The following is a 56,635-nucleotide window of genomic DNA, read 5'->3' as shown; positions in this document are numbered from 1 at the left end:
AAGGTCCTTCCTGAGGGGTTCACCAGGTGCAGCAACGGGTTCCCGAGAGGTATTCCCGGCCCGCGGGCGAACATACGCCGGGTTGCCGTCGGCCGCCCGCCGGAGCCACGGAGCGCCGACCGTCACCGACCTCCCCGACAGTGACCCAGGTCACGTCTAGGCTGTGGCGCGTGGAACGCCTCAGGCCGCGCACGATCGCGGGATACGCCATCGGTTCGGTCGGCACGGGCGGCTTCGGCACCCTGCCCGGCCTCATGCTCCTGTACTACCTGACGGACGCGCTCGCCGTGCCGGCCGCGGTCGCGGGCCTGGTCGTCACGGGCGCCAAGGTCTGGGACGTCGTGATCGACCCGTTCATCGGGTACGGCAGCGACCGCGACCTGGCCCGCACGGGCTCGCGGCGACGCTTCATGACGATCGGCGCGTGCACGATCCCCGTGTTCTTCGCGCTGACGTTCGCGGTGCCCGGCGGGACGTCGACGGTCGCAGCCTCGATCTGGGTGCTCGTGGCGTTCCTGCTGGCGGCCACGGCCTTCTCGCTGTTCCAGGTGCCGTACATCGCGCTGCCCGCCGAGATCGCGCCCACGTACGACGAGCGCACCCGCCTCATCAGCTGGCGCGTGGCGGCGCTCGCGTTCGCGATCCTGCTCTTCGGGGCCGGCGGCCCGGTGCTGCGCGGCGAGTCGAGCTCGCTGTCGGGGTATCTCACGCTGGGCGTGGTCGCGGGCCTGGTCATCGGGGCGGGCATGTTCGTCGCGTCGCGCGTGGCCCCGCGCGGCGCACGAGCGACCGGCCCGACGGCGTCGCTCCCCCCGGGCGCGCAGGCCGCGGCCCCGCAGGCGGCCACGTCAGCCGTGGGCGCGTTCCGCCTCGCGGTCACGGAGGCCGTCGCGACGCTTCGCCGCAGCCAGCCCTTCCGGGTCCTGCTCACGGCGTTCTTCCTCCAGGCCCTCGCGACGGGTCTCATGCTCGCGGCCGCGAACTACGTCGCGACCTACGTCCTCGAGTCGGACCTCGCGGTGAGCCTGCTGTTCGCGGCGCTCATCGCCCCTGCCCTGCTGGTCATGCCGCTCTGGTACCGGCTCGCGCGCCGGGTCGGCAAGGAGCGCGGCTTCGTCCTCGCGAGCTCGCTGTTCGCGGTCGCGACGCTGTGCATGGTGCCGCTCGCGTGGGCGCCCGGCGACTGGGTGTACCTGCCGACCGCGCTCGCGGGCGTCGGGTACGCGGGCATGCAGGCGCTGCCGCTCGCGATGCTGCCCGACGTGATCGCGCACGACGCCCGTACGGTCCCCGTCACGGGCCAGGGCCCCTCGGACCGTGGCGGGGCGTTCAGCGGGGTGTGGACCGCGGGCGAGACGACGGGCATGGCGTTCGGTGCCGGGCTGCTGAGCCTCGTGCAGTGGGTCTCGGGCTACCAGTCGTCGAGCGCGGGCGTCACGCCCGAGCAGTCCGCCGCGGCGGTCGACGGCATCGCGCTCTCGTTCTCGCTCGTCCCGGCCGTCCTGGTCGCGCTGAGCCTCCTGGCCCTCGTACGCTATCGACTGCGCAGGGGCGACATCGACGTGCCCACCGAGGAGCCCGCAGCGCATGAGCGCCCGTGACGACACCCCCCTGCCCGCCCCGCCCGTCCTGCGGACCGGCGGCATCCTCGACCGCCTCGCAGCGCTGCGGGCGGCCGACGCCCCGACGCACGGGGGCCGCGTGCTCTCGTACGTCTACGACCCGGACCTGGCCGAGCTCGACGCCCTCGCCGGCGACGCGATCCGCGCGGTCCAGCCGCTCAACGCCCTGGACCCCACGACGTTCTCGTCGGTCGCGGTCATGGAGCGCGAGCTCGTGGCCTTCGCGCGCGACATGCTCGGCGGGACGGGCGCGCAGGACGCGAGCGGCGTCGTCGGGACGGTGACGTCCGGCGGGACCGAGAGCTGCCTGCTCGCCGTCAAGACGGCACGTGACGCGTTCCTCGCCGCGCAGCCGCCACGGGCCGACGGCACGCCGCACACGCTCGCGACGCTCGGCTTCGCGCCCAGGCTCGTGGCGCCGAGCACCGTCCACGCGGCGTTCCACAAGGCCGCGACGTACCTGGGTCTCGACCTCGTGCTGGTCCCGGTGGACCCCACGTCGTGCCGCGCGGTCCCGGCCGCCATGGCTGCGGCCGTGGGAGACGGGAGCGACGTCGCGCTCGTCGTCGTCTCGGCGCCGTCCTACCCGCACGGGGTCGTGGACCCGGTCGAGGAGGTCGCGGCGGCCGCGAGCGCCCTGGGCGTCCCGGTCCACGTGGACGCGTGCGTGGGCGGGTGGGTCCTGCCCTTCTGGCCCGACGACGCCGCGCACGTCCCGCCCTTCGACCTCCGCGTGCCGGGGGTCACCTCGATCTCGGCCGACGTCCACAAGTACGGCTACGCCCCCAAGGGCGCGTCGATCCTGCTCACGCGCGACCGTGACCGCCAGCGCCACCAGCTGTTCGCGACGACGCGCTGGCCGGGCTACCCGGTCGTGAACTCGACGATCATGGGCTCGAAGTCGGCGGGGCCGCTCGCTGCGGCGTGGGCCGTGACGCAGGCGCTCGGCGTACCGGGCTACCGGGCCGTGACGGCACGGTGCGCCGTCGCGACGCTCGCGCTGCGCGAGGTGCTCGACACGATCGAGGGCCTGCGCGTCGTCGGTGACCCGGTCGGGCCGCTCGTGGCCGTCGCGACCGACGAGTCGGTGCCCGCGGACCGGCAGGTCGACCCGCACGTGTGGTCGGACGCGGTCCGGGCGAGCGGGTTCGTGCTCCAGCCGCAACCCGGCTACACCCAGCCCGACGGCACACGCCTGCCGCACACGACGCACCTCACGGTGACCCCCGTGACGGCGGGCGTGGTCGACGAGCTCGGTGCCGCGCTGGTCACCGCCGCGCAGGCCGTGCGCGGGGTACCGCGCCCCGACCCGCAGGACGTCCTGGGCGCCCTCGTCTCGACGCTCGCCCCCGGGGTGCCCGCGCCCGAGGTGCTCGCCGCCCTGGGGGCTCTCGACTCGCGCGCGGCGTGGGACCTCGTGCAGGCCGCCGTGCTCGGCGGCTCCGACCCGCGGGGCGGTGACGCCCCCGAGCCGGGCACGGGGCCCATGGCACCGCTGCTCTCCCTGGTCGAGGCTCTGCCCGCCCCCGTGAGCGAGCGCCTCCTGGTCGAGCTCATCGCGCGCCTCGCGGAGCCCGTCCCGCCGCCGACCGGGTTCAGCACGAGTCCGCGTCCCGGTGGTAGAACAGTCAGGTGACGGACACCGCCGACTTCCCGCCCGACGACTTCTCCCGCGAGATCCCCCAGCCCGCCGGGTGGCTGAGCGCGGAGGACCTCGCGGCCGCACGCTCCCACCTGCCCCTCGTCTACGTCGACGCGATCCCGGTCCGGGTCGACGACTCGGGCGACGTGGTCGCCGTCGGGCTGCTGCTGCGCGTGACGCCCGAGGGGCAGATGACCCGGGCGCTCGTGTCGGGGCGCGTGATGTACCACGAGCGGATCCGCGACGCGCTGCTGCGGCACATCGAGAAGGACCTGGGCCCCGTGGCCCTGCCCCACGTCCCGGCGTCCCCGCAGCCCTTCACGGTCGCCGAGTACCTGCCCACGCCCGGCATCACCGGGTACCACGACCCGCGCCAGCACGCGGTCTCGCTCGCGTACGTCGTCCCGGTCTCGGGCGACTGCCAGCCGCAGCAGCAGGCGCTCGAGCTCGCGTGGCTCACGCCCGAGCAGGCGTGCAGCGACCAGGTGCAGCTCGAGATGCACGGCGGGCAGGGCACGCTCCTGCGTCAGGCCATGGCGTACGTCGGCCGCCTCTCGTGACGTCGGCTCCCGTGACGGCGTCGTCGGGCGGCGGCGTGGGCGACCGCCTGCGTGGAACTTCCGCGGCCCGCTGGTGGCACGGCGTCGTCGCGGCCATCGCGCTCGTCGGCGTCGTCTGGGAGCTCTTCGGCACGCTCGGGCGCGGACCGCTCCCGGGCGACACGACGACGGATCTCGTCGTCCACTTCTTCAGCTACTTCACGATCCTGTCGAACGTCCTGGTCGGCGTCACGTGCGCGCTGCTGCTCGTGGACCCGCTGCGGGACGGACGCGTGTTCCGCGTCGCGCGGCTCGACGCGCTGCTGTGCATCGCCGTGACCGGCATCGTCTACAACACGGTCCTCGCCGGGCTCCAGGAGCTGAGCGTCGCCGGGATGTTCACGAACCTGCTGCTGCACCAGGCCGGACCGCTGCTCGCGGTCGCCGGGTGGCTCGTCGTCGGGCCGCGGCCACGCATCGACGCCGCGACGATCTGGTGGTCGGTCCTCGCACCGCTCACCTGGATCGTCTACGTCTTCGTGCAGGGCGCCTTCACGCAGTGGTACCCGTACCCCTTCATGGACGTGACCGAGATCGGCTACCCGCAGGCGCTGCTCAACACGGGCGTCGTGGCCGTGGTGTTCCTGCTGCTCGCGGCGGGGCTCGGCTGGGTCGACCGGCGCATGAGGCCCGCGCCCTCCGCCGTGGGGCACTGACAGCACTGACAGCACGGACGGCACGGACAGGCGGACGACCACAGCCCGTGGGGCGCCCACGGGCGTCGAGCGCGTCCCGCCCGACTCGTCGCGCCCCAGCGGTAGCGTGACGCCATGTCGAAGACGTCCAAGAAGTCGAGCACGACGAAGAAGTCGAACAAGCAGGAGCGCCGCTCGCTGCCCCGCGAGGTCTACGAGGCCGAGCTGTTCCGGCTGCAGGCCGAGCTCGTCAGGCTCCAGCAGTGGACCCAGGCCACGGGGGCGCGCGTCGTCGTGATCTTCGAGGGGCGCGACGCGGCCGGCAAGGGCGGCGTGATCAAGCGCATCACGCAGTACCTGAGCCCCCGCGTCGTTCGCATCGCTGCCCTGCCGACGCCGACCGAGCGCGAACGGTCCGAGTGGTACTACCAGCGCTACATCGCCCACCTGCCCGCAGCGGGCGAGATCGTGCTGTTCGACCGGTCCTGGTACAACCGGGCAGGCGTCGAGAGGGTCATGGGCTTCTGCACCCCCGCGGAGTACGACCGCTTCATGCGCCAGACCCCCGTCTTCGAGCAGATGCTCGTCGACGACGGGATCATCCTGCGCAAGTACTGGTTCTCGGTCTCGGACGGCGAACAGCTCAAGCGCTTCCGGTCCCGGCTCTCGGACCCGGTGCGCCAGTGGAAGCTGAGCCCCATGGACCTCGAGTCGATCCACCGCTGGGAGGACTACTCGCGTGCCAAGGACGACATGATGGCGCACACCGACGTGCCCGAGAGCCCCTGGTTCGTGGTCGAGTCGGACTCCAAGAAGAACGCCCGGCTCAACATGATCTCGCACCTGCTCTCGACGATCCCCTACGTCGACGTGCCGCACGACAAGGTCGTCCTGCCCGAGCGCCCACCGGCGTCGGGCGACTACGTGCGTCCCCCGCGCGAGCTCGCGAACTACGTCCCGGACCACGTCGCCCAGCTCCTGGGCGACCCCGAGAACGGGTTCTGAGGCCGGGCGCCGGCTAGAGCTCGAGCGTCGGCCAGTCGGCGAAGTCCTCGCGCATCCTGCGGTCGTGCGTCGCGACGACCACGGCCGCAGGCGTGACGCGCAGCGCCTGGGTCAGCTCGTCGACCAGGTCGATCGAGAGGTGGTTGGTCGGCTCGTCGAGCAGGAGGACGTGCGGCACCGCGAGCAGCGCACGGGCCAGGTCGAAGCGGCGACGCTGCCCCGCGGACAGCTCGCGCAACGGCCGGTCCAGGTCCTCCTCCGTCAGGAGCCCGAGGAACGCGACCGGCACCAGGTGGTCCGGGTCGAGCGTGCCCGCCGAGAGCAGGTCGAGCGCCTCCTGCGCGTACTCCTCGAAACCCGTGCGCTCCTCGGCGCCCGGCGGCAGCGCGGGGCCCTCCTGCGCGACGACCCCGACCCGCACACCGTCGGCGACCGTCCGGGTTCCCCGGTCCAGGCCGACCGTGCCCGCGAGCGCCGCGAGCAGGGTCGACTTGCCCGAGCCGTTCGGCCCTGTGATCAGCAGCCGACCCGACGGCGGGATCGCGATGCGCGTCCCAGGCAGGTCGAGCCGAGCCCCCGTCGGCAGGGCCGCGGATGCTGCGGGGGTGGCGCCGTCGGGCAGGCCTGCGGGGGTGGAGCCCTGCTCGCGCGGCGTGGCGTCCACGCGCGGGCTGCGCACCTCGAGCAGCGGGGTGTCGGGCGACCAGCCGGGCGACATGGCCAGCAGGTCCGGGAAGCGCAGCTCGAGCGGCGGGACCGGGACCTCGACGGCCTCTGCCTCGAGCTTCTGCACGAGGCGGTCGGCCGCCTTCACGTGGATGCGCGCGTGCGTCGCACGACGGTGCTTCTGGCTGCCCTTGGGCGGCCGCCACTCGTCGGACAGCCCCTCGTAGGAGGCGTCGAGCCGCTCGGCGAGCTTCTCGGCGCGCTTGCGCTCGGCGCGGTAGCGCTGACGCCACCGGTGCAGGGCCTGGTTCTTGGCGAAGCGGTAGGCGAGGTAGCCGGGCTGCCCGTACAGGACGGGCCTGCCGTCCATCGCGGGGTCGAGGTCCAGGATCTCGGTCGCGACGTCGTCGAGCAGCTGGCGGTCGTGCGTGACCATGACGATCCCGCCGCCCCACGCCACGATCTCGCCCGTGAGGAAGTCGATGCCGCTCGTGTCGAGGTGGTTGGTCGGCTCGTCGAGCAGGAGCAGGTCGCTGCGCTCGGCCAGGCGGCACGCGAGGCGCACGCGGTAGCGCTCACCCACGGAGAGCGTCTCCAGCTCGCGGTGCGGGTCGCGGCACGCCCCCAGGCGGGACAGCGCGACCTCGACGCGCCGGTCCGCGTCCCACACGGCCAGGTGCTCGGCGCGGGCCAGGACGTCCGACAGCTCCGCGAGGTTGCCGTGCTCGTGGTCGAAGTCGCGCGTCACGGCGTCGAGCTCGGCGCCCACGGCGCGCACGGTCGCGAGGCTCTCGCGGACCAGGTCGCCGACCGTCTGCCCGGGCTGCGGGACGAGCTCCTGCTCGACGACCGCGAGCGAGCCCTGGCGGCGCACCTCTCCCCCGCTCGGGGCCAGCGTCCCGGCGAGGACCCCCAGGAGCGTCGACTTGCCCGTGCCGTTCTCCCCCACGACGCCGAGCCGCGTCCCCGCGCCCACGCGCAGCGAGACGCCCGAGAGGACGGGGCGTCCGGGGTAGGAGAAGGAGAGGTCGTCGACAGCCAGGTGCACGGGTCAACCCTACGGGGACCGACAGGACGGACGCCCCACCGCGCGCCGCGCCCCTCGTCCCGTGGACGTCCGCGCACCCCCGGTGGGCGACCGTGCTCGGGCCCGCCTCCGGTAGCGTCGTGGCATGCCTTCGACACCGGCCACCGCCACCACCACGTCCCGCCCGTCCGCCCGGACGGGCGTCGTCGCCCTGGCGCTCGTGCTCGACGTCGTCGCGGTCCTCGCGTTCGCGGCCGGTGGTCAGGCGGCCCACTCGGCGGGCAGCCCGCTCGCAGCCGTCCTGACGATCGCGTGGCCGTTCCTCGTGGGGCTGGCCGTCGGATGGGTCCTGCTGCGCGCCTGGCGCCGCCCCCTGTCGGCCTGGTCGACCGGGCTGGTGCTGTGGGTCACGACGTGGGTCGTGGGCATGGCGCTGCGCTGGGCCACGGGCGAGGGTCTCGCGACGGCGTTCCTCGTGGTGTCGGCGGCCTTCCTGCTCGCGACGCTCGTGGGCTGGCGGCTCGTCGCGCTCCTGGTGCTTCGGGTTGTCAGAACGAGCGTGACCTCGAGGTCACGCTCGTTCTGACAAGCCGCGCCGTCTGACGGCCCGGCTGACGGCACGGGGAGCGTCAGGCGGACCGGACGGCCTGCGGCTCGTCGATCGCGACGCCCGTGAGCACCGCGACGACCAGCGGCGCGAGCGCACGGAACGCCTGGCCGCGGTGGCTGATCGCGTTCTTCTCCTCGGCCGACAGCTCGGCGGCGGACCGGGACTCGCCGTCGGGCAGGAGGATCGGGTCGTAGCCGAACCCGCCCTCACCACGCGGGGCGGTCAGGAGCGTGCCGCGCATCTCGCCCGTGCGCACCCACTCGCCCCCGTCGGGCGTCACGAGCGCGGCCGCGCACACGAAGCCCGCCGCGCGATGCTCGGCCGGGACGTCGCCGAGCTGCGCGAGCAGCAGGTCGAGGTTCGCCCGGTCGTCGCCGTGCCGGCCGGACCAGCGCGCGGAGAAGATCCCCGGCGCCCCTCCCAGGACGTCGACCGCGAGACCCGAGTCGTCGGCCACGGCCGGCAGGCCGGTCACCGCAGCCAGGGCACGGGCCTTGATGAGCGCGTTCTCGGCGAACGTCACACCGTCCTCGACGGGTTCCGGTGCACCGACCTCGCGCGCCGAGACCACAGCCTCCGCGGGCAGGCCCAGGCCGGGCTGCGCGGCCAGGATCGCCCGGAGCTCACCCAGCTTGCCCACGTTGTGGGTCGCCAGGACGAGCCGGGCCCCCGCGGGGACGCTCACGCCGGACGCAGCGATCACCGCGACGCCTCGTCGAGGGCGAGCTGCTGGATGATCGCGAGCTCGGACGTGCCGCGCAGGGCGAGGTCCAGGAGCACGTCGAGCTCGGTGCGGTTGAACGGCGCGTGCTCGGCCGTGCCCTGCACCTCGACGAAGTCGCCCGAGCCCGTGACCACGACGTTCATGTCGGTGTCCGCACGCACGTCCTCGACGTAGGGCAGGTCGAGCATGGGGGTACCGTCGATGATGCCGACGCTCACCGCGGAGACCGAGTCCGTGAGGACCTTCTTGCCGCCCTTGATCGCCCCGTGCTTCTTGCCCCAGCTCACGGCGTCCGCGAGCGCGACGTACGCGCCCGTGATCGCCGCAGTACGCGTACCACCGTCGGCCTGCAGGACGTCGCAGTCGAGCACGATCGTGTTCTCGCCGAGCGCCGAGACGTCGATGACCGCGCGCAGGGAACGCCCGATGAGACGCGAGATCTCGTGCGTGCGCCCACCGACGCGTCCCTTGACGGACTCGCGGTCGCTGCGGGTGCTGGTCGCGCGGGGCAGCATGGAGTACTCGGCCGTGACCCAGCCCTGCCCCGAGCCCTTGCGCCAGCGTGGCACGCCCTCGGTGAACGAGGCCGCGCACAGCACGCGCGTGCGCCCGAACTCGACGAGCACGCTGCCCTCGGCGGCGTCGAGCCAGTTCCGGGTGATCGTGACGGGGCGGAGCTCGTCGGGCGTGCGACCGTCCGCGCGGACGGTCTGGGAGGTGGATGCTGAAGTCATGGAGCCAGCCTATCCGGGCCTCAGAGCGTGAAGACCCGCCCCGTCGCCGCGAGATCGACCGGCCCGGCGTAGACCGCCGAGGCCTCCTCGCGCGCAGCCTGCTTGTCGTTCCAGGCCGGCAGGTGCGTCAGGACCAGCCGTCGGGCACCGGCCGCCGTCGCGACCTCGCCCGCGCGCCTGCCCGTCAGGTGGATGCCGCGGTCGACCGCGTCGTCCCGGCCCTCCTGGAACGCGGCCTCCGCCAGCAGGAGGTCGGCGTCGCGTGCGAGCTCGACCACGGCGTCGCACGCATCGGTGTCCCCCGTGTAGGCGAGCGTGACCCGCTTCCCCGGGACCAGGCTCGAAGGCCCCGTGACCCGCACGCCGTAGGCCTCGACGGGGTGAAAGACACGGAACGGCTCGATCTCGAGCGGCCCCACCGTGACCACCTGCCCCGGCACCCACGACCGGAACGCGAACTGCGACTCCATGGACTCCCCCGCCTCGAGGCCGTAGGCCGCCCCGATGCGCTCGGCCGTGTTCGACGGCCCCCAGACGGGCAGCGCCCCCGCAGCGGGTGCGTCATCGGGCCGCGCAGGAGACACCACGGCCGCCGCGGCCGCCCGGTCCGGGTGGTACTTGAGGTAGACGTACAGCCCGCACACGTCGACGAAGTGGTCGGGGTGCAGGTGGGACAGCCCGATCGCGTCGAGCCGGCGCGGGTCGACGAACCGCTGCAGGGCGCCCAGCGCGCCGTTGCCCATGTCGAGCAGAAGGTTCCACTCGCGCCCGTCCGGTGAGACGTCGTCGGGCACCTGGACGAGGTACGAGGAGGCCGGGGACTCGGGACCCGCGAACGACCCCGACGAGCCGATGACGACCAGGCGCATCAGACGGCCTCCACCAGCGAGACCTCAGGACCGAGGAAACGGCGCGCGAGCTGGTCGAACGGCTCGGCGCTGCCCGTCGCCCGGAACCGGTGCTGCGGGGCGCCCGCCTCGCGCGAGCGCTCCAGACCGTGCGCGACGAGCGTGCGGTACACGTCCTTCGCGGTCTCCTCGGCGCTCGACACGAGCGTGACCTCCTCACCCATGACGTAGGAGATCGCGCCGGTCAGGAGCGGGTAGTGCGTGCAGCCCAGGACCAAGGTGTCGACCCCCGCCGCACGGATCGGCGCCAGGTACTCGTGCGCAATCTCGAGGACCTCGGGGCCCGACGTCACGCCCGCCTCGACGAGACGGACGAACTCCGGGCAGGCCTGCGAGGTCAGCCGCAGACCCGGGGCCACCGCGAACGCGTCGTCGTACGCGCGGGACTCGACGGTCGCGCGCGTCCCGATCACCCCGATGTTGCCCGTGCGCGTCGCGGCGACCGCGCGGCGGGCCGCGGGCAGGATCACCTCGATGACCGGGAGCCCGTAGCGCGCCGTGTACCGCTCGCGGGCGTCGCGCAGCACCGCGGAGGACGCCGTGTTGCACGCGATGACGAGCATCTTCACGCCCTCGTCGACCAGCTGGTCCATGATCGAGAGCGCCATGGCGCGGACCGCGGCGAGCGGCTTGGGCCCGTAGGGGCTGTTCGCCGTGTCACCGATGTACAGCAGCGACTCGTTCGGCAGCTGGTCGAGGATCGAGCGGGCGACCGTGAGGCCCCCGACTCCCGAGTCGAAGATGCCGATGGGTGCGTCGTTCACGGGGACGAGCCTAGTGCCGGGTCGCCGGAAAGGGCGGTCGCGCTGCCCACGCAGGCCTGTGGGACCGACCACAAGCATGCGTTCGCGGCACGACGAAGGGCGCCGCACGCATGTGCGACGCCCTCGGTCCCGGCCCCGGGTCGCTGCCGTCAGGCGGCGACCCGGGTCTCCTAGACCCTCGCCTTGCCCCGTCCGATCAGCCCCACCACGAGGCTGACGACGAGCACGATGATGCCGAGCCAGATCAGGAACTTCGCTGCTTCGACCGCCACACCGAACACGAGCAGCACGACTCCGACGAGCAGGATGATGAGCCACGTAGGCATGTTGTCCCTCTTTCTCTCGGCCGGGACGCGGACGCCCCGGTTCAACCAGGACGATCGTGGCACCACTTCATCCGCTTCGCATCTTGACACACATCTCGCGAGTGGCTTATAAGCGTGATAGATGGGCGCGCGGTCGGGCTCAGCGGGGCGCGCGACGCACCTCGGCGAGCATCAGCTCGACCAACGACTCCTGCAACCAGCCCGACAGCAGGAACACGCTCGCGAGGAAGCGCCGCGCGGCGTCCGGCGCCTCCTCCGGGGGCTCGGCCCCCGACTCCTCACGTGCCATCAGCTCGTCGTGCAGGTCCTCGACCTGGTCGTCGGTGCGCAGGTCCAGTCGTTCCGCGAGGACGACCCGGATGTCGGTGAGCGCCCCCGCGACACGACGGGCGTCGTCGGGCCGGACGATCAGCGGAGTCGACACCTCCCCGCCCTGCGGGTCGGTGGCGAGCAGCAGGTCCGCGAGGAGCAGCAGCCGCTGGGCCTTCTCCGCCACGAGGTCGCCCTGGGTGAAGCGGCGGAACTCCGCCGAGACCTCGCCGTCCTCGCGCGAGGCGTCCGGCAGCAGGCGACGCACCGCCGGGTCCGTGGGGGCCAGCACGTCCTCGGGAGGCGCCGACAACGGTGCGACCCCCTCGATCCGGGACGCCTCAGGATCCTCCGGGGGAACCGTGCCCGTCTGCTCCTGCAGGAGCTCCACCACGTCACCCACGACGTGCGCGAGCACGAGACGCTCCGAGGCGCTCAGCTCCGCGACGTACCCACGCCGCGCCCGCCGGAACGGTCGCACTACTCCCCGCTCCGCTGCATCGTGGCCCACAGCCCGAACTCGTGCATCGCCTGCACGTCCACCTCGATCTTCTCCCTGCCACCCGACGAGACGACCGCACGCCCCTCCTGGTGCACCTGGAGCATGAGCGTCCTCGCCTTCTGCTGCGAGTACCCGAAGTAGCTCTCGAAGACGTACGTCACGTAGCTCATCAGGTTCACCGGGTCGTTCCACACGAGAGTCACCCAGGTGTCGGCGAGGGAGAGCCCCTCCCGCGTGTCGATCTCCTCGTCGAGGCGGGGCCCCGCGGTCGCCGTTCCAGTCACTCCCCCACTCTATGTGGTGGGTGAAGTCCGGCCACGCCACGTCCACGGCCAGGTGGGAGGGTCCACGGCCAGGTGGGGTGCCCGCGCCACCCGGTCAGGGGCCTGCGCCGCGTCCACGAGCAGCCGGTGCACGCCACGGGGCCACCGTCTGCCCTAGGTTGGGCTCATGAGTCCCGCAGACCTCCCGGGCACGGACGCCCCGGCCGCCCGCACCGCCCCGTTCGCACCGTCCGCGCAGACGTCGCTGCTCACGGACCGCTACGAGCTCACCATGCTGCAGGCAGCGTTGGCCGACGGCACCGCCGACCGGCACTGCCTGTTCGAGGTCTTCACGCGGCGGCTGCCCGCGGGTCGGCGCTACGGCGTCCTCGCGGGCACCGGCCGCGTCCTGGAGTCGCTCGCGACGTTCCGCTTCACGGATCTCGAGCTCTCCTGGCTCCAGGAGGCTCGCGTCGTCGACGACCGCACGCTCGACTACCTCGCGGGCTACCGTTTCAGCGGCTCGATCACCGGGTACGCCGAGGGCGACGTGTTCTTCCCGCAGTCCCCCGTCATGGTCGTCGAAGGCACGTTCGCCGAAGCCGTCCTGCTCGAGACCTTGATCCTGTCGATCCTCAACTACGACTCCGCGGTCGCGTCCGCCGCCTCACGCATGACGAGCGCCGCCGTCGACCGCCCGTGCCTCGAGATGGGCTCGCGCCGGGCGAGCGAGCTCGCCGCCGTCGCCGCGGCCCGCGCGGCCGCGGTCGCGGGCTTCGCCGGGACGTCGAACCTCGAGGCCGGGCGCCGGTACGGGATCGAGACGATCGGCACCGCGGCGCACGCGTTCACGCTCCTGCACGACGACGAGCAGTCCGCGTTCGCGTCGCAGGTCGCCTCGCTCGGGGTCGGCACGACCCTCCTCGTCGACACCTACGACGTCCGCCAGGGCGTCAGGAACGCCGTCGCCGCGGCCGGCACAGGTCTCGGCGCGGTCCGCCTCGACTCGGGCGACCTCGGCATCCAGGCCGTCGAGGTGCGCAAGCAGCTCGACGGGCTCGGCGCGACCGGCACCCGCATCACCGTCACGTCCGACCTCGACGAGTACGCGATCGCCGCCCTGGCCGCCGCCCCCGTCGACGCCTACGGCGTGGGCACCTCGCTCGTGACCGGCTCGGGCGCCCCGACGTGCGGCATGGTCTACAAGCTCGTCGCCCGCTCCGACGCCGACGGCGTCCTGCAGCCCGTCGCCAAGGCCTCGACGCTCAAGACGAGCACGGGAGGGCGAAAGGCGGCGGCACGGCAGTACGGCGAGGACGGCAGGGCCGTCGCCGAGGTCCTCGTCACGGGCCCCGACGACGTCGTCGCCGCCTGGGAGCCCGGTGACGACGAGGACCTGCGCCCGCTGCACGTCCCCCTCGTGGTCGACGGCGCCGTCGACTCGCGCTGGATCGGCGCCTACGGGGTCCACAACGCTGCACTGCGGCACGCCGAGGCCCGGGCCGAGCTGCCCCGCGGCGCGCGACGCCTCTCTGCGGGAGACCCAGCACTGCCGACCGTGACCCGCCTGCTGGAGTGAGCCCCAGGGCGTCTGAGAGGACGGCAGAGGGCCCGCACGCTCGTCGAGCGTGCGGGCCCTCCGGCTCGGAGAACGAGCCCGTGTGCCGACGGGCCCCTACTTCTTGCCGACGAACCAGCCTCGGAGCACTGCTACCCGCGCGTCGAGCTGATCGACGGTCGCGAGCGGTACCTCCGGCCCACCGCACCGGCGGCGCAGCTCGGTGTGCACCGTGCCGTGCGGCTGCCCGCTCCGGCGAGCCCACGCACCGACGAGCTGCGAGAGCTCCTTGCGCAGCTCGGCGGCCCGACGGTGGTCGAGCTCGCTGCGATCGACCTCGGCCACCCGGGACTTCTTGGACCGGGCGGACATCTGGTCGGCCTGCCGCTGGCGCAGCAGGCTCGTCACCTGGTCCGCGTCGAGCAGGCCCGGCAGCCCGAGGAAGTCCTGCTCCTCGTCCGAGCCGACGTCCGCCTCCGTGCCGAACTCGCCACCGTCGAACAGCACACGGTCGAACGACGCCTGCGCCTCGAGCGCCTGGAAGGATCCCTGCATGCCGTCGGCGAGGTCGTCGGACGCCTTGTCCTCCCTGTTCGCGGCGGCCATCAGAGCGTCCTCGGGGTTGTACATGTCCCCCTGCTCCTCGGCCGTGAGCGGCCGGTCGAGCGCGTGGTCACGCTCGAGCTCCAGGCCGTTCGCGAGCGCGAGCAGGTGCGGCACGCTCGGCAGGAACACCGACGCCGTCTCGCCGCGCCGACGAGCACGCACGAAGCGACCCACGGCCTGGGCGAAGAACAGCGGGGTCGCGGTCGACGTCGCGTAGACACCCACGGCGAGCCGCGGCACGTCGACCCCCTCGGAGACCATCCGGACGGCGACCATCCACCGACCGTCACCGTCCGAGAACTCGTCGATGCGACCGCTCGCACCGTCGTCGTCGGACAGGACCACGGTCGGCGACCTGCCCGTGATACGGGCCAGGTGGCCCGCGTACGCACGCGCGTCGGTCTGGTCGGTCGCGATGACCAGGCCGCCCGCGTCGGGGATCGCCCGGCGGACCTCGGTCAGACGCTTGTCCGCCGCCGCGAGCACCGACGGGATCCACTCGCCGTCCGGGTCGAGAGCCGTGCGCCAGGCCTGACCCGTCATGTCCTTGGTGAGCGCCTCACCGAGACGCGCGCTGACCTCGTCACCCGACTTGGTGCGCCAGCGCATCTGACCCGAGTACGACAGGAAGATCACGGGACGCACGACGTGGTCGCGCAGCGCGTCGCCGTAGCCGTAGGTGTAGTCCGCGGCCGACCGACGGATGCCGTCGGCACCCCGCTCGTACGTCACGAACGGGATCGCCGCGGTGTCCGACCGGAACGGGGTGCCCGTCAGGGCGAGGCGCCGGGTCGCTGGCTCGAACGCGTCCCGGACGGCCTCTCCCCACGACAGGGCGTCACCACCGTGATGGACCTCGTCGAGGATGACCAGGGTCCGTTCTGCCTCGGTCCGCGCGGTGTGCAGCGCGGGCTTGGCCGCCACCTGGGCGTACGTGAGCGCGACGCCGTCGTAGCTGGAACCGTGGCGGCCCTGGCTGTTGCGGAAGTTCGGGTCGATGCGCACACCCACGCGAGCGGCGGCGTCCGCCCACTGGTGCTTGAGGTGCTCGGTCGGGGCGACGACGGTCACACGACGGACGACCCCCTGCTCGAGGAGCTCGGTCGCGACACGGAGCGCGAACGTCGTCTTGCCCGCGCCAGGGGTCGCGACCGCGAGGAAGTCACGCGGTGCGCGGGTGCGATAGAGCTCGAGCGCCTCGGCCTGCCAGGCGCGCAGCTTGGACGCCGTGCCCCACGGGGCACGACGAGGAAAGGCCGGCGACAGGTGCGACGCGGCAGCAGACGACGCCCCCAGCGGAGCCGAGGGAGGAAGGTTGGAGGACGAGCGAGCGGACGAGTTCGAGAGAGGCTGCCCGCTCACTTGCCGGAATCACCCTCGCCGTCCTGCGGCGCGCGAAGGCCGTCGTAGATCTCCTTGCACGTGGGGCACACGGGGAACTTGTTGGGGTCGCGACCCGGCACCCACACCTTGCCGCAGAGCGCGATCACGGGCTTGCCGGACAGCGCCGACTGCATGATCTTCTCCTTGCGCACGTAGTGCGCGAAACGCTCGTGATCCCCGGGCTCGACCTCCGCCGTGGTCTCCGTGCGCTCGAGGACGCTCGTCGACGTCCCGCTGCTCGGGTCGCTGTCCGGGACGATCGGATCCGGACCGGACGGGCTGCCTGTCGGTCCGTTGGTGGGGAGGGTCAAGGGTTCGATCATGATCTCGAGTCTACGTCGGGGGGAAGGAGAAACCCGTCGGCTCCGACCAGGGGCGTGATCGGAACCGACGGGCGGTCGTGGGTCGGGCCTGCGGGGCCCGCCGAGGTGGGTCGGTCAGAGACCCTGCCACTCCGGCTTCGAGAGGAACGTCTGGCGGTAGTAGTCGCCGAGCTGCAGACGCGAGGCCGCGGCGTCGTCCACGAGCACGGTCGCGTGGGGGTGCATCTGCATGACCGTCGCAGGCCACATCGCCGACACCGGACCCTCGACGAGCTGGTGGACGGCCTCCGCCTTGCCCTTGCCCGAGGCGAGGAGCACGAGGTGCTTGGCCGACATGATGGTCGCCAGCCCCTGGGTGAGGCAGTGCTGCGGCACCTGCGCGAGCTCGTCGCCGAAGAAGCGGGCGTTGTCCTCACGGGTCTGCGCGGTCAGCGTCTTGATGCGCGTCCGCGAGGCGAGCGAGGAGCCCGGCTCGTTGAACGCGATGTGTCCGTCGGTGCCGATCCCGAGGATCTGCAGGTCGACACCGCCGGCGTCGACGATCTTGCGCTCGTAGTCGGCACACGCCGCTACCAGGTCCTCGGCGTTCCCGTCGGGACCCTGCACGGCGTCCGGGGCGAAGTCGACGCGCGAGGCGATCTCCTTCTCGATGACGTTGCGGTAGCGCTCCGGGTGGTCCGCGTCGATCCCGACGTACTCGTCGAGCATGAAGGCCTTCGCCTGCGCGAAGGACAGCCCCTCCTCCGTGTGGCGACGAGCGAGCTCGTCGTACACCTTGAGCGGGCTCGACCCCGTCGCGAGACCGATCACCGAGGTCGGCTTGGCACGAAGCAGCTTGTCGATCGCCTCGGCGGCGAGCACCGCGAGCTGATCGGCGGGCGCAATCACAACTTCCATCAGGACACCTTCCTACGGCCGGCGATGGCTGCTCCCACCGCGGCAACGGGCACATCACTGGGGGCCAGGGAGACACGCTTCTCCAGCTCCAGCGAGGACAAGAACGGCGACGTGCTCGCCTGGGCGACCAGGGCCTCCTGCACGGCGTCGAGGAGAGGCTGACCGAGACCGGTCACGCCACCTCCGAGGACGACGTGCCGGACGTCGACCGTCAGCTCGAGGATACGGACCGCGCTCGCCACGGCGGCAGCGAACTCGCCCTTGATCCTGAGCGCCTCGGGGTTGCCTGCCGCAGCAGCCTCGAAGAGCTCGAGCGGAGCCGGACGTCCGAACTGCGAGGGCCAGCGAGCACTGAGCGCGGTGCCCGAGGCGTAGGTCTCGACGCACCCCCGCTGTCCGCACGCGCACAGCGGGCCGTCGGGGTTGATCGGGATGTGGCCGATCTCACCTGCGGCCCCGCTCACGCCGCGGCGAAGCCGTCCTCCCAGCACGATGCCTGCGGCCAGCCCCGTACCGAGAGCGAGGAAGGCCAGGTCCTGCCCCTCTGCGCCCATCGCGTGCGAGGCGCCGAGCGCGGCCACGTTGAGATCGTTGTCGACGTCCACGGGGATCCCCCCGAAGATCGACGACAGCTCGTGGGCGAGCGCGAACGGCTCCCCCTCGATCCCCAGGTTCACCGCGTGCATCACCGAACCGCTCTGCGGGTCGACGAGCCCAGGAACTCCGAGCCCGAGCCCCGCGAGCGCGGCAGGCTCGAGGCCTGCCGCGTCCGCCAGGGAACGGACCGCCCGAGCAGCGCTGGAGACCACACCCTGCGGGCCCCGAACGGTCGGCAGCTTGACCGACCCTTCGATCGAGCCGTCCGGTCCGAGCAGGACGCCGAGGACCTTGGTCCCTCCGACGTCCAGACCCACCGAATGACCGCCGGGCAGTGCGGCTGCCTCGTCGAGCGACGAGGCAGCCGTGCTCACCTCACTCACGTCAGCCCTTCACCGCACCTGAGACGAGGCCACCGGTCATGCGCCCCTGAACGATGAGGAAGAAGACGACGACCGGGATCGCGATGAGGACGGAACCTGCCATCAACCCACCCCAATTCGTGGCCTGGGTCGCCTGCTGGAAGGTACGCAGCCAGAGCGGGAGCGTCATCGACTCGGGGCGGGTCATGATGATCAGCGCCATCACGAACTCGTTCCACGCCTGGATGAACGCGAACACGCCGGTCGCCACGAGACCCGGTGCGAGCAGCGGGAAGGTGATCTTCCAGAAGGCCTTGGAACGCGAGCAACCGTCGATCATGGCGGCTTCCTCGAGCTCGGCCGGAACGCCGGCGACGAACCCGCGCAACGTCCAGATCGTGAAGGGGAGGACCCCCGACAGGTAGACGATGCCCAGGCCGATGATCGTGTTGAGCAGCTGCCAGCCGTCGACGATCCGGAAGATCGAGATCATCATGGCTTCGCCCGGGATCATCTGGACCGCGAGGATCGCGATGATGAACGCCTTGCGCCCCTTGAAGTTGAACCGGGTCACGGCGAGCGACGCCATGAACGCCAGGATCATCGACACGATCAGGACGAAGAACGTGACCATGACCGAGTTGCCCAGAGCGGGCAGGAACGGTGCGCGTTCCTGGTTGAAGATCGCGTCCTCGTAGTTCTTCCAGGTGAACGAGTCCCCCGGGAAGAACGTCAGGTCCTTGTTGCGGATGAGGTTCGTCGGCAGGAACGACGAGTTGATCATCCAGTAGACCGGGAAGGCGGAGCAGGCGAACACGACCACGGCGATCACGCTGTAGACGACGTTCGAGACCTTCTTGCGCTGACCCTCACGGGTCTTGCGCGGGCCGCTCCCCGAGGACCGGGGAGCCGCGCTGGCCGTCCCGGCGACGGTGGGGTTGAGGGTGCTCACAGCTGTTCCTCCTTGACGGTCTGGCGCACGTAGTAGTACGAGATCCCCATCATGATGAACACCAGGATGACGGCGATGGCGCTGGCCGTGCCGTAGTGCCCCTGGGCCATACCCATCTGGTAGATGTACACGCCGATGGTGTTGGTCTTCTCGGCGATGCCGCCGATGCCCTGGAGCACGAAGATCTGGGTGAAGACGCGCAGGTCCCAGATGATCGACAGGATGATGAGCACGACGATGATGCTGCGCACGTACGGGACCATGATCAGGCGGAAGCGCTGCGCCGGGGTCGCGCCGTCGAGCGACGCGGCCTCGAGAACCTCACCGGGCACCTGGGTCAGGCCTGCGTACATCGTGAACGCGACGAAGGGCACGCTCTGCCACACGATGATCAGGGTGGCCACGATGTAGAACATGAGCGGGTTGATGAGCCACGAGTGGCCCATCCAGTTCTCACCCGTGATCGACGTCAGGACGTTGTTGACGATGCCGTACTGGGTGTCGAAGATCCAGCCCCACACGATCACGGCCGCGAGGGCGGGCATGGCCCAGGCCAGCAGCAGGCCGATCGACACGAGCAGGCGGAAGAACTTGTTGAGGCGCATCATGAGCAGGGCGAGCAGGATGCCGATCGCCATGGTCAGGAACACACAGACGACCATGAAGGCGAAGCTTCGCGCGAGGACCGTCCAGAACACCGGGTCGGTCAGCGTGTCCGTGTAGTTCTGGAAGCCGACCCACTCGGCGGGGACTCCCATGAGCTGTGCGCGCTCGTACTTCTGGAACGACATGATGAAGAGGTTGACCAGCGGGTAGCCGACCATGATGGCCAGGACCACCAGGCTGGGCGCCAGCAGCAGCCACGGCATCTTGACCGACGGCTTCTTCGGGGGCTTGAGAGTGTCCTTCAGCTCGACCGCTGAGGACGACTCGAGGGTGGATGAGCTCATTTTCTCACTCCGTCGAGGGGTTGCACGGTTCGAGCAGGACCGTGCGAGTGCAGGTGGTGCGAGGGTTCCAGTCATGCCGAGGGGTGGGAGCTCCGCGGAACTCCCACCCCTGCGGCACCTGGGCGGTGGCCCTCCCTCACGAGAGGGTCACCCGAGGGTCAGCTGTTCAGCGTCGACTCGATCTGCTCGTCGAGCTTCGTCGCGATCGCCTTGACGTCGCCACCCTGCGCGAGCTGGACGAACGCGTCCTGGAGGTAGCGCTTGGCCTCGACGTCGGCCCACTTGGGCGATGCCGGCGTCAGCTTGGCGGCCTCTGCTGCCTTCGCACCAGCCTGCGTGATCTCGTCGTCCGGCAGGAACTTGGCCTGCGAGACCTTGGCCGGGATCAGGCCGTTGGTGGCCATGATCTCCTGGTAGCCGTCGCTCAGCATGATCTCGAGAGCGCTGAGGGCGAGCTCCTGGTTCTTCGACTTCGACGCGATGGCGATGTTCGAGCCACCGGCCATGACCTGAGCAGCCTTGCCGGCCTCCTTGCCCGGCAGGGCGAAGGCGTGCAGGTCGGAGCCGTAGGTCGTGGCGCAGCCCGGTGCCTCGGCGGTCTCCTCAGCCTTGATCGACCACTGGACCCACGTCGGAGCCGAGAGGAAGCCGATCTCGCCCGCGCAGAAGGGGATCTGCTGGTCGGTCTCCTGGCCGTCCTTCGGAGCCTTCGAGGCCGTCAGCATGACGTCCTGGATCTGCTCGAGGCCCTTGATGCCGCCCTCGGAGGAGAAGCCGGCCTCCCACTTGTCGCCCTTCTTCTCGGCGATGAAGCCACCGTTCTCCCAGATGAAGGGGAGACCGTTGTACCAGTCCTGGCCGGGCCAGTAGATGCCCGAGCGCGTGTCGGTCGTGAGGGCCTTGCCCTGGGCGACGTAGTCGTCGAGCGTCTCGGGGGCGACGAAGCCGTCGCCGACGATCTGCTGCGAGTAGAACACCGCGCGCGCACCGGAGTAGTACGGCGCCGCGTAGAACTTGTCGTCGTAGCTGCCGGCCTCGACGAAGCCGGGGAGCAGGTCGTCGCCGCCGAGCGCCTCGTACTTGTCCGTCAGGTCCGTGAAGAAGCCGGACGAGGTGAAGGCCGCTGCCTGGGTGTTACCGACCTCGACGACGTCGGGGCTGTCGGAGCTGGCGAGCGAGGTCGTGAGCTTGTCGACCAGACCGGTCCAGGACTGCTCCTCGATGGTGAGGGTGGAGCCCTCGTTCTCGGCCTCGAAGGTCGTCTTGAGGTACTCGCGAGCCTCGGCGGGCGTGTCCGTGCCGACGAGCCAGACGCGGATGTCGCCCTTGCCGTCAGCGGACTCGCCTGAGCCGGATCCGGAGTCGCCGGAGCCACAAGCGGTCAGCGCGAGCGCCAGGGTGATCGTCGAAGCCACCGTGGTGGCGACGAGGCGGTTCCTCTTCACTGGGGTACTTCCTCTCGGTAATTCGAAGTGGCGGCGTCGATGACACCACCTGAGGTGATACGGGAGGTACTGCGGTACTGCTACTGGGATTACTGCAGGACCGTTCAGCCCGTCGGGGACTCAGGAGCGGTGCTCATGAGACGCCCAGCTGGCCGGACAGGATCAGGACCGCTGCCCCGGCGAGGACGACGTCCTCGTCGAGAGAAGCCATCCGGAGCTCGAGGCCGGAGTTGATGGCCGGCATGGTTCGAGCGTTGATGGTGTCGATCGCTGCGTCGCGCAGAGGACCGTCGAGCAGGTCCGCCGGACCGCTGATCAGGATCTCGCCGAGGTTGAGCGCTGACACAACAGGCGCGAGGGCGATGCCCAGGAGCCTGCCGACCGAGGCCAGGACGGCATCGGAAGTTTCCTTGTCGAGGCCGTCCACGGCGCGGCGCAGGGCCGGCACCGAGAGAACGGTCTCGAGACAACCCGACCGCCCGCAGGCGCAGGGCAGCCCGTCGTCGACGACGGTGACGTGGCCGAGCTCGCCTGCGGCGTCGGCGGCGCCGCGCACGCGGGAGCCGTCGAGCATGATGCCCGCACCGACGCCTTCACCGACGGTGAGGACCATGAGGCCCGTGCCGTCCGCGCCGCCGAACGTGAACTCACCGAGGGCCGCGATGTTCGCGTCGTTGGCGACGTGCACGGGCAGCGCCAGGCTCTCGCTGAGCTGCTCCGCGAGCGCGACGTCGTACCAGCGGCGGTTCGGCGCCTCGACGACTCGTCCCTCGCTGTCGACGACACCCGGTGAGCCGATGCCCACGCCGAGCACGGGGCGGGTCGCCACGGCGATGAGCCCACGGCAGAAGCGCGTCAGGAGGTCGACGAGCTCTGTGCCGGCCCGCCCCTCGATCGGCAGGCTCTGCCGCACCACGAAGTCGCCCGTCAGGGACATCACAGCACCGCGCATGAGGGCGTCGTCCGTGAGGTCGACGGAGACGATCTGATAGGCGCTCGTCCGCATCCCGATCAGGATGGCGGGCTTGCCGACACGCTGGCCGGGTCGGATGCCCAGCTCCTCGACGAGCCCCTCGGCGATGAGCACCGAGACCAGGTCGGAGATGGTGACCCGGGTCAGAGAGGTGGCTCGTGCGAGGTCCGCGCGGGACGTCGGCCCCTCGTGGAAGAGGTGCTGCAGGACGAGTGAACGGTTGTGCGCGCGAGCGTGCTCGGGAAGCACCTTGGAGGTGGGTCGGAGACCTGTGCTCAGACCTCTCCTGGTGACTGCGCTTCGCGTGACTGCCGTTGTCATGTTTGTTAGTAGACCTCCTTTACTAAGCGCATGTCAACCCGTTCGAGCCGTCGAGACCAAACCGTTGTACTTCGTTCGGGCCGCTGCGTTTCACCTGGGGTCGAGGTCGAGGTCAGACCACAGCAGAGCCGCAGGACACCAACGATCCGGCGGCGCCTGGCGGCGCTGGCGGCCTCAGCGCCCGATCCAGCCGCGCGCACCCTCGTAGGACACCGAACGGCTCGCGACGGCCACGGCTTCCCGCAGCGCGCTCCCCCACGACCGCCCTCGGGACACCCCCGCGGCGAACGCCCCGTGCAGCACGTCCCCCGCCCCCAAGGTGTCGACCACGACGCCCGCCGCGGGCACCGGAAGGTCGGAGCGAGCCCCGCCGTCGAGCACCTCGACGGGAGCGCCCCCGCGAGAGCGGGCGACGAAGCGCGGGCCGAGAGCCGCCACGTCCTCGAGCACCCGGCTGACGTCGCCGCCAGGCATCCGGAAGTCCTGCGAGAGCACCACCGCGTCGCACAGCGCGACCAGCTCGGCGGTGCCGTCCTTCCAGGAGCCGCCGTCGAGCACCACGAGGACCTCACGTTCGCGCGCCCGCACCGCGAGAGCGTGCGCGAGGAAGGGATGGTGTCCGTCGAGGAGCAGCACGTCGCGCTCGCGTCCGCCGACATCCCCCTGCCCCACCGGATCGAAGACGCTGCTCACCGCGCGCCCGCCCCCCGCCGCGACCGGACGGTCCGTGGCGTTCGTGCTGACGACGGCCCGCTCGCCCGTCCCGGCCGTCACCAGGACGGTCGACACCGCGGGCCCTCTGGCCTCTTCGTCGGGTACGGCGCGACCGTCCGCGGTCACGTCGATCAGCTCGACCCCGGCCGCGACCACGTCGGCGCGCACCACCTCGGCGAGCGCTCCTGTGCCGATGGCGGTGACCAGACGCGTGGGCACCCCGAGCGCCGCGGCCGTCGCGGCGGCGTTCGCCGCAGGTCCGCCGAACGTCGCGCGTTGCGAGGTCGCGACGACCTTCTCGTCGGGACGGGGCAGCACGTGCACCACCTGGGTGATGTCCAACGTCGTGAGCCCGCAGCAGATCAGCACGCCTCATCCTCGCCCATGCGGCGGGGAATATCTTCCTACTCCATACGTTTGCATCTACATGCGACTAGGCTTCTACACCTTCGGCGACAACGCCCCCGACCCCACGACCGGCGAGCAGATGCCGGTCTCCCAGCGACTGCGCGACGTGCTGGAGCGGATCCGCCTCGCGGACGAGGTCGGGCTCGACTACGCCGGCATCGGCGAGCACCACCGGCCCGACTACGCGATCTCCTCCCCCTCCACGATGATCGCCGCGGCGCTCGCCCAGACCGAGCGCATCACGGTCGGGAGCGCCGTCACGGTCCTCTCGACCGAGGACCCCGTGCGTGTCTACCAGCAGTTCGCGACGATGGACCAGTACTCGGGCGGACGCGTCGAGCTGCTCGCCGGTCGCGGCTCCTTCATCGAGTCCTACCCGCTCTTCGGGGCCGACCTCGACGACTACGACGCGCTCTACGACGAGAAGATCGTCCTGCTGCGCCTGCTCGACGAGGGTGGGCCCGTGACCTGGTCGGGCAGGTTCCGACCGCCGCTCGAGGACGCGACGATCCTGCCCCGCCCGTTCGACAAGCCGGGGCGCGGCGAGCACCTCGACATCGCGATCGCCACGGGCGGCAACCCGCAGTCCTCGGTGCGGGCGGGCGTCCTCGGCCTCCCCGTCAACTACGCCGTCATCGGCGGCAAGCCCGCGCAGTTCGCTCCGCTGGTCGACCTGTACCGTCGTGCCGCGACCCAGTCCGGGCACGACGCCGCCGCGCTCGAGGTGTCGGTGTCGACCATGGGGTTCCTCGCGGACGACGGCAAGCAGGCGCGGGACTTCTTCTATCCCTACTACCTGCAGAACATGAAGAAGATCTCGGCGGAGCGCGGCTTCCCCCTGCCGAACCGCCTCTCGTACGAGGCGACGGCCGCGCGCGGCGGTGCCTACTTCATCGGCGCTCCCGAAGAGGTCGCGGAGCGCATCGTCGAGCTGCACGGCGCGCTCGGCCACGACCGCCAGATCTTCCAGATGGATCTGTCCGGTGTCCCCCAGAAGGAGTCGCTGCGAGCGATCGAGCTGCTGGGCACCGAGGTCGCGCCCCTGGTCCGGGAGGCGCTCGGCTAGACCCCGACGACCCGCTCTGCGCCGGGCCGAGGCGCAGGGCGGGTCGTCGCGGATGGAAGCGTTCCCGCAGGTCGGGGGCACGATGCGGTCGACCCCGCGCGCCACCCGCCCCCGCAGCACGCCGTGTCTCGGTGCGATGACGGGGAGTTCACAACACGGTCACGATCCGCCCGAACCGACGCTCTCCGGGCGAACCCCCACCTAGGGTCGTCGCATGCGCACCTCGCCCCGCACGCCGTCGATCGTCGCGATCGCCCTCCTCGGCGGCCTCCTGCTCGCCGGGTGCTCCGCCACGGACGGCGGCACCGAGGCGTCGGGCGCCGCCGACGCGTTCAGCCAGGACAGCGTCGCCCAGGACGCCTCTGACGGCGGGTCCGGGCTGGTCGGCGCATCGGTCCCTGACGAGGACCGCGAGGTGATCACCACGGGTGACCTCACCGTCGTGGCCGCCGACCCACGAGCCGCCGTCCAGGCCATCAGCGAGCTCGTCGAGGCCGCCGGAGGCCGGGTCGAGAGTCGTGCCGAGCACGCAGGCGAGGACGACCAGGCCTACGGGAGCCTCACCGTCCGCGTCCCCGCGGACAAGGTCACGGCGACCGTCGACGCGCTGGACGGGATCGGCGAGGTGCAGGACGTGACCCTCGACGCCCAGGACGTCACCGCGACCGCGATCGACCTGGACGCTCGTATCCAGGCGCTCGGCACCTCGGTCACCCGCCTCCAGACCCTCATGTCCGAGGCCACGACGACCGCCGACCTGCTCGCTGCCGAGCAGGAGCTCACGGCACGGCAGGCGGAGCTCGAGAGCCTCCAGTCGCAACGCTCGTCGCTCACCGACCGCGTCGACATGTCGACGCTCACCATCCAGGTGCTCTCGCAGGCGCCGGAGACGACGATCCGCCCGGCGGGCTTCCTCGGTGGGCTCGCGGCCGGGTGGAGCGCGCTGCTCGTCGCGCTCAACGCGGTCGTCGTCGCCGCCGGTGCACTGCTTCCCTGGCTCGTGTCCGCGGCGCTCGTGCTGCTCGTCGTGCGCGCGGTCCTGCGAGCCGTGCGGGCCAAGCGCCCCGGCGCTCCCCCGCTCGCCGGCCCCGACGAGGGGCCCCCGTCCGACGGCGGCGGGGACGGGGACGGCGGCGGAGGGGGCAGCGACGAGAACGCGCGCCTCGTCGGATCGAGGGGTCACCGTGGCTGAGCCGTCGGCGGTCGAGCAGCACGAGCGGCGCCTGGAGACCTACCGGCGACGTGTCGGTCGCCTGTACGACGGCGCCGCCCCCGTCGGGCACCTCGTGACCAGGGTCTGCACCCACTGGGAGACCGTGGGCCCGCACTCGTTCCCTACCTACGTCAACCCGGAGGAGCGCCTGCAGTGGCGCGTCCACTTCGACGACCCCGACCGCACGGACGCCTTCAGCGACGACCAGGACCGGCACGTCGCGGGTCTCCGCGGGCGGGAGATCGACGCCTGGGAGGCCGGCCGCCTCGAGCTCGCCGACCACACCCTGCGCATCGAGTGGCTCGACGGCGACGACGCGGCGGCGGCCTGGCAGGCCAACGGCTGGTCGTGAACGGCACGCAGCAGCCGCCGCGCAACGCGACGACGAAGGGCCGCCCCGCGGGGCGGCCCTTCGTCGTGACAACTGGGGTGATGCGCCGCCCGCGGGCGACGTGGTGGAGGTGCGGGGAATCGAACCCCGGTCCGGTGGCGCAAATCCAGGACTTCTCCGGGCGCAGTCTGCTGTTGATTTTCTCGGCCCCAGCACTCACACAGACAAGGTGCTGACGGGCTCAGTCATCTAAGAGTCCCTACGCCGCCGATGACGAACGACGTAAGCAGTGGCTCTCTAGCTGACGCCAGGAACCGGGGCGAGAGCAACCCCGGGCTGACGGACTTCGAAGACTCGCTCAGGCGGCGAGTGCGAAGTCGGTGCGCTTGGAATCGGCACCTATTGGTTTGCAGACGTCGTTTACGAGATAAGTCTGCATCCTCGGCCCGCTTCTCCTCGAAGCACGACCACCGTCGAAACCGATCACCCCCTGTGCAGTTGTCAATCACCGACCGAGCACCACCCCGTCCGTCCGCCTGGGGCGTCCGTCCGGTTCGACACCGGGTCAGTGGTACCAGCCTACGGGATCAACACCACCGCGGGCGAACGTATTTCCGGTGCTACTTCTTGCGGCTCAGCGCGTCGACCAGCAGCCCGCCGGCGATACCCAGCAGGAAGACGTCCTTGGCGAGACCGATCCCCTGCGGGGTCGGCCTGATCCCGTCCTGCTCGGTCATCCCCGGCGTCTTGAGGTACATCGCCACGAGGCCTGCCGAGAAGGCGCCCAGGCCCAGGGCGACCACGCCGGTCGGGACGAACGGTACGAGCAGGGCCGTGCCCAGCGCGATCTCGGTCGTGGAGAGGGTCTTGGTGAACTGCACGGGGTCCTGGTCCTCGAGGAACGGGAACGTCCCTGCGGCCATCCCGTGGACTCCTTGCGCGGTCGCCTCGTCGGCACTGCGCTTGGTGAGCCCGGAGTTGAGGATGAACGCGCCTGCTGCGACGCGCGGGATGTACTGACGGAGCTTGACCACGGGGCCTCCTCGACAAGGTGACGACGACTACCCTGCGACGCTACGTCGTCGGGCAGGCGGATGCACGTTCACCCGCCGCAGGCCGCCCCCGGCCGGAGGCACGACGACGGCGCTCACCCGCGCGCGCACGTCACCGGTTCTGCCGGTGGCGCATCGCGCGCTGCGCCTCGCGGTTGTCCTGCTGCTCGCGCAGCGCCTGACGCTTGTCGTACTCCCGCTTGCCCTGCGCGAGCGCGATCTCGACCTTCGCGCGACCGTCGAGGAAGTAGAGCGAGAGCGGCACGATCGTGTACCCCTTCTCGCGGGACTTCGCCTCGAGCCGCAAGATCTCGTCCTTGTGCAGCAGCAGCTTGCGCTTGCGGCGAGGAGCGTGGTTGTTCCACGTCCCCTGCGAGTACTCCTGGATGTGCACGTTCTCGAGCCAGGCCTCGCCACCGTCGACGGCCACGTAGCCGTCGAGCAGCGAGGCCCGGCCCTGACGCAACGCCTTGACCTCGGTGCCGCTCAGGACGAGCCCGGCCTCGAACACGTCGACGATCAGATAGTCATGGCGGGCCTTGCGGTTGCTGGCGATGATCTTGCGGCCAGTCTCCTTCGCCATGAGGGCATCTTCCGATCTGCTCGAGCTCCGTGGTGCGCCCAGGACGGGCCCACCCGCGCCGTGCGACGCGACGTCCCAGGTTACGCGAGTTCGGCCCGCGACCCGTAGGTCTTTACCTCAGAGCATGTTCTCCGGATTGACCGTCGCGCCGTTGACGTACACCTCGAAGTGCAGGTGGCAGGCCTGGCTGGTGCCCGTCGTCCCCGAGTACCCGACGAGGGCGCCCTTCGAGACGCTCTGGCCGGCGCGGACCGCGAACCTGGACAGGTGGTTGTAGCTCGTCATGAGGTTGGACCCGTTGACGGTGCCGTGGTTGATCATGACCTGGTTGCCGAGGCCACCGTACGCCCGGGCGAACAGGACCGTGCCACCTGCGGACGCATAGATCGGGGTGCCGCAGTACGCGCGGAAGTCGGTCCCCGCGTGCAGCCGGTACGTGTCCGGCAGCACCGGGTGCTGGCGCATCCCGTAGCGAGAGGTGATGTGCGGGACGGCGGTCGGGTACGACAGGAACTTGCCGGTCGATGCGCCGCCGCCACCGCCACCCCCGCCGCCTCCGGAGCCACCGCCGGAGCCGCCACCGCCACCGGACCCGCCGCCCGTGGCGGGCGGCGGCTGCTTGGCCGCCTCCTCGGCGGCCTTCCGGTCACGCTCGGTCTGGGCCGCGATGATCCCCTGGAGCTCGGCGGTCAGAGCCGCCTGCGCCTGCTCGTTGGCCGCCATCTGGGCGAGAGCGGCCTCCTTGCGCGACTCGATCGTCGCCTGCTTCGCCTGCTGCTCGACGATCAGGCCCTCGATCTCGGCCTTGCGGTCCGCCGCCGCCGTGCGCGCAGCGTCAGCCGCGACGACGTTCTCGTCGGCCTGGACCTTCAGGTCCGCGATCGTCTCGCGGATCGCGGTCAACCGGGCCTCCCGGTTGCGCGCGATGGACTCGGCCTCCTGGAGGTCCGTGAGGGTGCGGGCCTGCGTGCGGGCGGCGGTCGTCGACATCGCGTACTGCTCGATGAAGTCCTCGGTGCTCTGCGCACCGGTCACGATGCCGAGCCCGCTGACCTCCCCCTGCCCCCGGTAGGCCTGTCGTGCCATCTCGGCGATGCTGGACTTCGCCGAGCTCGCCTTGCCCGCGGACTCCTGGATGTCGAGGCTGATGGCCTCTTCCTCGGCCTGTGCGTCCTGGAGACGCACCTCGAGCTGCGCAGCCTCGCGCTGGGTGCGTTCGAGCTCGGCCGTCGCCGTGTCGAGCTCTGCCTGCGCCACCGGGAGACGACCCTCGATCGTCTGCAGGTCGAGGATCGCCTGAGCCAGCGCCGCGTCGGTGCCCTCGAGCTCCGACTCGAGACCCTCGCGGTCCTTGAGCGCCTGGCTCTGGCGGCGTTCTGCGGCCGCGCGCTGGTCGTCGAGGTCGTCCGCGGTCGCGACGACAGCGGTTCCCAGGAGGAGGAGCAGCGCGGTTCCGCCCGCTGCGAGGCGTCGGGTCAGCTGGGACATGTCACACCCTCGTGTATCGGCTGAGCGTGACGACCGAGGAGATGGCCGCCAGGACGAATGCGAGGAGAAGCAGCAGCGGCGCGATGCGCAGCACGTCCGCCTCGGAGATGTAGGCGATCCAGCTCACGGAGCTCTGGAGCCAGTCCGTCACGAGGTACTTGACCCCGAGCCAGAGGCCCCCGACCGCGAGGAACGCACCGACCACCGCGGCGATCGCCCCCTCGAGGATGAACGGCAGCTGGATGAACAGCTTGGACGCCCCGACGAGCTTCATGATCTCGGTCTCGCGCTGACGGCTCATGGCCGACAGACGGATCGTCGTGGTGATCAGGAGCACCGCGGCGAGCATCATCACGACGGCGAGGCCACCGGCCATGAGCGAGGCGCGGTTGAGCGCCAGGAAGAGCGAGTCGAAGATCCGACGCTGGTCCTCGACCCCTTCGACGCCTGGACGTCCGGTGACGACGTCGTTGACGACCTCGTAGTTCTCCGGGTTGGTGAGCTTGAGGCGGAACGAGGCCTGCATGTCGTCGACCGTGAGCTGCGTCCCGTTGTACCCGTCGGGGAACCGCTCCTGGAACGCCCCGAACGCGTCCTCCTTCGACTCGAAGAAGGCGGTCTGGACCTCGTCACCGAGCTCGCTCGCGAACAGCGTCTCGAGCGAGTCGATCTGTTCGGGCGACGCCTCGCCGCCGGCACACGTCGGGTTCGGGGAGTCGATAGGACACAGGAAGACGGAGACCTCGACCCGGTCGTACCAGTCGTCCTTGAGCTTGTCGATCTGCAGCTGGAGGAGCGCGGACGCCCCCACGAAGGTCAAGGACACGAAGGTCACGAGGACGACCGAGATGGTCATCGCGAGGTTGCGACGAAGGCCTGCACCGATCTCGGCGAGGATGAACTGGGCACGCACCTGCTACCACTCCCCCCGGCCGGACTGCTGCATCTGCGTCGAGCTCGCGGCCGACCCCTGGGTCGTGCTCGCCGAGGCCGCCTCGACCTGCGCGGGGCGCTCGATCGCGGGCACAGGGCGCACCTCGACCGGGGGCGACCACGGTCGCGCCGCGAGGTGGCCGGAGGGCGCACGGAGCGCGTCGTCGTCGGGCATGGGGACCCCCGCGCCGTAGACACCGTCCTTCTGGTCGCGCAGCACGACCCCGTTCGAGAGCTCGATGACGCGCTGGCGCATCTGGTTGACGAAACCGGAGTCGTGCGTGGCCATGACGACCGTCGTGCCCGTGGCGTTGATGCGTGAGAGGAGGTTCATGATCCCCAGCGAGGTGTTGGGGTCGAGGTTCCCGGTGGGCTCGTCCGCGAGCAGGATCGAGGGCCGGTTGACGAAGGCACGCGCGATCGCGACGCGCTGCTGCTCACCGCCCGAGAGCTCGTGCGGGCGGCGCTTCTCCTTGCCCTGCAGACCGACCGTCTCGAGGACCTCGGGGACCGTCACGGCGATCATGTGGCGGGGCTTGCCCGTCACCTGGAGCGCGAACGCCACGTTCTCGAAGACCGTCTTGTTCTGCAGGAGCCGGAAGTCCTGGAACACGACGCCGATCTGCCGACGCAGCGACGGGACCTTCCAGCTCGACAGGGTCGACAGGTCGCGCCCGGCGACGAAGACCTTGCCCTGGGTGGGCCGCTCCTCGCGCAGGGCGAGCCGCAGGCACGTCGACTTGCCGGAGCCGGAGGCGCCGACCAGGAAGACGAACTCGCCGCGCTCGATCTCGGCGGACATGCCGTTCAGGGCAGGTCTGGCGCCACGGGCGTAGACCTTCGAGACGTTCTCAAAACGGATCACAGGGGTTGACCAGTCTCTCGTGGGGGGAAGCGAAAAGTGTTCGCTGGTCGCCCACGAGAGTAGGCACGCCCGAAACGCCTGACACCGCTGACACGCCGGGTACGTCCGTATCCGGCGCCCTGGTGGGAGGTTTCACCCCGGGTGACGGACGGGGCCGGGACACGAGGTCCCGGCCGCACCGTCAGGCCTGGTCAGCGCTGCGTCGCCACCGGATCCCGGCCTCGATGAAGCCGTCGATGTCGCCGTCGAACACCCCTGAGGTGTTGCCGACCTCGTACTCGGTCCGCAGGTCCTTGACCATCTGGTACGGGTGCAGGACGTAGGAGCGCATCTGGTCGCCCCAGCTCGCCTTGATGTCGCCCGCCATGGCCTTCTTGGCGGCGCTCTCCTCGGCCTGGCGCTGCAGGAGCAGGCGCGACTGGAGCACGCGCAGGGCCGCGGCGCGGTTCTGGATCTGCGACTTCTCGTTCTGCATCGAGACGACGATCCCCGTGGGGATGTGGGTCATGCGCACGGCCGAGTCCGTCGTGTTGACGGACTGTCCGCCGGGGCCCGACGAGCGGAAGACGTCGACCTTGATCTCGGACTCGGGGATCTCGACCGAGTCGGTCTGCTCGATGAGCGGGATGACCTCGACCGCCGCGAACGACGTCTGGCGCCGGCCCTGGTTGTCGAACGGCGAGATGCGCACCAGGCGGTGCGTGCCGGCCTCGACCGACAGGTGTCCGAACGCGTAGGGCGCCTTGACCTCGAACGTCGCGGACTTGAGCCCGGCCTCCTCGGCGTACGACGTGTCGAGCACCTGGGTCGGGTAGCCGTGACGCTCGGCCCAGCGCAGGTACATGCGCATGAGCATCTCCGCGAAGTCGGCGGCGTCGACGCCGCCCGCACCGGAGCGGATCGTCACGACGGCCTCGCGTGCGTCGTACTCGCCCGAGAGCAGGGTCTTGACCTCGAGCACGCCCAGGTCCTTGCGGATCAGCTCGAGCTCGGAGCCCGCCTCGGCAAGAGTCGCTGCACTGTCAGCGTCGCCGACGTCAGCATCGCTGGCCATCTCGACGAGCGTCTCGAGGTCGTCGATCCGGTCGCTCATGTTGGTGATGCGGTCGAGCTCGGACTGGGTCTGCGACAGGGCCGTCGTGACCTTCTGGGCGGCGTCCGGGTCGTCCCACAGGTCCGGCGCCGACGCCTTGTCCGACAGCTCGGCGATCTGGACGCGCAGGGCGTCGGGGTCGCTCACGGCGCTGATGGTGTCGAGCGTCGATCGCAGGGCGCGGATCTCGTGCGGGAAGTCGATGGTGGCCACGGTCCTCAAGGTTACGCGACGACGGCGACCCGCACGGCCCGGTCCCGCGGGTGCGCGCCCGCGGCGTCTCCGTCAGTCGCCCGACGACGGCGCTCGGGTCCCCCGGGCAGGCTCGGCGAGGGCGTCGGGTGCCGTGGTCGCGGTGGGTGCCGTGGGTGCCGGGTCGCCGGGCGCGGTGGCCGCTCCGGTACTGGGCTCTCCGGCTGCCGCGGCGCGGCCCTCGGCACGCGCCCTCGCCAGGAGAGCCTCCAGACGCTGCGTGCGCCGACGACGGTTGTCCCGCACCCCGATCACGACGAGCACGACCACCGCGAGGAGGAGCAGGTGGACCCAGGGGACCGCCCAGGTCGTCACCGTGACGGTGACGGGTCGCAGGTCTGCCGCAGGGACGTCGATCGCCCCACCGGTCTCGCCCTCGGTCTCGACGAGCGCGGGTGTCACGACGATCTCGGTCGTCACGGGCCCGACGGGCCAGATCCCACCGATCGTCGCCGCGGTCGAGCGCGAGGTGCCGGGGATGAGCTCCTTGATCCCCTCGACTCCGCGGTCCAGGGTGGCGGCGCCGATGCCGAACGGTCCGGACGCCGTGATCGTCTGATCCCCGGCGACCCGCAGGTTCCCGTCGTTGGTCACCTCGTAGGACACCCGGACGTCGCCGGGGGCGAAGGGGTTCCACGACGGCGTGTAGGTCGCGCTGACGTCGCCGAGCGCGATCGAGGGCACGACCTCCCCCGGGACCCGCAGGTTGACCCGCACGCCGACCCGGCTCTCGACGCCGACCCCCGGCCCTGAGGCGGAGGCTGCCGTCGTGACGGTCGCGACGATACCGGCGGGGTGGTCGCCGGGCGTCACGTTCTCGGGCACCGTGATGGTGAACGGCACGATCACGGTCTCCCCCGCGGGGACCTCCACGCTCGGCTGGACCTCGAACCAGCCGCCGGAGTCCTGGGGCTCCTGGTCGGAGGTACGGATGTCGAAGCTTCCCGTGGGGGTGAAGATGCCGTCGTTCGTGACCATGGCGAACGTCACGGGGGCCGGACCGTGGTTGGAGACCGCGACCTGGTCCTGGATCTGGGCACCTGGTTCCGCGACGAAGTCGAAGATCCTGCGGTCGTCGGGCCCCTCGGGCGAGGCCGTGGTGACCGAGAACCTGAAGCTGTCGGGGTCGGGTGCGCTCGCGTGGGCCGTTCCGACGGCGCCGACCAGGCTGAGCACCAGGGCTCCCAGTGCTGCGAGTGCCGTGCGGTGCCCGGCGATGGTCCACCTCGTCGGTCGAGGTCCTGCCTCACGTGCGTTCTTCATGTCCTTGCTCACCACGACTTCCGGTCTTCCTCGAACGGGTTGCTGCTCCGGAGACGGTACAGGGCCGACGGAGATCCGCCGGCCCTGCGTCGTCACCGTCCGTGACTCGAATCCCGAGGAGCTGTCAGCTCTCCATGAGCGTGAGCGTCAGCGTCGACGCGTACGCACCGGAGGGCGTGCCCTTCGGGACCGTGAGGTTCAGGCCGGCCTTGACGCCGAACGACTGCCCCTTGGCCTCGAGCGACGAGCCGCTCGACACCAGGAGGTCACCGACCTGGACGCCGCCCGTGAGCCAGTCGCCCCCGGGACCCTCCCCCTCCGGGACCTCCTGGAGCTCGCCGGCGACCGGCTGGCCGGGCGTGACGTTGAAGTCACCGGGGATCGGGTTCGCCAGCTCGGGGACCCACCCGAGGTTGTCGGAGGAGATCTCCGGCAGCCCCGCAGCGGTGAAGCTGCTGACCTGGCCCGTGACGGTCCAGCTGGCGTCCGCACCCACGTCGTTGCGGTCGTCGGTCACGCTGATGCCGTCGAGGAGACCCGTGAACTCACGGTTCCCGGCAGCCCAGATGTCGGTGTCGGTCGTCTCGCCGAGCGTGACGGACGGGTTGGCGACGTTGAGCGCGAGCGCTCCGACCGGCGTGACGGCGACCTCGATCTGGACGTCCTCCTCACCGTGGGTCACCTCGTCGGCGGCGGCCCCGGAGGCCATCGCCACTGTTCCGAGAAGCATCGCACCGAGTGCTCCGCCGGCAATCCACTGCTTCCTTGCACGTGCGTTCATGTAAGTCTCCGTCGTTGGAGGGTGTCGGACCGGATCACCATAGCGGCGAACCAGCGGTTTTGGCAGCCCCCCGTCAAAAGTCGCATCTTTCGTTAAGAAAGTTAACGATCATGTGAGCGATAACTCAATCATGTTCACTCGTTCGACACCTCCGTCCGCCACTCGTTCGGCAGCGGACCGCATCACCAGGCTCGCGCGCTGGACTCTGCACGCACGAGGATGCCGTCCGACCACAGCTGCGTCACCCAGCTGACGAGGACGGGACGGGACGTCCCGGCCAGCCGGACCTGCGCGGTCCGTCCGTCGGGCGTCGACGCCTCGACGATGGTGACAGCATGCAGGTCGTCCAGCATCCCGGGATGAGCTGCCAGGAACTCCTCGACCGAGGCCTGCACCTCCTCGTCGCTCAGGCGGAGCACCGCCTGCTCCTGGGGCACGGGCACCTGCCCTTCGTAGAAGGTGTCCTCGCCCATGGAGTCGGCCGCGTCGATCGCGGCGGCGTCCGCCACGTCGAGAAGTCGCTTGCGGTCGAGGTGGACCCCCGTCGCCGAGACCACCACGGTCACGAGCAGGAGCGCGAACGCGACGAAGGCGCTCGTGAGGAGCAGGATCTGGCCGCGGTCGCCGCGTCCTCGTACGGCGGCGACGACAGCTCCGCAGAGCCCACGCACCGTCGGCAGCGACCGACGGCTCCGGCCCCTCACGGGCGCGCCCCCGCGTACCGGTCCACGGACGAGACGTGGGCCGCCTCGACCGGGACGGACAACGGCACCCACGACCGCACTCCTGGCGGCACGAACGGGAGCGGCACGTCGTAGCGCACGATCGTGCCCACCTCGCTGCCGGGGTCCAGGCAGCGGGACGCCGAGCACGCGATCGACAGCACGTCGGCGGGTCGGACGTCGGTGAACCCCTGGTCGGCGAGCGCCAGGGAGACCGCGACGCCCGCGCGGGCCTCGCCCTGCGCGACCGAGTCGGCGGTCACGAAGGCACGAGCCGACTCCTTCGCGGCGCCCTCGACCGCGAAGGTCGCCGCCTGGATCCGTCCGAGCGTCAGCGCGAGGTACATCACGGGCAGCAGGAGGAGCAGCGCGGCCCCGAGGAACTCGACGATCGCGCTGCCCTCCTCGCCGAGGGGGCGCTGGCCGCCGCGACGTCCCGCAAGGGCACCAGCCGCGACGCGCCACGTCCGGAGCGACGGACCGGTCGGATCCGTCCTGTCGCGCCGCGGAGCGGCCGATCCCCCGCGCCTGCTCACTGCTCCTCCTCCAGAGCGTTCCCGTCCACCGTGACGGCTCCCGAAGGGCCGAGCAGCCCGACGACGGGCAACGGAAAGGTCACCGTCACCTCCACGACACGCAGCCCGTCGTGGTCGACCTCCCGGGCCGAGACGTCCTGCGCGAAACGCTCGGACAAGGCCGCGTCGATCAGCGTGCGTGTGCGCGCCGCGCCGTCCACAGGGGTCCGGTCCGCCCTGCCAGCGAGCCGGGCGCCCTCGGCCGCGCTGTCGATCACGATCGCCCGCACGTGCAACGCGAGAACCACCTGCAGGACTCCCAGGAACAGCACGAGCAGGATCACGGAGACCAGGACGAAGTCCACGACAGCCGAACCGCCCTCGTGCACGGGAACGTCCCGACCGGCGGCCCGGACGCGTCGGCGCACGTGGGTCACGGACCGCCGACGCTGTTGATCGCCTTCGTGAACGTGTCCGTGAGCGCAGGGCCCGCGACGGCCCACAGGGCGATGACCAGGCCTGCGGTCATCAAGGTCACCAGGACCCAGCCCGGCACGTCGCCACGCTCCGGTGCCCCCAGGCGTTGCCGGACCCGGCCGTTCAGGATCGTCGGTCGTCTCGTCATCGTGCTCCCTCGTTCGGTCGGCCGACCGCGTCGTCGGTGCGCGGCCGTGGTCCAGGTCGTACGTCCACATCATGGGCAGGTCATGGGCAGGGTCCGTCGGGTGAACGGGTCTCGGCCGCGTGCTCACAGGCCGATCCGCAGCGTCGCGATCGACGGATAGATCGCGAAAACGACGGTGACGGGGAGGATCAGGAAGACCACGGGGACCATCATGAGGACCTCCTTGCGCCCGCCCGACTCCATGAGGGCCCGACGGCCCGCTTCTCGCACGTCCTGCGCCTGAGCACGCAGGACGTCGGCGAGCGGGGTTCCCCTCTCGACCGCCACGGCGACGCCTTCGGCGAAGCGGGTCAGGCTCGTCAACGCGGTCCGATCGGCCAACGCTTCGAGTGCGCGCGCCAACGGCACCCCCGAGCGGACCATCGAGAGCGTCAACGCCAGCTCCGCCGACAGCTCGCCGCGGGCCATGGTCGCGACACGCTCCATCGCCGCGACGGGCCCTTCCCCTGCCCCGACGGACAGTGCGAGAAGCTCGGCGACCGTGGGGAACTCCATGAGCATGCGTTCCTCGCGCCGCGCGACCTGGCGCGAGAGCCGGTGATCGCAGCCGAGGAAGCCGCCGAGCCCGCAGAAGGCGACGAGCACCGCGAGGACCACGGGCGACGAGCCCCGGGTCGCGGCCAGGAGCAGGGCGAGGAGCAGCCCACCGACCAGGGCGAGCACGGCCCACACGACCTGCTGCGCGCGGAACTGGTCGACGCTCTCGTTTCGCCCCGCCTGGTCGAGGCGTCGGCGGAGCACCGCGCGCGTCGACCCGAACCGCTCGAGGGTCCTCCCGACCTCGGTGAGCCACGGGCCCACGAAACGGTCGAGCGCAGGGAAGGGCGACGGCGCGGTCGGCTCCCGCAGCAGGGCCGACGTCGTGCCGAGCACCCGCAGGTACGGTCCGACGCGTTCGTCGAGGCGGATCCGCCTCGCCCGCAGACGGGAGACGACCATGAGGAGTCCGCACCCGAGAGCCGCTCCTGCGACGACACCGAGCCACGACACCTCGACCCCACCGCCGCTCATCGCAGGACCCGCACTTCCTCGGGCAGCCGCCCGATGCGTCGCATGACCTGGTAGGCGACCAGAGAGGTGAGCGCACCCGCTCCGAGCACGACTGCGCCCTGGAGGGAGTTGTAGGCCTGGGCCGTCTCGGGTCGCGTGGCCAGGAGAGCCAGGACGACCCACGGTCCGGCCACCGCCAGGCGGGCGCCGTTCACGGTCCACGACTGCCTCGCCTCGAGCTCTCCTCGGGTCCTGGCGTCCTCGCGCAGGAACGTCGCCAACGTGCGCAGGAGCTTGCCGAGATCCGAGCCGCCGACCTCTCTCGTCATGCGCAGGGCCTCGACGATGCGGTCCGCGACGGGATCCGCCAGCCGCGCCTTGAGCGTGTCGAGACAGTCGCTGAACCGACCGGTCGCCCGGAAGTCCTGGCCGAAGCGAGCGAACGGTTCGCGCAGCTCGACCGGGCCCCGCTCTCCGAGCTGCCCCACCGCCTCCGGCAACGAGAGCCCGGCACGGACCCCCGAGGCGAGGTGGTCGACGACCTCCGGCCACACGTCCCGCAGGCTCGAGCGTCGTCGTCGGGCACGCGAGCGCACGAGCGCAGAGGGTGCGGCGGCCGCCATCGCCGCGAAGCACACCGCGACGGGCAGTGCACGGGTGAGCGTGACCACCGCCAACAGGACGAACACACCGAGCGCCGAACTTGCAGCGACCAACGCACGCGGCGTGACGGTCGGTGCCCCGGCGAGCACCAGGAGGTCTTGCGTCCTCGCCGACCAGCCGTCGGTCCGACGGGGCGGGCGAGGGGTCGGCTCCCACCAGGCCCACCACACGCAGAACGCCCCGACCCCGAGCAGCAGGCCCACCATGACGCCCATGTCAGCGGACCTCGCCCGGTCGTGGGCCGACCATCAACGCCGCGAGGTCTATCCCGGCCCGGGCGAACCGGTCCTGCGCCGGCGGGAAGCCGTCACCGCGCACGAGGCTCCCCCCGACCCGGTGGAAGAGGTCCGAGGTCTCGACCACCCCCTGCTCCACGCGGCCCGGCACGCCGACGATCTCCCGGACCTGGCGCCGGCCGTCCGCGGTCACCCCCAGGTGGACGACGACGTCGACCGCGCCGGCCACGGTCGGTACGACGAAACGGTCCGAGACGTTCTCCCCGGCCAGCAGGGGCAGGGTGCACATCTTGGCGATCGCCTCGCGGGCCGAGTTGGCGTGGATCGTGCACATCCCCGGAACTCCGGCGTTCAGGGCGATCAGCAGGTCGAAGCTCTCCGCCTCGCGCACCTCGCCGATGACGATCCGGTCGGGGCGCATGCGCAGCGCCTCCTTGACCAGGCGCCGCAGCGGAATCTCCCCCGTGCCCTCGAGGCTGGGCTGGCGGCACTGCATCGAGACGATGTCGCGCACCGCGAACCGTAGCTCGAACACCTCCTCGCACGTGATGACCCTCTCGTGGGAAGGGATCGACCCGGCGAGCGCGTTGAGCATGGTGGTCTTTCCTGCCTGCGTGGCGCCCGCCACGAGCACGTTGAGACCGGCCCTGACCGAGGCGTGCAGGAAGGCCGCGGCGTGCGGTGTCAGCGAACCGAGGCGTACCAGGTGCTCCAGGTGCGAGGCGCGCACCACGTGCTTGCGGATGTTCACCGCGAAGTGCTCGCGCGTCACGTCCGGGATCACCACGTGCAGGCGCTCGCCCCCGGGCAGCGCGGCGTCGACGAAGGGGCTCGAGAGGTCGAGGCGCCGGCCGGAGGACTTGAGCATCTGCTCGACGAGGTCGCGGACCTGGGCGCTCGTGAGGATGGTCGAGGTGAGCTCGGCGTTCCCGCCGCGTGCGACGAAGACCTGTGCGGGCGAGTTGATCCAGACCTCTTCGATCTCCGGGTCGTCGAGGTACTTCTGGAGGGGGCCGAGCCCCGCGACGGCGTCGAGCACGGCCCGTACGGCGCCCGGGACATCGGCGAGCGGGGGCACGACGCCCAGCGCGGTCCTCGTGTCGTAGTCCGCCAGGGCGTCGGCGACGAGCTGGTCGATGCCCGCCTTGTCGCGCAGCGGGTCGACGCCTCGGCGGCGGATCAGCTCGCGGACCTCGCGCTCGAGGATCGCCACGCCTGCGGTGCTCATCGTCGTGCCACGCTCCCCTGCGTCCCTGCGCGCCCCCCGCGCAGTCGACCACCCGGCGGGGTGGTTGCGCGCCGAGACTAGGGCACGACCGGCCGGGTCCGCACCTACCCCTGTGGAAAACTGCTCGTGATCGGCACGATCCAGCGGATCACGCCGCGGTGAACGTCCGAATCGTGGTCATGTCCCCGCGCGCTCCGGTCGGGCAGCAGCGCGGGACGCCCCAGCGGGCACCCGCCCGGCATAGGGTCGGCGCATGTCCGCGAGCAACCCTGCCGTCCCCCGTCCCGCCCGGCCCCGGTCCCCGGCCGGTGGCGCGCCGCGGCCGCCGCGACGGGCCTGCTGCGCCCTGACGGGTCGGTCGCGTCGACGATCTTCGCCGAGATGACGAACCTCGCGCTGCGCACGGGGGCGATCAACCTGGGCCAGGGCTTCCCTGACGTGGACGGCCCGCGCGCGATCAAGGAGGCCGCGATCAGGGCGATCGAGGACGGTCACAACCAGTACCCGCCGGGCACGGGCATCCCGGTGCTGCGTGCGGCGGTCGCGGACCACCAGCGCCGGCGCTACGGTCTCGACCTGGACCCGGACACCGAGGTCCTGGTCACCACGGGCGCCACCGAGGCGCTGGCCGCGACCATCCTGGCCCTCGCGGGACCGGGCGACGAGGTCGTGACCCTGGAGCCCTTCTACGACTCGCACGCGGCGTGCATCGCGCTCGCCGGGGCGACGCACGTGCGCGTCCCGCTCCACCCGACCCCGGACGGCTTCCGCCTGGATCCCGCGCAGGTGCGCGCCGCCGTCGGGCCGCGGACGCGGTTGGTCCTGGTCAACACGCCGCACAACCCGACCGGGACGGTCCTGACGCGCGCCGAGCTCGAGGTGGTCGCGGAGGCGGCGCGGGCCGTGGACGCGGTCGTCGTGACGGACGAGGTCTACGAGCACCTCGTGTACGACGACGCGGTGCACCTGCCCGTCGCGACCCTGCCGGGCATGGCCGAGCGGACGATCACGATCTCCTCGGCCGGCAAGACGTTCTCCTTCACGGGCTGGAAGATCGGCTGGCTGCACGGCCCGGCGCACCTCGTGGAGGCCGTGCGCACGGTCAAGCAGTTCCTGACGTACACCTCGGGGTCGCCGTTCCAGCCCGCGATCGCGCAGGCCCTGGCCGACGACGAGGCACCGCGCGCCCTGGCCGCGTCGCTCGCGGCCCGACGCGACCTGCTGTGCGAGGGCCTGGTGGCTGCGGGCTTCGAGGTCGTCCGGCCGCGGGGCACGTACTTCGTGGTCGCCGACGGCGCGCCGCTGGGCTTCGAGGACGGCACCGAGCTGTGCCGCCGGCTGCCCGGGCTCGCGGGCGTCGTGGGCGTGCCCGTGAGCGCGTTCTGCGCCGCGCCGCCGGGCAGCGGGGACTCCGCCGGCCCGACGACGGCCCAGGCCCTGGCCTCGCGGGTCCGGTTCACGTTCGTCAAGCGCGAGGACGTGCTGCGTGAGGCGGTGCGCCGGCTCGGTGCGCTGCGTCCGGGCTAGCGACTCGGACGGGTCAGCAGACCCCGGGCAGACGCGGGTCCTGCGCGGGCTCCGCCGGGGCGACCGGGGCGTCGCCGCCCGTGGTCCCGGCTCCGGTGTCGCCACCGGCCCCCGGGTCGGTCCCGGTGTCGGTGCCGGCGCCCGCGTCCGGCACGTCCGGCACGGTCGCGTCGTCGCGCGGGTCGGTCGGTGCGGGGGTCTCGTGGCCGGGTGGCGGGGTGTCCGCGGCCATGCGGTCCCAGATCGCCTGGGCGTCCTTGGTCCACACGACACGGTTCTTGTCGGTCGGCGCCTCGACGACGGGCAGCTCGGTGAAGACGATCTCGTTGGTGTCGATGTCCTTGAGCGAGAACGCGAGCCCGGCGAGCGAGTCGAGGCCGGCGAGGTTCGGGCTCGCGCTCACCGACGACAGCACGGCCTTGATCATGGAGTAGAGCTGGGGCGCGTTGGTGATGAGGTTCTTGGACAGGACCTCACGCAGCATCGAGTCGATGAAGGCCTGCTGGCGCGGGATGCGGGACAGGTCGCTGCCCATCTCGAGGCCCATGCCCGTGCCGTGCCGTGCTCGCAGGAAGCTGATCGACTGGTTCCCGTCGAGCGTGGTCCGACCGGCCGGCAGGTCGAGCGTGCCGTACCGGGGGCTCTCCTTCATGGGCTCGGGCAGGCACATGGTCACCCCGCCGATCGCGTCGACGACGCCCACGACCCCGTTCATCTTCAGCACGACGTGGTCGGTGATCGTGAGCCCGGTGAGGGACTGCACGGTCGAGATGGTGCAGGCTGCGGCGCCGATCATGTCGTCGTCGTTGCCCGCACCGATCTGGAAGGCCTCGTTGAACATCGCGTTCTTGCGCGCCTTGGTGGTCGACCCGTCGGTCAGGTTGCACGACGGGATCGTGACGAGCGAGTCGCGGGGGATCGAGACGACCTCCATGCGGGTCCGGTCGCCCGAGACGTGCACGACGAACGTCGTGTCGGAGCGCATGCCCTCTTCCTCGCCCGCGATCGCGGCGTTCTCGGCGTCGCGGTAGTCCGTGCCCATCACGAGGATGTTGAGCGCCTGCCCGGCGAACGGGTCGTCGGGGTCGCGGGGCGGCTCGGGCGAGGCGCCCACGACGAGGTCCGAGACGTCGCTCACGTCCAGGGCGCTCTGGAAGTCGACGTACGTCGCGACGGCCGCTGAGCCGACGAAGACGAAGGCAGCGGTCGTCAGCATGCCGACCGCTCGAAGGACCTTGTGCGTGCGCTGCGAGCGCGCGTGATGAGGGCCGCTCTTCGAGGCGGTCTTCGGGCTGGGCATGTGATGAGCCTAGATGCACGTCAGGGCCAAGGCCTTCGTGTCGTGCAAAGGAAATGTGAAGTGTCCTGCTCGATCGCCCGCCCGACAGTGCCTGCAGCACCCCTGGGTGGCCTCAGGCGGGCAGGTGCCAGCCGCCCTTGCGGAACGCGGGCGTCGCGAGCCCGAGCACCAGGAGGGAGGCGACGACGGCCCCGAGCATGACGGTGCTCATGGCGACCGCGTCGCCTCCGAGCACCCCGACAAGGGGGCTCACGAGCCCCGCGACGCCGGCCTGGAAGGCTCCGATGACCGCGGCCGCCGTGCCGGCTCTCTCGCCGTGCCGGGTCAGGGCCAGTGCGGAGGCGTTGGCCGGGATGAGTCCCTGGAGCGCGAGCGTGAGCCACAGCGCGGCCAGGAGGCCGATCAGGCCGCCGGCTCCCGTGAGCGCCACGACGAACAGACCTACCGCGAACACGCCCTGGAGGACCAGGGCGGCCCGCAGGATCCGCACGGGGGCGACGCGCCGCACGAGCGAGGCGTTGACCTGGGCCGAGATCACGAGGCCGATCCCGTTGACCGCGAACAGCGCGGCGAACTGCTGGTGGGTGAGGCCGTAGCCCTCCTGCAGGACGAACGGCGACCCGACGACGTAGCTCATCAGGACGGCCATGCCGAGCCCGGGGAGCACGGCCAGGGCGACGAAGTGGCGGTCCCTGAGGAGCGCACCGTAGCCGCGGAAGACGCTGCCGACGCCGCCCGACTGGCGGCGTTCGGTCTCGAGGGTCTCGGGCATGAAGCGCAGCACGATCAGGCCGAGGACGAGGCCGAGGGCCGCGAGGACCCAGAACACCCAGCGCCAGTCGCCGTGCCCGGCGACGAACGAGCCGATGGTCGGCGCGAGGAGCGGCGCGAGCCCGATGACGAGCATGAGCCGCGACAGGATCCTGGCGGCGTCCGCCCCGGTGAACCGGTCGCGGATCACGGCGATCGAGACGACCTGGGCCGAGGCGTTGAAGAAGCCCTGGAGGACGCGCAGGACGATGAGCCAGCCGATCGTCGGCACGACCGCGCACAGGACCGAGGTGACGACGTGCAGCGCGAGACCGATGATCACGGGCGCCCGGCGGCCGTACCGGTCGGACAGGGGGCCGATCACGAGCTGCCCGAACGCACCGCCGACGAGCATCCCGGCCAGGGTGAGCTGCGCGAGGGCGGGGCTGGCGTCGAGGTCCGCGGCGACGTCGGGCAGGGAGGGAAGGTACATGTCGACCGTGAACGCCGGGAGCGTGGCGAGGGCGCCGAGCAGGAGGACCCACCTGACGGTCGAGCGGCCGGGGCGTCGGGTGGCGGCACGCCCCTCGCCGTCCTTCGACGACGCCGGCGGGGTGGGTGCAGTTCCTGCCGGGGGTGTCTCCATGCCGTCGATCATAACGATTCGACGCACCGTCGGACCCCGGAATCACGCCCACCGCGACGTGACGTGCCCGACGGCGCAGCCTCCTGCGCCGTCGGGCCTCACCGCACGGTCAGCGCCCCAGGAGGAGCCACGTGACGCCGAGCGACGCGAGCGCGAACACCGGGACGATCCACGTGACGGTCGCCGACAGCAGGCGCGTCCGCCGGTCCGGGGCGCCCTGCGGCTCGCCGGGCAGCGGCGAGACGATCGGGTCGTCGAGCGTGCCCCTCCTGGCCTGGACCGCGCTCCACACCGTGCCCGCGGCCAGTGCGAGACCACCGCCCACCGCCACGGGCCAGGCCGGGAGCGCGACGAGGACGCCGTCCAGCAGGACGGGGACGGCGACGAGGACCGCCATGCACCCCGCCAGGGCGAAGAACGACACCACGGGTCGCTCCATGATCAGTCGCAGCATCGCGGCGCTGTGCCGGTAGAACAGCAGGATCCCCGCCCCGAACGCCAGGATCATCGCGAGCATCCCGGCCGTCACGTCGACGCTCGGCGCCACCTCGCCGGCCCGCCCGGCCAGGAGCACCGCCGACCCGCCCCACCCGAGGAGCAGCAGCCCCAGGAACTGCGCGCAGGACGGCCCGAGCACCGTCACGACCTCCCACCGCCCGTCGGGCTCGACGGGCAGGTCGAGGCTGCGCGCGTACGCCACGGGGTCCCCGAACGCCTCTGCGGCGGGCTCGCCGCTGTCCGTGCAGTGGGACTCGACCTCGGCGAGCGCCGCTCCCAGTGCGGTTCCTGGCACGTCGAGCAGCCTCAGCTCGATGACGAAGGCCTCGGCCCACTCCTCCTCGACGTGCGGCGCGAGGCGTCTCTCGATCTCGTAGCGCGTGGCGGTCCGCTTCTCGCTCGTGCGGCTCATCGGTTCTCCTCGGTCGGGGTGGGTCGACGGGCGGGGTCGTCGGCGGTCCCGGGGCGCTCGGCCCCGGCGTCCGCGCCGGTGACGAGGTCACCGGTCGTGCGCGTGAAGTCCTCCCACAGCGCGGCGCGCTGCGCGAGCGCGGCGCGGCCCGCGTCGGTGAGGTCGTAGTACTTGCGCCCGGGGCCGCCGTCGCCGGCTCGCCAGTCGACCGTGACGAGACCGCCGGACTCGAGGCGCCCGAGCAGGGGGTAGAGCGTCCCGCCCTTGATGACCCCGAGGCCGCCGTCGGCGAGGCGCGCGGCGATCGCGTAGCCGTACGTGGGGCCGTCCGCGAGGATGCGCAGCACGCAGACGTCGAGGACGCCGCGGAGCCACTCGCTGGGCCAGGTGTGCTCGGGCATGGCTAGATCGTGTCGCTAACTAGTCAGCCTGTCAACCTAGCCACGATCGAGGCCCGACGACGTCGCTCGCCCCTCGCTCTCACCGCGCAGCGCGCGGCGTGGGTGGCACGAGGCATCCTGGGAGACATGTGCGGACGCTATGCCTCCTTCCGGGACGCCCAGGACCTCGCCGACGAGTTCGCGATCGCCGACCTCGCGGACGACGCGCGCCTCCTGCCGCCGTCGTGGAACGTCGCCCCCACCGATCCCGTGCGGATCGTGGTCGAGCGCGCGGCCCAGGACACGGGCGAGGTCCGCCGGTCCCTGCGCGTGGCACGCTGGGGGCTCGTGCCCAGCTGGGCCAAGGACCCGGGGGTCGGGGCTCGCATGATCAACGCGCGCTCGGAGTCGCTGCTCGACAAGCCGGCGTTCGCCAAGCCGTTCGCAGCCCGGCGCTGCCTCGTCCCGGCCGACGGGTACTACGAGTGGCGGAAGATCGAGACGCCTCCGGCCCCCGGATCCACCGCCCGCAAGCCCCAGGTGACCAAGCAGCCGTTCTTCATCCACCCGGACGGACCAGCGGTCGCCGCGTTCGCAGGCCTCTACGAGTTCTGGCGGGACCCCGCCAAGGCCGACGACGACCTCACCCGCTGGCTCGTCTCGACCACGATCATCACGACCGCCGCGGCCCCAGCCCTCGCCTCGATCCACGACCGCATGCCGCTCACGCTCCCCCCTGACCGGTGGGACGCGTGGCTCGATCCTGCCGTGGGCAAGGACGAGGCCGCCGGGCTGCTCGTCGCACCCGAGATCCGCATGAAGGCCCAGGAGGTCGCACGGCTCGTCAACAGCGTCGCGAACGACGGACCGGAGCTCGTACAGGCGGTCTGAGAACCGACCTCAGCCCGTGTACGCCCACTGCAGGCGCACGGGCTCGATCACCCCGAGCCCCTGCACCTCTCGCTCGGGCTGCGCGGTCAGGGCGAAACGCGAGTCCCGCGACAGCAGGGCCGCGGTCTCACGGTCCAGGAGCACGGTCGTCGGCTCGGCGATCTCGGTCAGCCGCGAGGCCAGGTTCACCGACGGCCCGAACACGTCACCGAACCGCGAGAGGACCCGGCCCCACACCAGGCTGACCCGGACCGGCGGCACCTCCACGCCCCCACCGGCCCGCTCGCCCTCCTCGGCGAGGCCGAGCGCGACCCTGGCCCCCGTCGCGACGTCGTCGGCGACGTAGAGGACCGCGTCGCCGATCGTCTTGACCACCCGACCGCCCGCCGCGGTGATGATGTCACGCGCACGGGTCTCGAAGAGCTGGACGAACTCCGCGAGCTCGCTCGACCCCAGGCCCGCGGTGCGCTTGGTGAACGACACGATGTCCGCGAAACCCACGGCCCGCGGCAGCGGCAGCGCCTGCGAGTCCGTGACGTCCCCGGCGCGCGCCTCGGAGAACTCGACCGTGAACCGCGCGGCGACCGCCGCGAGCTGCCGCCGCCACGCATGGCGCAGCTGTGTCTCCAGCACGGGCGCGAGGTCCGGCAACCGGTCCAGGACGAGCAGACGGGCGCTCGTGTCGTCGAGGTCGAACCGCTTGGTCATGTGCTCGACGAGCGCCTCGACCTGCCACAGCACGAGCCGCTCGGTCGTGTGGCCCATCGACCGGATCAGGGTCGTGAGCGACCGGTCGTCGAACTTCTCGTGCTCCGCGACCGAGTAGATCTCCTCCAGGGCGACGGCGTCGTCCTCGGTGAACATCTGCTCCTGCTGCTCGGTGATGGGCAGCCCGAGCGCCTGCCAGTAGGAACGCACCTGCCGCTCGGTCAGCCCCGCACGCTCGGCGAGCCCCTCGACCGTCAGCGCACGCGGACCACCCAGGAGCGCCTCGTCGAGGTCGGCCTCGACCGGCGACGGCGCCGAGGGCGGACCGTCGGGCCTGGCGGCCCCCGCGAGCGCGGACAGCGCAGCCGCGTCCGCTCGACGTTCCCGCCGACTCTCCCCCGCAGCCACGGTCGTCTCGTCGGTCTCGTCGGCTGCCCCAGGGATGTCGTGCGTCACAGACCGATCCTAGTTCAGAGGACCCGGCACCCCGCCGCCGTCCACGGTCGGGACACCGGCGGACGTGCCGTCGGCGGCGCCCGCACGAGCGCCGTCCCGCAGCCGCAGATGGTGCACGTCGCCGCTGTGCAGCACGTGGCCCGTCCCGTCCGCCTCACGGACGAGCAGCGAACCGTCCGGACCGAACCCGTACGCCTCCCCGACCACCTGACCGCCGCCCGTGAGCTCGACCCGCACCTGCGCGCCGAGCGTCGCGCTGACCTCGGCGCACTCCTCGGCCAACCCGGCCTCGACGGCATCCCCCGCCGCCGCCTGCCACCGGCCCAGGGTCTGCGCGAACGACTCCTCGAGAGCGGTCAGCAGCACCTCGCGATCCGTCGTCGCGGCGCCGACCAGGGCGAGCGACGTCGCCGACGCGACGGGGAGCTCACGCTCGCTCTGCAGGACGTTGAGCCCGACGCCCACGATCGCACCGCCGTCGGGCAGCAGCTCGCACAGGATGCCCGCGACCTTGCGGTACGTGCCCCACCCGGCCTCCTCCCGCGCCGCCCCTGCGCCCGCACCGGGCGCCGGGACCAGGACGTCGTTGGGCCACTTGACCACGGCCTCGACCCCGGCCGTCGCGCGCAGGCACCGGACCGTCGCGAGCCCCGCGAGCAGCGGCAACCAGCTCAGGCGATCGCGCGGCACGTCGGGGCGCACCAGGAGCGATCCCGTCAACGCGGTCCGCGCGGGCGTGTCCCACCCGCGGCCCGAGCGGCCCCGCCCGGCGACCTGGTGCTCGGCCACGAGCAGGGCGGGCGCCGGCCAGGCCTGCGGGTCGGCAGCCACGGCAGCCGCGAGCTCGGTGTTCGTCGAGGCCGACTCCTGCACGACCTCGAGCCGGGCGAGCGGGCCGTGCGGGACCACGAGCAGGTCCGCCAGGAAGCCGGGACGCAGCGCGGGATGGTCGACAGTCGTCATGTGCCCATCATGCACGCGTGCACCCCAAGTGCGGCAGAGGCCGCGGTCGCAGTCGCACCCACCAGGACGCGACGTTGTGGGAACCCTCCAACGTGCGCGGCCACGCCGGTGCGATCCCCCGCACCCTCTTGGTCCCACCCACCAACTAGGCTCGGCTGCGTGAACGAACCTGTCGCCGGCACCACCCCGGCCCCCACCGGTCAGCTCATCGGCACCGCAGCGAAGCTGGCCGACCTCGACCGTCGGCGCGCCGAGGCCTCGGTCGCGCCCGAGGAGGCAGCGCGCACCAAGCAGCACGCCCGGAACAAGAAGACCGCCCGCGAACGGATCGAGGCCCTGCTCGACGAGGGCAGCTTCGTCGAGCTCGACGCGTTCGCCAAGCACCGCTCGGTGAACTTCGGGCTCGAGAAGAAGCGGCTCGCGGGCGACGGCGTGGTCGTGGGGCACGGCACGGTCGACGGCCGCCAGGTCTGCATCTACTCGCAGGACTTCACGGTCTTCGGCGGCAGCCTCGGCGAGGTGCACGGCCAGAAGATCACCAAGGTGCAGGACCTCGCGCTGCGCACGGGCGTCCCGCTCATCGGGATCTCGGACGGCGGCGGCGCGCGCATCCAGGAGGGCGTCGCGGCCCTGACCCAGTTCGCGGAGATCTTCCGCCGCAACGTCGCGGCCTCGGGCGTCATCCCGCAGATCTCTCTCATCCTGGGCCCGAGCGCCGGCGGCGCGGTCTACTCCCCCGCCCTCACGGACTTCATCGTCATGGCCGACCAGACGTCGAACATGTTCATCACCGGCCCCGACGTGATCCGCGCCGTCACGGGCGAGGACGTGGGCTTCGAGGAGCTCGGCGGGGCCCGCACGCACAACGAGCGCTCGGGCGTCGCGCACTACATGGGCACCGACGAGGACGACGCGATCGACTACGTGCGCCACCTCATCGGCTACCTGCCGCAGAACAACCTCTCGGACGCGCCGACCTTCACCCCCGAGGACACCGAGCTCGACGTGACCGAGGAGGACCTCGAGCTCGACACGCTGATCCCCGACTCCGACACCCAGCCGTACGACATGCGGGCCGTGCTCGAGCACGTCCTGGACGACGGGGCGTTCCTGGAGGTCCAGCCGCTGTTCGCGAGGAACGTGATCGTCGGGTTCGGGCACGTCGAGGGCCAGTCGATCGGCGTGGTCGCGAACCAGCCCCTCGCGATGGCGGGCACGCTCGACATCGACGCGGCCGAGAAGGCCGCGCGGTTCGTGCGCACGTGCGACGCCTTCAACATCCCGGTCCTGACGCTCGTCGACGTCCCGGGCTTCCTCCCGGGCGTCGACCAGGAGCACCAGGGCATCATCCGCCGCGGCGCCAAGCTCATCTACGCGTACGCCGAGGCCACGGTTCCGCTCGTCACGCTCATCACGCGCAAGGCGTACGGTGGCGCGTACATCGTCATGGGCTCCAAGCAGCTCGGCGCGGACGTGAACCTGGCCTGGCCCACGGCCCAGATCGCGGTCATGGGGGCCGGTGGCGCGGTCAACATCCTCCAGCGCGGGGCGTTGCGGTCCGCGGCGGAGTCCGGGCTGGACGTGGACGCCGAGCGTGCGCGTCTGGTCGCCGAGTACGAGGAGGCCATCGTGAACCCGTGGGACGCGGCCGAGCGCGGCTACGTCGACGCGGTCATCCGCCCGTCGGAGACGCGCGTGCAGGTCGTGCGTGCGCTGCGCGCCCTGCGCACCAAGCGTGCGAGCCTGCCCCCCAAGAAGCACGGGAACATCCCGCTGTGATCCTGGGGACGCGATGACACCCGGGTCGCCACCGGCCCTGCCCCCGATACCGCCACCGAACGACGAGACCCACCGCGAGGACGACATGCCCGACGAGCAGCACGGCGACGACCACGCAGGACACGGCCACGAGCACCCCGTCGACGGCCACGACGGCGCGTCGCACGGCGCCGAGCCGATCGGCCCGGTCGACGACGCCCCGATGCACGCGGCCGTGGACGCCCTGGCCGCGGCCCTGCACGAGTACGTCGGCACGGCCGTGGGGGTGCGCGCCGAGTTCGGCGCGGCCGAGGCCGACGAGGACCCGCGGGTCCTCGCGCTCGAGGCGGCGATCGGCGCGCTCAACGCCGGCCTGTACGACGCGCTGCACGACTCGCTGGGCATGCACCCGGACCTGAGCTCGCTCGTGTGGGGTGCGGAGGAGGACCTCGGGACCGGGGCGGACGCCGACGCGCCGCCCGCACCCGAGGTCGCCGAGCCGTTCTACCTGGGCTTCGTCGTGGGCCCGGGCCGGACTCCCGACACGTCGCTCGACGCCGTGATCGACTTCCTCGACAACGCGGGCGAGCAGGTCGTGGCCGCGCTCGTCGAGTCGGGCTTCGACGTCCCCGAGTGGGCCGCGTCGCGCGGTGAGGCCGCGGACTTCGACGGTTACGGCGACGCGGACGACGAGGCGCAGGGCGGCGCCCTGTGAGCGAGACCGGGGCTGCGTCGTCGGGCCGGGAGCTGCGCGTGGTGCGTGGCGCACCCGACGACCTCGAGGTCGCGGCGCTCGTCGCCGGGCTCGCCGCCGCGGCGGCGGCCTCGCACGTGCCCGACGACGAGGCTCCCCTGCCCGAGTGGACCAACCGGGCGCGCAGCCTGCGCGGCACCGGCGCGGGCGCGACGGCCAAGAGCTTCGGCGGACGCTCGGGTCGGCACAACGCCGACGCCTGGCGGTGGAGTCTGCAGTCGTGAGCCAGACCACGACCGTCCTGGTCGAGCTCGCCGAAGACCCCGGGGCCGTCGAACGGCCGCTCGCGGCGGACGACCCCGGGTCGTCCCTGCCTCCGCTCCCGGCGCGCACCGGCTGGCGCCGGTGGGCGTGGCTCGTGCCGACCGTCCCCGCGGTGGTGCTCGTCGCCTACCGCCAGCTCGCGCCCTCCCAGGGCTGGCCGCTGCCTGCGGCCGTCCTGGGCGTCCTGGCCGTGCTGCTCCTGCTCGTCGCGGTCCTCGCGCTGGCGCGCTACCTCGACGACCGCGACGCGCAGCGCGAGTCACGCGCCCGCGACGCCCTGCTCGTGGACGCAGAGCGCACCACGGGCTCGGTGCTCGTCGACGGCACGGCCGGGTCCGGCGAGGCCGCCACCCCGAGCCTCCTGCCCGACGGCGCCGCGCGCGTGAGCGGTCGGCTCACGTTCTCGGTCGACCACCTCCCCGTCCGGACGCCCTTCACCGTGCCCGTCCCCGCGGGGACGCACGGCCCGCGGTCGGGCGACCCCGTCGCGGTCTGGTACCCCCGCGCCACCGACGGTCGACCGCGCGTCGTGCTCGTGCGCTACCAGCGCGCGTGGGCCGACGACCTCCTGGGTGCGATGCCCCCGTCACCGGCCGGCGACGGGGCCGATCCCTCGGTGGCCCCGACCACCGGCGCGTCCCCCGACGACGCCCCGACCCTGTCGGCAGAGTCTGCGGCGTCCGCGACGGCAGCGGCCACGAACCAGGACTTCCTCGTGGCCCTGGGCCGCGCGGGGGCCGAGCACCCCCACCTGGACGTCGAGCAGGTCCCGCCCACCGGGGCGTGGCGGAGCGTCCGCGTCGAGCTCTCGCTCCCGGGCAGCACGCGATCCGTCCTCGTCTTCGAGGACAACGACGAGCTCGTGTACATCGGACCGGACGGGGGCGGTGCGCAGTCGCTCGACCCGACCGCCCCGTCGGCCGTGCTCGACCTCGCGGAACGGCTCCTGCGCACCGACTGATCATCCTCGCGGACGACGCCCCCGCGGGTACCGCGCAGTAACCTCTACCGGGTGACCTCACCCACCTCGCCGGCCGAGCCCGGCACCCCCACCGCCCGGACCCCCCGCACACCCACGGCGATCGACGCGATCGCCGACGCCTACGTGCGCACGGTCGCCGACCTGAACCCGCTCGCCGCCACGGCCATGGGCCTCACCGGCTACGACCACCTCATGACCGACCTGTCGCCCGCCGGGTACGAGGCCCTCGCGGCCGCGGACCGCGCCGTGCTGGCCCAGCTCGCCGACGCCGAGCCCGTCGACGACGTCGACCGGGTCACGCTCGCCGCGATGCGCGAGCGCATCGGGCTCTCGCTCGAGCTGCACGAGGCGGGCGAGGACCTCGCGACGCTCAACAACATCGCCTCGCCGCTCCAGGAGCTGCGCGACATCTTCGACATGATGCCCATGGGCACGCTCGAGGCGTGGGAGAACGTCGCGGCCCGTCTCGCGGCCCTGCCCGGCGCCATGGACGGGTACATCGCCTCGCTGACCAGCGCCGCCGAGCGTGGCAAGGTCGCCGCGATCCGCCAGGTCCGCGAGGGCGTCAAGCAGGCCCGCGAGCTCGCCGACCCCGAGTCCTCGTTCTTCCTGGAGCTCGTCCGGGGCGAGGCCGCCGCAGCCGTGCTCGACGAGTCGGCCGCCTGCTCCCTGGTGCGCAAGGAGCTCGAGCTCGGCGCCGCGGGCGCCCTGGCCGCGTACGCGAGGCTCGCCGACTTCCTGGAGAACGAGCTCGCACCGCAGGCCCCCGAGGCCGACGGCGTCGGGCGCGAGCGCTACGCCCTGGCCTCGCGCGCGTTCCTCGGTGCCGAGGTCGACCTCGAGGAGACCTACCGCTGGGGACTCGAGGAGCTCGCACGCGTCATCGCCGAGCAGGAGGCCGTCGCGGCACAGATCGCCGGTCCCGGTGCCACGGTCGAGGAGGCCGTCGCGGTCCTCGACGCCGACCCGAGCCGCAAGCTCGACGGCACGCAGGCGCTGCGCGCCTGGATGCAGGAGACCTCGGACGCCGCGATCGCGGCGCTGAACGGCGTGCACTTCGACATCCCGACCCCGGTCCTGGACCTCGAGTGCATGATCGCCCCGACCCAGACCGGCGGGATCTACTACACGCCGCCGAGCGACGACTTCTCGCGCCCCGGTCGCATGTGGTGGTCCGTCCCGCCGGGCGTGACCGAGTTCAACACCTGGCGTGAGAAGACGACCGTCTACCACGAGGGCGTCCCCGGCCACCACCTCCAGTGCGGCCAGGCCGTCGCCGCGCGCGACACCCTCAACTCGTGGCGCCGGCTCGCCTGCTGGGTCTCGGGCCACGGCGAGGGCTGGGCCCTGTACGCCGAGCGCCTCATGGCCGACCTCGGCTACCTCGACGACCCGGGCGACCGGCTCGGGATGCTCGACGGCCAGCGCATGCGCGCGGCCCGCGTCGTGCTCGACATCGGCGTGCACCTCGGGCTCGACGCACCCGAGGAGTGGCGCGGCGGCTCCGAGGACCCGCGCTGGGACGCCGACAAGGCCTGGGAGTTCCTCAAGGCCAACGTCAACATGGACGAGTCGTTCGTACGCTTCGAGCTCAACCGCTACCTCGGGTGGCCGGGCCAGGCTCCGTCCTACAAGGTCGGGCAGCGTCTGTGGGAGCAGACGCGCGACGCCGCCCGCGCGTCCGCCGAGGCACGCGGCGAGGAGTTCGACGTCAAGGCGTTCCACGAGCGCGCCCTGAACCTCGGGTCCGTCGGCCTCGACGTCCTGCGCGAGGCGCTGCAGTGACGGCTGCGACGTCGGTCCCGGACGTCCGCCTGCTCCTGGCCTCGCAGTCCCCGGCCCGCCTCGCGACCCTGCGCTCCGCCGGGGTCACACCCGAGGTCCGTGTCTCGGGCCTCGACGAGGACGCGGTCCTCGAGGCGGCTGCAGCCCGGTTCGGCACGCTCGACCCCGCCGACGCGGTGCTCGTCCTCGCCCAGGCCAAGGCCGAGGAGGTCGCCCAGGTCCTCACGCGCGAAGCACGCGAGCGCGACGACGTGAGCGACGCCGTCGGGCCCGACCAGGTCGCGCCCGTCGTGGTCGGCTGCGACTCCATGCTCGAGCTCGCCGGGTCCGTCCACGGCAAGCCCCGGGACGCCGCCGAGGCGACCGAGCGCTGGCGCGCGATGCGCGGCAGGACGGGCGTGCTCCACACCGGGCACTGGATCGTCGACCTGCGGGACCCGCAGGACGGCGGCAGCGGCGCCACGCTCGGGGCCACGAGCTCCACGACGGTCCACTTCGCCGACGTCTCCGACGCCGAGATCGCGGCGTACGTCGCGACGGGCGAACCCCTCGCGGTCGCCGGCGCGTTCACGGTCGACGGCCTGGGTGGTGCGTTCGTCGAGAGCATCGAGGGCGACCACCACGGCGTGGTCGGGATCAGCCTGCCGCTCGTGCGCGAGCTGCTCGGCGAGATCGGCGTGACCTGGACCGACCTCTGGTCCTGAGACGGTCCGGCCCCGCGACCCCGGGGCCCTGGTCCGCCTGACGGCCCGCCTGCTCCCCCACCCGTGCCTCCGGCACCGGGACGGGGAGCAGGCGGGCCGTCCGCTTGTCGAGGGCGCACAACCACGGCGCACGACGGGTCGATCGACCCCGCCGACCATGGAGGGTTCCTACAAACGGTCCCGGTGCGCCTTGGCCCGATCTCCAATCTTGTCCAGTACCACCCGTCGCAGCGTGAACCCAGGGCGCCCGACGCGCTACCGTGAGCCGTGCCCGAGAACTCCACGAACCCCGCGACCAGCCCGACCCGACGCCTGTCGAAGGTTCTCATCGCCAACCGCGGCGAGATCGCCGTGCGCATCGCGCGCGCCTGCGCCGACGCCTCGATCGCTTCGGTGGCCGTGTACGCGGACTCCGACCGTGAGGCCCTGCACGTGCGTCTCGCCGACGAGGCCTTCGCGCTCGACGGTGCACGCGCCGCGGACACGTACCTCGACATCGCCAAGCTGCTCGACGTCGCCCGCCGCTCGGGCGCCGACGCCGTGCACCCCGGCTACGGGTTCCTCGCCGAGAACGCCGGGTTCGCGCAGGCGGTCATCGACGCGGGCCTCGTGTGGATCGGCCCGCCGCCCGCCGCGATCGACGCGCTGGGCGACAAGGTCAGCGCACGGCACATCGCGCACCGTGCGGGCGCTCCCCTGGTGCCCGGGACGCCCGACCCGGTCGCTGACGCGACCGAGGTCCACGCGTTCGCCGCGGAGCACGGGTTGCCCATCGCGATCAAGGCGGCGTTCGGCGGCGGCGGGCGCGGCCTCAAGGTCGCGCGCACGGTCGACGAGATCGACGAGATGTTCGACTCTGCGGTCCGTGAGGCCACGGCCGCTTTCGGTCGCGGCGAGTGCTTCGTCGAGCGCTACCTGGACACCCCGCGACACGTCGAGACCCAGTGCCTCGCCGACGAGCACGGCACGGTCGTCGTCGTCTCCACGCGCGACTGCTCGCTCCAGCGCCGCCACCAGAAGCTCGTCGAGGAGGCACCCGCACCGTTCCTGACGGACGAGCAGCGCGCCGAGCTCTACAAGGCCTCCGAGGCCATCCTGCGCGAGGCCGGCTACGTCGGTGCGGGGACGTGCGAGTTCCTCGTCGGCGCCGACGGCACGATCTCCTTCCTCGAGGTCAACACGCGGCTCCAGGTCGAGCACCCCGTCACCGAGGAGGTCTCGGGCATCGACCTCGTGCGCGAACAGCTGCGCATCGCCGCGGGCGAGCCGCTCGGCTACTCCTCGGTGGCCACGCGCGGCCACTCGCTCGAGTTCCGCATCAACGGCGAGGACCCCGCCGCGAACTTCCTGCCGGCACCCGGCCGCATCTCGCGCCTGCACTTCCCCAGCGGCCCGGGCGTCCGCGTCGACAGCGGCGTGATCGAGGGCGACGTCATCTCGGGGGCGTTCGACTCGATGATCGCCAAGATCATCGTCACGGGGGCCACCCGCCGCGAAGCCGTCGAGCGCGCACGCCGCGCACTGCGCGAGACGGTCGTCGAGGGCATCCCCACGGTCCTGCCGTTCCACCGGGCCGTGCTCGACGCCGAGGACTTCGTCCCGGCCGACGACTCGGCGTTCCGGGTGCACACGCGCTGGATCGAGACGTCGTTCGCGGACGAGCTCAAGCAGCTCGCCCCCGTGACGCCCGCGCCGACCTCCGAGGAGGACGAGGCCCCCGCGACCGAGCGCGTCGTGGTCGAGGTCGGCGGCAAGCGCCTCGAGGTCGTCCTGCCCGCCGGGCTCGGCATGGCCGCCGGCCGTGCGCGGACGGCCAACGCCGCACGCCGACCCGCGCGTCGCACGGCCGCCAAGACCAACGGGGGCAACGGCACGACGCTCGCGTCGCCCATGCAGGGCACGATCGTCAAGGTCGCGGTCGCCGACGGTGCCGTGGTGGCCGAGGGCGACCTCATCGTGGTCCTCGAGGCCATGAAGATGGAGCAGCCTCTCGTCGCGCACCGCGCAGGCCGCGTCACGGGCCTGTCGGCCGGTGTCGGTGCGAGCGTGAGCTCGGGCACCGCGATCTGCGAG

General features: G+C 71.9%; 56 protein-coding genes, 1 other RNA gene and 1 pseudogene (1 of these 58 running past the window's edge). 19 read left to right on the top strand and 39 right to left on the bottom strand.

Features of this window, described 5'->3' with window-relative positions; genetic code table 11:
* Positions 1–170: 170 nt before the first annotated feature.
* The 5 genes from IE95_RS0110385 to ppk2 all read left to right on the top strand — a co-directional run bounded on the left by IE95_RS0110385 (position 171) and on the right by ppk2 (position 5,503).
* Positions 171–1,601: an MFS transporter gene (locus IE95_RS0110385; protein WP_030151562.1), complete on the top strand. Its 1,431-nt coding sequence runs from the start codon at positions 171–173 to the stop codon at positions 1,599–1,601.
* Positions 1,588–3,258: a pyridoxal phosphate-dependent decarboxylase family protein gene (locus IE95_RS0110380; protein WP_051702986.1), complete on the top strand. Its 1,671-nt coding sequence runs from the start codon at positions 1,588–1,590 to the stop codon at positions 3,256–3,258. Before IE95_RS0110385 ends, IE95_RS0110380 begins: the two co-directional genes overlap by 14 nt.
* Positions 3,255–3,824 carry an NUDIX hydrolase family protein gene (locus IE95_RS0110375; protein WP_030151560.1) on the top strand — a complete coding sequence of 190 codons (570 nt, stop codon included), beginning with the start codon at positions 3,255–3,257 and terminating at the stop codon, positions 3,822–3,824. Before IE95_RS0110380 ends, IE95_RS0110375 begins: the two co-directional genes overlap by 4 nt.
* Positions 3,821–4,519, top strand: coding sequence for a Pr6Pr family membrane protein (locus tag IE95_RS0110370; RefSeq protein ID WP_240666157.1), 699 nt, complete (start codon positions 3,821–3,823; stop codon positions 4,517–4,519). Before IE95_RS0110375 ends, IE95_RS0110370 begins: the two co-directional genes overlap by 4 nt.
* Positions 4,520–4,633: 114 nt before the next feature.
* Complete coding sequence (ppk2, locus tag IE95_RS0110365) at positions 4,634–5,503, top strand: polyphosphate kinase 2 (protein WP_030151558.1); 870 nt, start codon at positions 4,634–4,636, stop codon at positions 5,501–5,503.
* A 13-nt stretch (positions 5,504–5,516) separates the two neighbouring features.
* On the opposite strand, the gene IE95_RS0110360 is transcribed toward ppk2, so the two are convergent.
* Positions 5,517–7,217, bottom strand: a complete 1,701-nt coding sequence (locus IE95_RS0110360) for an ABC-F family ATP-binding cassette domain-containing protein (protein WP_030151557.1) — start codon at positions 7,215–7,217, stop codon at positions 5,517–5,519.
* A 124-nt stretch (positions 7,218–7,341) separates the two neighbouring features.
* Between IE95_RS0110360 and IE95_RS0110355 the strand changes: the two genes are divergently transcribed.
* Positions 7,342–7,782, top strand: coding sequence for a DUF3054 domain-containing protein (locus IE95_RS0110355; RefSeq protein ID WP_030151556.1), 441 nt, complete (start codon positions 7,342–7,344; stop codon positions 7,780–7,782).
* Between the two features lie 43 nt (positions 7,783–7,825).
* Here IE95_RS0110355 and rdgB read toward each other — a convergent pair whose 3' ends face one another.
* From rdgB to clpS, 7 genes are all read right to left on the bottom strand, one after another.
* Positions 7,826–8,506 carry an RdgB/HAM1 family non-canonical purine NTP pyrophosphatase gene (rdgB, locus tag IE95_RS0110350; protein ID WP_240666173.1) on the bottom strand — a complete coding sequence of 227 codons (681 nt, stop codon included), beginning with the start codon at positions 8,504–8,506 and terminating at the stop codon, positions 7,826–7,828.
* Positions 8,506–9,264, bottom strand: a complete 759-nt coding sequence (rph, locus tag IE95_RS0110345) for a ribonuclease PH (RefSeq protein WP_030151554.1) — start codon at positions 9,262–9,264, stop codon at positions 8,506–8,508. The genes rdgB and rph overlap by 1 nt, the downstream gene beginning before the upstream one ends.
* A 20-nt stretch (positions 9,265–9,284) precedes the next feature.
* Entirely contained in the window at positions 9,285–10,133 is an 849-nt protein-coding gene (locus IE95_RS0110340; RefSeq protein WP_030151553.1) for an MBL fold metallo-hydrolase, read from the bottom strand.
* Positions 10,133–10,936: a glutamate racemase gene (gene murI / locus IE95_RS0110335; RefSeq protein WP_030151552.1), complete on the bottom strand. Its 804-nt coding sequence runs from the start codon at positions 10,934–10,936 to the stop codon at positions 10,133–10,135. Before murI ends, IE95_RS0110340 begins: the two co-directional genes overlap by 1 nt.
* 170 nt (positions 10,937–11,106) lie before the next feature.
* On the bottom strand, positions 11,107–11,262 hold the full coding sequence (locus tag IE95_RS20660) for a hypothetical protein (protein WP_164984102.1): 156 nt from the start codon (positions 11,260–11,262) through the stop codon (positions 11,107–11,109).
* A 139-nt stretch (positions 11,263–11,401) separates the two neighbouring features.
* Entirely contained in the window at positions 11,402–12,052 is a 651-nt protein-coding gene (locus IE95_RS0110325) for a DUF2017 family protein (RefSeq protein WP_030151551.1), read from the bottom strand.
* Complete coding sequence (gene clpS, locus IE95_RS0110320; protein WP_240666174.1) at positions 12,052–12,315, bottom strand: ATP-dependent Clp protease adapter ClpS; 264 nt, start codon at positions 12,313–12,315, stop codon at positions 12,052–12,054. The genes IE95_RS0110325 and clpS overlap by 1 nt, the downstream gene beginning before the upstream one ends.
* Positions 12,316–12,523: 208 nt before the next feature.
* Between clpS and IE95_RS0110315 the strand changes: the two genes are divergently transcribed.
* On the top strand, positions 12,524–13,915 hold the full coding sequence (locus IE95_RS0110315) for a nicotinate phosphoribosyltransferase (RefSeq protein WP_036571798.1): 1,392 nt from the start codon (positions 12,524–12,526) through the stop codon (positions 13,913–13,915).
* Positions 13,916–14,011: 96 nt separating this feature from the next.
* On the opposite strand, the gene IE95_RS0110310 is transcribed toward IE95_RS0110315, so the two are convergent.
* The 9 genes from IE95_RS0110310 to IE95_RS0110270 form a co-directional block, all read right to left on the bottom strand.
* The gene (locus IE95_RS0110310; RefSeq protein ID WP_030151548.1) at positions 14,012–15,796 is read right to left on the bottom strand and encodes a DEAD/DEAH box helicase; all 1,785 of its coding nucleotides are present in this window, start codon (positions 15,794–15,796) and stop codon (positions 14,012–14,014) included.
* Between the two features lie 62 nt (positions 15,797–15,858).
* Positions 15,859–16,206: a DUF3039 domain-containing protein gene (locus tag IE95_RS0110305; protein ID WP_030151547.1), complete on the bottom strand. Its 348-nt coding sequence runs from the start codon at positions 16,204–16,206 to the stop codon at positions 15,859–15,861.
* 114 nt (positions 16,207–16,320) lie between these two features.
* The gene (nagB, locus tag IE95_RS0110300) at positions 16,321–17,103 is read right to left on the bottom strand and encodes a glucosamine-6-phosphate deaminase (protein WP_030151546.1); all 783 of its coding nucleotides are present in this window, start codon (positions 17,101–17,103) and stop codon (positions 16,321–16,323) included.
* Positions 17,103–18,074, bottom strand: a complete 972-nt coding sequence (locus tag IE95_RS0110295; RefSeq protein WP_206053260.1) for an ROK family protein — start codon at positions 18,072–18,074, stop codon at positions 17,103–17,105. Before IE95_RS0110295 ends, nagB begins: the two co-directional genes overlap by 1 nt.
* 10 nt (positions 18,075–18,084) lie before the next feature.
* The gene (locus IE95_RS0110290) at positions 18,085–19,014 is read right to left on the bottom strand and encodes an ABC transporter permease subunit (protein ID WP_030151544.1); all 930 of its coding nucleotides are present in this window, start codon (positions 19,012–19,014) and stop codon (positions 18,085–18,087) included.
* Complete coding sequence (locus tag IE95_RS0110285; RefSeq protein ID WP_084690098.1) at positions 19,011–19,964, bottom strand: carbohydrate ABC transporter permease; 954 nt, start codon at positions 19,962–19,964, stop codon at positions 19,011–19,013. Before IE95_RS0110285 ends, IE95_RS0110290 begins: the two co-directional genes overlap by 4 nt.
* Positions 19,965–20,122: 158 nt before the next feature.
* Positions 20,123–21,409, bottom strand: a complete 1,287-nt coding sequence (locus tag IE95_RS0110280; RefSeq protein WP_030151542.1) for an extracellular solute-binding protein — start codon at positions 21,407–21,409, stop codon at positions 20,123–20,125.
* Positions 21,410–21,542: 133 nt separating this feature from the next.
* Complete coding sequence (locus IE95_RS0110275; RefSeq protein WP_030151541.1) at positions 21,543–22,703, bottom strand: ROK family transcriptional regulator; 1,161 nt, start codon at positions 22,701–22,703, stop codon at positions 21,543–21,545.
* A gap of 174 nt (positions 22,704–22,877) precedes the next feature.
* Positions 22,878–23,786: a carbohydrate kinase family protein gene (locus IE95_RS0110270; RefSeq protein ID WP_030151540.1), complete on the bottom strand. Its 909-nt coding sequence runs from the start codon at positions 23,784–23,786 to the stop codon at positions 22,878–22,880.
* A 58-nt stretch (positions 23,787–23,844) separates the two neighbouring features.
* On the opposite strand from IE95_RS0110270, the gene IE95_RS0110265 reads away from it, so the two are divergent.
* The 3 genes from IE95_RS0110265 (at position 23,845) to IE95_RS0110255 (ending at position 26,456) form a co-directional block, all read left to right on the top strand.
* Positions 23,845–24,891: an LLM class flavin-dependent oxidoreductase gene (locus IE95_RS0110265; protein ID WP_030151539.1), complete on the top strand. Its 1,047-nt coding sequence runs from the start codon at positions 23,845–23,847 to the stop codon at positions 24,889–24,891.
* A 214-nt stretch (positions 24,892–25,105) separates the two neighbouring features.
* Positions 25,106–26,083: a DUF4349 domain-containing protein gene (locus IE95_RS18895; RefSeq protein ID WP_051702985.1), complete on the top strand. Its 978-nt coding sequence runs from the start codon at positions 25,106–25,108 to the stop codon at positions 26,081–26,083.
* Positions 26,076–26,456 carry a hypothetical protein gene (locus IE95_RS0110255; protein ID WP_030151537.1) on the top strand — a complete coding sequence of 127 codons (381 nt, stop codon included), beginning with the start codon at positions 26,076–26,078 and terminating at the stop codon, positions 26,454–26,456. The genes IE95_RS18895 and IE95_RS0110255 overlap by 8 nt, the downstream gene beginning before the upstream one ends.
* A gap of 101 nt (positions 26,457–26,557) precedes the next feature.
* Here IE95_RS0110255 and ssrA read toward each other — a convergent pair.
* The 16 genes and pseudogenes from ssrA to IE95_RS0110180 form a co-directional block, all read right to left on the bottom strand.
* Positions 26,558–26,926, bottom strand: a transfer-messenger RNA (tmRNA) gene (ssrA, locus tag IE95_RS20140).
* Positions 26,927–27,055: 129 nt separating this feature from the next.
* Positions 27,056–27,469: a hypothetical protein gene (locus IE95_RS0110250; protein ID WP_030151536.1), complete on the bottom strand. Its 414-nt coding sequence runs from the start codon at positions 27,467–27,469 to the stop codon at positions 27,056–27,058.
* Between the two features lie 130 nt (positions 27,470–27,599).
* Positions 27,600–28,070, bottom strand: coding sequence for an SsrA-binding protein SmpB (gene smpB / locus IE95_RS0110245; protein WP_030151535.1), 471 nt, complete (start codon positions 28,068–28,070; stop codon positions 27,600–27,602).
* 117 nt (positions 28,071–28,187) lie between these two features.
* Positions 28,188–29,558: a M23 family metallopeptidase gene (locus IE95_RS0110240; RefSeq protein ID WP_030151534.1), complete on the bottom strand. Its 1,371-nt coding sequence runs from the start codon at positions 29,556–29,558 to the stop codon at positions 28,188–28,190.
* Between the two features lies 1 nt (position 29,559).
* A complete protein-coding gene (gene ftsX / locus IE95_RS0110235) occupies positions 29,560–30,471 on the bottom strand; it encodes a permease-like cell division protein FtsX (protein ID WP_030151533.1) in 912 nt (303 codons plus the stop codon).
* Positions 30,472–30,675: 204 nt separating this feature from the next.
* Positions 30,676–31,356 (bottom strand): annotated as a pseudogene (gene ftsE, locus IE95_RS0110230) (cell division ATP-binding protein FtsE); the annotation flags it as partial.
* Positions 31,357–31,537: 181 nt separating this feature from the next.
* Positions 31,538–32,662: a peptide chain release factor 2 gene (prfB, locus tag IE95_RS0110225; RefSeq protein ID WP_030151531.1), complete on the bottom strand. Its 1,125-nt coding sequence runs from the start codon at positions 32,660–32,662 to the stop codon at positions 31,538–31,540.
* 72 nt (positions 32,663–32,734) lie between these two features.
* On the bottom strand, positions 32,735–33,964 hold the full coding sequence (locus IE95_RS0110220; RefSeq protein ID WP_129429477.1) for a WxL protein peptidoglycan domain-containing protein: 1,230 nt from the start codon (positions 33,962–33,964) through the stop codon (positions 32,735–32,737).
* Between the two features lie 124 nt (positions 33,965–34,088).
* Positions 34,089–34,694 (bottom strand): hypothetical protein, encoded by a 606-nt coding sequence (locus IE95_RS0110215; protein WP_129429478.1) that lies wholly within the window; start codon positions 34,692–34,694, stop codon positions 34,089–34,091.
* Positions 34,695–34,927: 233 nt separating this feature from the next.
* A complete protein-coding gene (locus tag IE95_RS0110210; protein ID WP_030151528.1) occupies positions 34,928–35,416 on the bottom strand; it encodes a pilus assembly protein TadG-related protein in 489 nt (162 codons plus the stop codon).
* A gap of 29 nt (positions 35,417–35,445) precedes the next feature.
* Positions 35,446–36,003: a pilus assembly protein gene (locus tag IE95_RS0110205; RefSeq protein WP_240666158.1), complete on the bottom strand. Its 558-nt coding sequence runs from the start codon at positions 36,001–36,003 to the stop codon at positions 35,446–35,448.
* On the bottom strand, positions 36,000–36,419 hold the full coding sequence (locus tag IE95_RS0110200) for a TadE/TadG family type IV pilus assembly protein (RefSeq protein WP_051702983.1): 420 nt from the start codon (positions 36,417–36,419) through the stop codon (positions 36,000–36,002). The genes IE95_RS0110205 and IE95_RS0110200 overlap by 4 nt, the downstream gene beginning before the upstream one ends.
* The gene (locus tag IE95_RS0110195; protein WP_030151525.1) at positions 36,416–36,607 is read right to left on the bottom strand and encodes a hypothetical protein; all 192 of its coding nucleotides are present in this window, start codon (positions 36,605–36,607) and stop codon (positions 36,416–36,418) included. The genes IE95_RS0110200 and IE95_RS0110195 overlap by 4 nt, the downstream gene beginning before the upstream one ends.
* 123 nt (positions 36,608–36,730) lie before the next feature.
* The gene (locus IE95_RS0110190) at positions 36,731–37,678 is read right to left on the bottom strand and encodes a type II secretion system F family protein (RefSeq protein WP_030151524.1); all 948 of its coding nucleotides are present in this window, start codon (positions 37,676–37,678) and stop codon (positions 36,731–36,733) included.
* Entirely contained in the window at positions 37,675–38,535 is an 861-nt protein-coding gene (locus IE95_RS0110185) for a type II secretion system F family protein (protein WP_030151523.1), read from the bottom strand. Before IE95_RS0110185 ends, IE95_RS0110190 begins: the two co-directional genes overlap by 4 nt.
* A 1-nt stretch (position 38,536) precedes the next feature.
* Positions 38,537–39,784: a TadA family conjugal transfer-associated ATPase gene (locus IE95_RS0110180; protein ID WP_030151522.1), complete on the bottom strand. Its 1,248-nt coding sequence runs from the start codon at positions 39,782–39,784 to the stop codon at positions 38,537–38,539.
* A 381-nt stretch (positions 39,785–40,165) separates the two neighbouring features.
* Between IE95_RS0110180 and IE95_RS0110175 the strand changes: the two genes are divergently transcribed.
* Positions 40,166–41,311, top strand: a complete 1,146-nt coding sequence (locus tag IE95_RS0110175) for a pyridoxal phosphate-dependent aminotransferase (RefSeq protein WP_084690095.1) — start codon at positions 40,166–40,168, stop codon at positions 41,309–41,311.
* A gap of 13 nt (positions 41,312–41,324) precedes the next feature.
* On the opposite strand, the gene IE95_RS0110170 is transcribed toward IE95_RS0110175, so the two are convergent.
* From IE95_RS0110170 to IE95_RS0110155, 4 genes are all read right to left on the bottom strand, one after another.
* Positions 41,325–42,611, bottom strand: coding sequence for an LCP family protein (locus IE95_RS0110170; RefSeq protein ID WP_051702982.1), 1,287 nt, complete (start codon positions 42,609–42,611; stop codon positions 41,325–41,327).
* Positions 42,612–42,723: 112 nt separating this feature from the next.
* Positions 42,724–44,007: a multidrug effflux MFS transporter gene (locus tag IE95_RS0110165; protein WP_084690138.1), complete on the bottom strand. Its 1,284-nt coding sequence runs from the start codon at positions 44,005–44,007 to the stop codon at positions 42,724–42,726.
* Between the two features lie 109 nt (positions 44,008–44,116).
* Entirely contained in the window at positions 44,117–44,917 is an 801-nt protein-coding gene (locus IE95_RS0110160; protein WP_030151518.1) for a hypothetical protein, read from the bottom strand.
* Entirely contained in the window at positions 44,914–45,318 is a 405-nt protein-coding gene (locus IE95_RS0110155) for a PadR family transcriptional regulator (protein ID WP_051702981.1), read from the bottom strand. The genes IE95_RS0110160 and IE95_RS0110155 overlap by 4 nt, the downstream gene beginning before the upstream one ends.
* Positions 45,319–45,444: 126 nt before the next feature.
* Between IE95_RS0110155 and IE95_RS0110150 the strand changes: the two genes are divergently transcribed.
* Complete coding sequence (locus IE95_RS0110150; protein WP_030151516.1) at positions 45,445–46,188, top strand: SOS response-associated peptidase; 744 nt, start codon at positions 45,445–45,447, stop codon at positions 46,186–46,188.
* 9 nt (positions 46,189–46,197) lie between these two features.
* Here the strand turns inward: IE95_RS0110150 and IE95_RS0110145 are convergent, their stop codons facing one another.
* Complete coding sequence (locus IE95_RS0110145; protein WP_240666160.1) at positions 46,198–47,352, bottom strand: adenylate/guanylate cyclase domain-containing protein; 1,155 nt, start codon at positions 47,350–47,352, stop codon at positions 46,198–46,200.
* A gap of 9 nt (positions 47,353–47,361) precedes the next feature.
* Positions 47,362–48,315, bottom strand: a complete 954-nt coding sequence (locus IE95_RS0110140) for a biotin--[acetyl-CoA-carboxylase] ligase (protein ID WP_084690093.1) — start codon at positions 48,313–48,315, stop codon at positions 47,362–47,364.
* A gap of 159 nt (positions 48,316–48,474) precedes the next feature.
* Here IE95_RS0110140 and IE95_RS0110135 point away from each other — a divergent pair, with 159 nt between their 5' ends.
* The 7 genes from IE95_RS0110135 to IE95_RS0110105 all read left to right on the top strand — a co-directional run.
* Positions 48,475–50,094 carry an acyl-CoA carboxylase subunit beta gene (locus IE95_RS0110135; protein ID WP_030151513.1) on the top strand — a complete coding sequence of 540 codons (1,620 nt, stop codon included), beginning with the start codon at positions 48,475–48,477 and terminating at the stop codon, positions 50,092–50,094.
* Between the two features lie 85 nt (positions 50,095–50,179).
* A complete protein-coding gene (locus IE95_RS0110130; RefSeq protein WP_030151512.1) occupies positions 50,180–50,788 on the top strand; it encodes a hypothetical protein in 609 nt (202 codons plus the stop codon).
* Positions 50,785–51,051, top strand: a complete 267-nt coding sequence (locus tag IE95_RS0110125) for an acyl-CoA carboxylase epsilon subunit (protein ID WP_051702980.1) — start codon at positions 50,785–50,787, stop codon at positions 51,049–51,051. Before IE95_RS0110130 ends, IE95_RS0110125 begins: the two co-directional genes overlap by 4 nt.
* Positions 51,048–52,052: a hypothetical protein gene (locus IE95_RS0110120; RefSeq protein ID WP_030151510.1), complete on the top strand. Its 1,005-nt coding sequence runs from the start codon at positions 51,048–51,050 to the stop codon at positions 52,050–52,052. Before IE95_RS0110125 ends, IE95_RS0110120 begins: the two co-directional genes overlap by 4 nt.
* A gap of 51 nt (positions 52,053–52,103) precedes the next feature.
* Positions 52,104–53,858: a DUF885 domain-containing protein gene (locus IE95_RS0110115; RefSeq protein ID WP_051702979.1), complete on the top strand. Its 1,755-nt coding sequence runs from the start codon at positions 52,104–52,106 to the stop codon at positions 53,856–53,858.
* Positions 53,855–54,562 (top strand): Maf family protein, encoded by a 708-nt coding sequence (locus tag IE95_RS0110110; RefSeq protein ID WP_030151508.1) that lies wholly within the window; start codon positions 53,855–53,857, stop codon positions 54,560–54,562. The genes IE95_RS0110115 and IE95_RS0110110 overlap by 4 nt, the downstream gene beginning before the upstream one ends.
* A gap of 267 nt (positions 54,563–54,829) precedes the next feature.
* On the top strand, positions 54,830–56,635 hold the 5' portion of the coding sequence (locus IE95_RS0110105) for an acetyl/propionyl/methylcrotonyl-CoA carboxylase subunit alpha (RefSeq protein WP_240666161.1). It continues 21 nt past the right edge of the window; 1,806 of the gene's 1,827 nt are visible here — the first part of the coding sequence; the start codon lies at positions 54,830–54,832; the stop codon falls past the right edge of the window.

The sequence above is a fragment of the Oerskovia turbata genome, from assembly GCF_000718325.1.
GTDB classification, from domain to species: Bacteria; Actinomycetota; Actinomycetes; order Actinomycetales; family Cellulomonadaceae; genus Oerskovia; species Oerskovia turbata.
Note: the sequence above shows the minus strand (reverse complement) of the source record. Positions and strands in the feature narration are given on the sequence as shown.

Coding starts and splice junctions, on each gene's coding strand:
- IE95_RS0110180 (WP_030151522.1), bottom strand. CDS start 39,784: ATGAGCACCGCAGGCGTGGCGATCCTCGAGCGCGAGGTCCGCGAGCTG.
- nagB (WP_030151546.1), bottom strand. CDS start 17,103: ATGGAAGTTGTGATTGCGCCCGCCGATCAGCTCGCGGTGCTCGCCGCC.
- IE95_RS0110340 (WP_030151553.1), bottom strand. CDS start 10,133: ATGCGCCTGGTCGTCATCGGCTCGTCGGGGTCGTTCGCGGGTCCCGAG.
- IE95_RS0110305 (WP_030151547.1), bottom strand. CDS start 16,206: ATGATCGAACCCTTGACCCTCCCCACCAACGGACCGACAGGCAGCCCG.
- IE95_RS0110155 (WP_051702981.1), bottom strand. CDS start 45,318: ATGCCCGAGCACACCTGGCCCAGCGAGTGGCTCCGCGGCGTCCTCGAC.
- IE95_RS0110175 (WP_084690095.1), top strand. CDS start 40,166: ATGACGAACCTCGCGCTGCGCACGGGGGCGATCAACCTGGGCCAGGGC.
- IE95_RS0110285 (WP_084690098.1), bottom strand. CDS start 19,964: ATGAGCTCATCCACCCTCGAGTCGTCCTCAGCGGTCGAGCTGAAGGAC.
- smpB (WP_030151535.1), bottom strand. CDS start 28,070: ATGGCGAAGGAGACTGGCCGCAAGATCATCGCCAGCAACCGCAAGGCC.
- IE95_RS0110165 (WP_084690138.1), bottom strand. CDS start 44,007: ATGGAGACACCCCCGGCAGGAACTGCACCCACCCCGCCGGCGTCGTCG.
- IE95_RS0110160 (WP_030151518.1), bottom strand. CDS start 44,917: ATGAGCCGCACGAGCGAGAAGCGGACCGCCACGCGCTACGAGATCGAG.
- IE95_RS0110185 (WP_030151523.1), bottom strand. CDS start 38,535: ATGGGCGTCATGGTGGGCCTGCTGCTCGGGGTCGGGGCGTTCTGCGTG.
- IE95_RS0110150 (WP_030151516.1), top strand. CDS start 45,445: ATGTGCGGACGCTATGCCTCCTTCCGGGACGCCCAGGACCTCGCCGAC.
- ppk2 (WP_030151558.1), top strand. CDS start 4,634: ATGTCGAAGACGTCCAAGAAGTCGAGCACGACGAAGAAGTCGAACAAG.
- IE95_RS0110275 (WP_030151541.1), bottom strand. CDS start 22,703: ATGACAACGGCAGTCACGCGAAGCGCAGTCACCAGGAGAGGTCTGAGC.
- IE95_RS0110380 (WP_051702986.1), top strand. CDS start 1,588: ATGAGCGCCCGTGACGACACCCCCCTGCCCGCCCCGCCCGTCCTGCGG.
- IE95_RS0110315 (WP_036571798.1), top strand. CDS start 12,524: ATGAGTCCCGCAGACCTCCCGGGCACGGACGCCCCGGCCGCCCGCACC.
- IE95_RS0110130 (WP_030151512.1), top strand. CDS start 50,180: ATGCCCGACGAGCAGCACGGCGACGACCACGCAGGACACGGCCACGAG.
- IE95_RS20660 (WP_164984102.1), bottom strand. CDS start 11,262: ATGCCTACGTGGCTCATCATCCTGCTCGTCGGAGTCGTGCTGCTCGTG.
- IE95_RS0110195 (WP_030151525.1), bottom strand. CDS start 36,607: ATGACGAGACGACCGACGATCCTGAACGGCCGGGTCCGGCAACGCCTG.
- IE95_RS0110240 (WP_030151534.1), bottom strand. CDS start 29,558: ATGTCCCAGCTGACCCGACGCCTCGCAGCGGGCGGAACCGCGCTGCTC.
- IE95_RS0110190 (WP_030151524.1), bottom strand. CDS start 37,678: ATGAGCGGCGGTGGGGTCGAGGTGTCGTGGCTCGGTGTCGTCGCAGGA.
- IE95_RS0110265 (WP_030151539.1), top strand. CDS start 23,845: ATGCGACTAGGCTTCTACACCTTCGGCGACAACGCCCCCGACCCCACG.
- IE95_RS0110215 (WP_129429478.1), bottom strand. CDS start 34,694: ATGCTTCTCGGAACAGTGGCGATGGCCTCCGGGGCCGCCGCCGACGAG.
- rph (WP_030151554.1), bottom strand. CDS start 9,264: ATGACTTCAGCATCCACCTCCCAGACCGTCCGCGCGGACGGTCGCACG.
- IE95_RS0110355 (WP_030151556.1), top strand. CDS start 7,342: ATGCCTTCGACACCGGCCACCGCCACCACCACGTCCCGCCCGTCCGCC.
- IE95_RS0110220 (WP_129429477.1), bottom strand. CDS start 33,964: ATGAAGAACGCACGTGAGGCAGGACCTCGACCGACGAGGTGGACCATC.
- IE95_RS18895 (WP_051702985.1), top strand. CDS start 25,106: ATGCGCACCTCGCCCCGCACGCCGTCGATCGTCGCGATCGCCCTCCTC.
- IE95_RS0110170 (WP_051702982.1), bottom strand. CDS start 42,611: ATGCCCAGCCCGAAGACCGCCTCGAAGAGCGGCCCTCATCACGCGCGC.
- IE95_RS0110140 (WP_084690093.1), bottom strand. CDS start 48,315: ATGACGACTGTCGACCATCCCGCGCTGCGTCCCGGCTTCCTGGCGGAC.